The organism is Marinobacter sp. (genome assembly GCF_033722735.1).
Classification (GTDB): domain Bacteria; phylum Pseudomonadota; class Gammaproteobacteria; order Pseudomonadales; family Oleiphilaceae; genus Marinobacter.
Genome location: NZ_JAWVYN010000005.1, coordinates 57,672 through 115,342 on the forward strand (window position 1 = coordinate 57,672; position 57,671 = coordinate 115,342).

51 protein-coding genes, 3 tRNA genes and 1 pseudogene (2 of these 55 cut by a window edge) are annotated in these 57,671 nt (G+C 61.6%); 24 read left to right on the plus strand and 31 right to left on the minus strand.

The window, feature by feature from the left end:
• A protein-coding gene (locus R3175_RS05690; RefSeq protein WP_318942911.1) for a protein-L-isoaspartate(D-aspartate) O-methyltransferase crosses the window boundary here: on the plus strand, nt 1-591 show its end. 1,428 nt of this gene lie to the left of the window's left edge; 591 of the gene's 2,019 nt are visible here — the last part of the coding sequence; its start codon lies beyond the left edge, outside the window; its stop codon occupies nt 589-591.
• 141 nt (nt 592-732) lie between these two features.
• On the opposite strand, the gene R3175_RS05695 is transcribed toward R3175_RS05690, so the two are convergent.
• Nucleotides 733-1,785, minus strand: coding sequence for an AraC family transcriptional regulator (locus R3175_RS05695; RefSeq protein WP_318942912.1), 1,053 nt, complete (start codon nt 1,783-1,785; stop codon nt 733-735).
• Nucleotides 1,786-1,966: 181 nt separating this feature from the next.
• On the opposite strand from R3175_RS05695, the gene R3175_RS05700 reads away from it, so the two are divergent.
• The 7 genes from R3175_RS05700 (at nt 1,967) to R3175_RS05730 (ending at nt 7,878) form a co-directional block, all read left to right on the plus strand.
• On the plus strand, nt 1,967-3,445 hold the full coding sequence (locus tag R3175_RS05700; RefSeq protein WP_318942913.1) for an NAD(P)/FAD-dependent oxidoreductase: 1,479 nt from the start codon (nt 1,967-1,969) through the stop codon (nt 3,443-3,445).
• Between the two features lie 123 nt (nt 3,446-3,568).
• Nucleotides 3,569-3,787 carry a mercury resistance system transport protein MerF gene (gene merF / locus R3175_RS05705; RefSeq protein ID WP_318942914.1) on the plus strand — a complete coding sequence of 73 codons (219 nt, stop codon included), beginning with the start codon at nt 3,569-3,571 and terminating at the stop codon, nt 3,785-3,787.
• Between the two features lie 137 nt (nt 3,788-3,924).
• The gene (locus tag R3175_RS05710) at nt 3,925-4,206 is read left to right on the plus strand and encodes a heavy-metal-associated domain-containing protein (protein ID WP_318942915.1); all 282 of its coding nucleotides are present in this window, start codon (nt 3,925-3,927) and stop codon (nt 4,204-4,206) included.
• Nucleotides 4,196-5,098 (plus strand): transporter, encoded by a 903-nt coding sequence (locus tag R3175_RS05715; RefSeq protein WP_318942916.1) that lies wholly within the window; start codon nt 4,196-4,198, stop codon nt 5,096-5,098. Before R3175_RS05710 ends, R3175_RS05715 begins: the two co-directional genes overlap by 11 nt.
• A 14-nt stretch (nt 5,099-5,112) precedes the next feature.
• Nucleotides 5,113-6,033 (plus strand): NHL repeat-containing protein, encoded by a 921-nt coding sequence (locus R3175_RS05720; RefSeq protein ID WP_318942917.1) that lies wholly within the window; start codon nt 5,113-5,115, stop codon nt 6,031-6,033.
• Between the two features lie 173 nt (nt 6,034-6,206).
• On the plus strand, nt 6,207-6,884 hold the full coding sequence (locus R3175_RS05725; protein ID WP_318942918.1) for a FadR/GntR family transcriptional regulator: 678 nt from the start codon (nt 6,207-6,209) through the stop codon (nt 6,882-6,884).
• A 13-nt stretch (nt 6,885-6,897) separates the two neighbouring features.
• Nucleotides 6,898-7,878 carry a bile acid:sodium symporter family protein gene (locus R3175_RS05730; protein ID WP_318942919.1) on the plus strand — a complete coding sequence of 327 codons (981 nt, stop codon included), beginning with the start codon at nt 6,898-6,900 and terminating at the stop codon, nt 7,876-7,878.
• 12 nt (nt 7,879-7,890) lie between these two features.
• Here R3175_RS05730 and R3175_RS05735 read toward each other — a convergent pair whose 3' ends face one another.
• Nucleotides 7,891-8,562, minus strand: coding sequence for a J domain-containing protein (locus R3175_RS05735; RefSeq protein WP_318942920.1), 672 nt, complete (start codon nt 8,560-8,562; stop codon nt 7,891-7,893).
• Between the two features lie 170 nt (nt 8,563-8,732).
• Here R3175_RS05735 and R3175_RS05740 point away from each other — a divergent pair, with 170 nt between their 5' ends.
• The 3 genes from R3175_RS05740 to R3175_RS05750 are packed head-to-tail and all read left to right on the plus strand — an operon-like array spanning nt 8,733 to nt 13,777.
• Complete coding sequence (locus R3175_RS05740) at nt 8,733-10,799, plus strand: TonB-dependent receptor plug domain-containing protein (protein ID WP_318942921.1); 2,067 nt, start codon at nt 8,733-8,735, stop codon at nt 10,797-10,799.
• Between the two features lie 57 nt (nt 10,800-10,856).
• Complete coding sequence (locus tag R3175_RS05745) at nt 10,857-11,840, plus strand: ABC transporter substrate-binding protein (protein WP_318942922.1); 984 nt, start codon at nt 10,857-10,859, stop codon at nt 11,838-11,840.
• A gap of 20 nt (nt 11,841-11,860) precedes the next feature.
• A complete protein-coding gene (locus tag R3175_RS05750; RefSeq protein WP_318942923.1) occupies nt 11,861-13,777 on the plus strand; it encodes an ATP-binding protein in 1,917 nt (638 codons plus the stop codon).
• A gap of 11 nt (nt 13,778-13,788) precedes the next feature.
• Here R3175_RS05750 and gorA read toward each other — a convergent pair whose 3' ends face one another.
• Genes gorA through gspE form a run of 11 tightly spaced genes read right to left on the minus strand, consistent with a single transcriptional unit; the run spans nt 13,789 to nt 23,663 of the window.
• Entirely contained in the window at nt 13,789-15,156 is a 1,368-nt protein-coding gene (gene gorA, locus R3175_RS05755) for a glutathione-disulfide reductase (protein WP_318942924.1), read from the minus strand.
• Between the two features lie 42 nt (nt 15,157-15,198).
• The gene (locus R3175_RS05760) at nt 15,199-15,846 is read right to left on the minus strand and encodes a GNAT family N-acetyltransferase (RefSeq protein WP_318942925.1); all 648 of its coding nucleotides are present in this window, start codon (nt 15,844-15,846) and stop codon (nt 15,199-15,201) included.
• Nucleotides 15,847-15,900: 54 nt separating this feature from the next.
• On the minus strand, nt 15,901-16,425 hold the full coding sequence (locus R3175_RS05765; RefSeq protein WP_318942926.1) for a type II secretion system protein M: 525 nt from the start codon (nt 16,423-16,425) through the stop codon (nt 15,901-15,903).
• Between the two features lie 4 nt (nt 16,426-16,429).
• On the minus strand, nt 16,430-17,734 hold the full coding sequence (gspL, locus tag R3175_RS05770; RefSeq protein ID WP_318942927.1) for a type II secretion system protein GspL: 1,305 nt from the start codon (nt 17,732-17,734) through the stop codon (nt 16,430-16,432).
• A 39-nt stretch (nt 17,735-17,773) separates the two neighbouring features.
• A complete protein-coding gene (gene gspK / locus R3175_RS05775; protein ID WP_318942928.1) occupies nt 17,774-18,775 on the minus strand; it encodes a type II secretion system minor pseudopilin GspK in 1,002 nt (333 codons plus the stop codon).
• The gene (gspJ, locus tag R3175_RS05780; protein ID WP_318942929.1) at nt 18,772-19,536 is read right to left on the minus strand and encodes a type II secretion system minor pseudopilin GspJ; all 765 of its coding nucleotides are present in this window, start codon (nt 19,534-19,536) and stop codon (nt 18,772-18,774) included. Before gspJ ends, gspK begins: the two co-directional genes overlap by 4 nt.
• On the minus strand, nt 19,536-19,904 hold the full coding sequence (gene gspI, locus R3175_RS05785; RefSeq protein WP_318943001.1) for a type II secretion system minor pseudopilin GspI: 369 nt from the start codon (nt 19,902-19,904) through the stop codon (nt 19,536-19,538). Before gspI ends, gspJ begins: the two co-directional genes overlap by 1 nt.
• 5 nt (nt 19,905-19,909) lie before the next feature.
• On the minus strand, nt 19,910-20,440 hold the full coding sequence (gene gspH / locus R3175_RS05790) for a type II secretion system minor pseudopilin GspH (RefSeq protein WP_318942930.1): 531 nt from the start codon (nt 20,438-20,440) through the stop codon (nt 19,910-19,912).
• 3 nt (nt 20,441-20,443) lie between these two features.
• Nucleotides 20,444-20,887: a type II secretion system major pseudopilin GspG gene (gspG, locus tag R3175_RS05795; protein ID WP_318942931.1), complete on the minus strand. Its 444-nt coding sequence runs from the start codon at nt 20,885-20,887 to the stop codon at nt 20,444-20,446.
• Nucleotides 20,888-20,938: 51 nt separating this feature from the next.
• The gene (gene gspF / locus R3175_RS05800; protein ID WP_318942932.1) at nt 20,939-22,150 is read right to left on the minus strand and encodes a type II secretion system inner membrane protein GspF; all 1,212 of its coding nucleotides are present in this window, start codon (nt 22,148-22,150) and stop codon (nt 20,939-20,941) included.
• 7 nt (nt 22,151-22,157) lie between these two features.
• Entirely contained in the window at nt 22,158-23,663 is a 1,506-nt protein-coding gene (gene gspE / locus R3175_RS05805; RefSeq protein ID WP_413231735.1) for a type II secretion system ATPase GspE, read from the minus strand.
• Between the two features lie 217 nt (nt 23,664-23,880).
• Between gspE and R3175_RS05810 the strand changes: the two genes are divergently transcribed.
• Nucleotides 23,881-24,540 (plus strand): type II secretion system protein N, encoded by a 660-nt coding sequence (locus tag R3175_RS05810; protein WP_318942934.1) that lies wholly within the window; start codon nt 23,881-23,883, stop codon nt 24,538-24,540.
• 9 nt (nt 24,541-24,549) lie between these two features.
• Nucleotides 24,550-25,206 (plus strand): transglutaminase-like cysteine peptidase, encoded by a 657-nt coding sequence (locus R3175_RS05815; protein WP_318942935.1) that lies wholly within the window; start codon nt 24,550-24,552, stop codon nt 25,204-25,206.
• Between the two features lie 28 nt (nt 25,207-25,234).
• Here R3175_RS05815 and recD read toward each other — a convergent pair whose 3' ends face one another.
• Genes recD through recC form a run of 3 tightly spaced genes read right to left on the minus strand, consistent with a single transcriptional unit; the run spans nt 25,235 to nt 34,765 of the window.
• Nucleotides 25,235-27,457 carry an exodeoxyribonuclease V subunit alpha gene (recD, locus tag R3175_RS05820; RefSeq protein ID WP_318942936.1) on the minus strand — a complete coding sequence of 741 codons (2,223 nt, stop codon included), beginning with the start codon at nt 27,455-27,457 and terminating at the stop codon, nt 25,235-25,237.
• The gene (gene recB, locus R3175_RS05825; protein ID WP_318942937.1) at nt 27,454-31,185 is read right to left on the minus strand and encodes an exodeoxyribonuclease V subunit beta; all 3,732 of its coding nucleotides are present in this window, start codon (nt 31,183-31,185) and stop codon (nt 27,454-27,456) included. The genes recD and recB overlap by 4 nt, the downstream gene beginning before the upstream one ends.
• The gene (gene recC, locus R3175_RS05830; protein WP_318942938.1) at nt 31,178-34,765 is read right to left on the minus strand and encodes an exodeoxyribonuclease V subunit gamma; all 3,588 of its coding nucleotides are present in this window, start codon (nt 34,763-34,765) and stop codon (nt 31,178-31,180) included. The genes recB and recC overlap by 8 nt, the downstream gene beginning before the upstream one ends.
• A gap of 234 nt (nt 34,766-34,999) precedes the next feature.
• Between recC and R3175_RS05835 the strand changes: the two genes are divergently transcribed.
• Genes R3175_RS05835 through R3175_RS05845 form a run of 3 tightly spaced genes read left to right on the plus strand, consistent with a single transcriptional unit; the run spans nt 35,000 to nt 39,791 of the window.
• Nucleotides 35,000-36,604: an FAD-binding oxidoreductase gene (locus R3175_RS05835; protein ID WP_318942939.1), complete on the plus strand. Its 1,605-nt coding sequence runs from the start codon at nt 35,000-35,002 to the stop codon at nt 36,602-36,604.
• An 11-nt stretch (nt 36,605-36,615) separates the two neighbouring features.
• Complete coding sequence (locus R3175_RS05840) at nt 36,616-38,232, plus strand: glycerol-3-phosphate dehydrogenase/oxidase (RefSeq protein WP_318942940.1); 1,617 nt, start codon at nt 36,616-36,618, stop codon at nt 38,230-38,232.
• Complete coding sequence (locus tag R3175_RS05845) at nt 38,229-39,791, plus strand: FGGY-family carbohydrate kinase (RefSeq protein ID WP_318942941.1); 1,563 nt, start codon at nt 38,229-38,231, stop codon at nt 39,789-39,791. Before R3175_RS05840 ends, R3175_RS05845 begins: the two co-directional genes overlap by 4 nt.
• A gap of 133 nt (nt 39,792-39,924) precedes the next feature.
• On the opposite strand, the pseudogene R3175_RS18095 reads toward R3175_RS05845, so the two are convergent.
• The 8 genes and pseudogenes from R3175_RS18095 to R3175_RS05885 all read right to left on the minus strand — a co-directional run.
• Nucleotides 39,925-40,011: pseudogene (locus R3175_RS18095) on the minus strand (PEP-CTERM sorting domain-containing protein); the annotation flags it as partial.
• A 513-nt stretch (nt 40,012-40,524) separates the two neighbouring features.
• Nucleotides 40,525-40,598 (minus strand) — tRNA-Cys (locus tag R3175_RS05855).
• Nucleotides 40,599-40,693: 95 nt separating this feature from the next.
• A tRNA-Gly gene (locus tag R3175_RS05860) sits at nt 40,694-40,769 on the minus strand.
• A 114-nt stretch (nt 40,770-40,883) separates the two neighbouring features.
• A complete protein-coding gene (pgsA, locus tag R3175_RS05865) occupies nt 40,884-41,462 on the minus strand; it encodes a CDP-diacylglycerol--glycerol-3-phosphate 3-phosphatidyltransferase (protein WP_318942943.1) in 579 nt (192 codons plus the stop codon).
• Between the two features lie 5 nt (nt 41,463-41,467).
• On the minus strand, nt 41,468-43,321 hold the full coding sequence (gene uvrC, locus R3175_RS05870) for an excinuclease ABC subunit UvrC (protein ID WP_318942944.1): 1,854 nt from the start codon (nt 43,319-43,321) through the stop codon (nt 41,468-41,470).
• A complete protein-coding gene (gene uvrY, locus R3175_RS05875) occupies nt 43,305-43,964 on the minus strand; it encodes a UvrY/SirA/GacA family response regulator transcription factor (RefSeq protein ID WP_318942945.1) in 660 nt (219 codons plus the stop codon). Before uvrY ends, uvrC begins: the two co-directional genes overlap by 17 nt.
• A 93-nt stretch (nt 43,965-44,057) precedes the next feature.
• On the minus strand, nt 44,058-44,309 hold the full coding sequence (locus R3175_RS05880; protein ID WP_318943002.1) for a hypothetical protein: 252 nt from the start codon (nt 44,307-44,309) through the stop codon (nt 44,058-44,060).
• Between the two features lie 112 nt (nt 44,310-44,421).
• Nucleotides 44,422-46,038 (minus strand): methyl-accepting chemotaxis protein, encoded by a 1,617-nt coding sequence (locus R3175_RS05885; RefSeq protein ID WP_318942946.1) that lies wholly within the window; start codon nt 46,036-46,038, stop codon nt 44,422-44,424.
• A 171-nt stretch (nt 46,039-46,209) separates the two neighbouring features.
• Between R3175_RS05885 and R3175_RS05890 the strand changes: the two genes are divergently transcribed.
• A complete protein-coding gene (locus tag R3175_RS05890; protein ID WP_318942947.1) occupies nt 46,210-46,488 on the plus strand; it encodes an acylphosphatase in 279 nt (92 codons plus the stop codon).
• Between the two features lie 118 nt (nt 46,489-46,606).
• Nucleotides 46,607-46,697, plus strand: a tRNA-Ser gene (locus R3175_RS05895).
• A 256-nt stretch (nt 46,698-46,953) separates the two neighbouring features.
• On the opposite strand, the gene R3175_RS05900 is transcribed toward R3175_RS05895, so the two are convergent.
• The 3 genes from R3175_RS05900 to R3175_RS05910 form a co-directional block, all read right to left on the minus strand.
• On the minus strand, nt 46,954-47,628 hold the full coding sequence (locus R3175_RS05900) for an RES family NAD+ phosphorylase (RefSeq protein ID WP_318943003.1): 675 nt from the start codon (nt 47,626-47,628) through the stop codon (nt 46,954-46,956).
• Nucleotides 47,629-47,651: 23 nt separating this feature from the next.
• The gene (locus R3175_RS05905) at nt 47,652-48,050 is read right to left on the minus strand and encodes an antitoxin Xre-like helix-turn-helix domain-containing protein (RefSeq protein ID WP_318942948.1); all 399 of its coding nucleotides are present in this window, start codon (nt 48,048-48,050) and stop codon (nt 47,652-47,654) included.
• Between the two features lie 73 nt (nt 48,051-48,123).
• Nucleotides 48,124-49,035 carry an ROK family protein gene (locus R3175_RS05910; protein WP_318942949.1) on the minus strand — a complete coding sequence of 304 codons (912 nt, stop codon included), beginning with the start codon at nt 49,033-49,035 and terminating at the stop codon, nt 48,124-48,126.
• 120 nt (nt 49,036-49,155) lie between these two features.
• On the opposite strand from R3175_RS05910, the gene R3175_RS05915 reads away from it, so the two are divergent.
• Nucleotides 49,156-50,103: an AEC family transporter gene (locus R3175_RS05915; protein ID WP_318942950.1), complete on the plus strand. Its 948-nt coding sequence runs from the start codon at nt 49,156-49,158 to the stop codon at nt 50,101-50,103.
• A 7-nt stretch (nt 50,104-50,110) separates the two neighbouring features.
• On the opposite strand, the gene R3175_RS05920 is transcribed toward R3175_RS05915, so the two are convergent.
• The 3 genes from R3175_RS05920 to R3175_RS05930 form a co-directional block, all read right to left on the minus strand.
• The gene (locus R3175_RS05920) at nt 50,111-50,725 is read right to left on the minus strand and encodes a flavin reductase family protein (protein ID WP_318942951.1); all 615 of its coding nucleotides are present in this window, start codon (nt 50,723-50,725) and stop codon (nt 50,111-50,113) included.
• 96 nt (nt 50,726-50,821) lie between these two features.
• The gene (locus R3175_RS05925; RefSeq protein ID WP_318942952.1) at nt 50,822-51,649 is read right to left on the minus strand and encodes a protein-glutamate O-methyltransferase CheR; all 828 of its coding nucleotides are present in this window, start codon (nt 51,647-51,649) and stop codon (nt 50,822-50,824) included.
• 48 nt (nt 51,650-51,697) lie between these two features.
• A complete protein-coding gene (locus R3175_RS05930; RefSeq protein ID WP_318942953.1) occupies nt 51,698-52,627 on the minus strand; it encodes a chemotaxis protein CheV in 930 nt (309 codons plus the stop codon).
• A 179-nt stretch (nt 52,628-52,806) separates the two neighbouring features.
• Here R3175_RS05930 and flgA point away from each other — a divergent pair, with 179 nt between their 5' ends.
• From flgA to R3175_RS05945, 3 genes are all read left to right on the plus strand, one after another.
• On the plus strand, nt 52,807-53,511 hold the full coding sequence (gene flgA / locus R3175_RS05935; protein WP_318942954.1) for a flagellar basal body P-ring formation chaperone FlgA: 705 nt from the start codon (nt 52,807-52,809) through the stop codon (nt 53,509-53,511).
• Nucleotides 53,512-53,685: 174 nt separating this feature from the next.
• Nucleotides 53,686-54,006 carry a flagellar biosynthesis anti-sigma factor FlgM gene (gene flgM, locus R3175_RS05940; protein ID WP_318942955.1) on the plus strand — a complete coding sequence of 107 codons (321 nt, stop codon included), beginning with the start codon at nt 53,686-53,688 and terminating at the stop codon, nt 54,004-54,006.
• A gap of 7 nt (nt 54,007-54,013) precedes the next feature.
• Nucleotides 54,014-54,484 carry a flagellar protein FlgN gene (locus tag R3175_RS05945; protein WP_318942956.1) on the plus strand — a complete coding sequence of 157 codons (471 nt, stop codon included), beginning with the start codon at nt 54,014-54,016 and terminating at the stop codon, nt 54,482-54,484.
• A gap of 63 nt (nt 54,485-54,547) precedes the next feature.
• Here R3175_RS05945 and R3175_RS05950 read toward each other — a convergent pair whose 3' ends face one another.
• Nucleotides 54,548-55,303 (minus strand): pilus assembly protein PilB, encoded by a 756-nt coding sequence (locus tag R3175_RS05950; RefSeq protein WP_318942957.1) that lies wholly within the window; start codon nt 55,301-55,303, stop codon nt 54,548-54,550.
• A 332-nt stretch (nt 55,304-55,635) separates the two neighbouring features.
• On the opposite strand from R3175_RS05950, the gene R3175_RS05955 reads away from it, so the two are divergent.
• Together R3175_RS05955 and mnmC are read left to right on the plus strand one after the other, a co-directional pair.
• A complete protein-coding gene (locus R3175_RS05955) occupies nt 55,636-56,271 on the plus strand; it encodes a peptidylprolyl isomerase (protein ID WP_413231736.1) in 636 nt (211 codons plus the stop codon).
• Nucleotides 56,268-57,671, plus strand: partial view of a bifunctional tRNA (5-methylaminomethyl-2-thiouridine)(34)-methyltransferase MnmD/FAD-dependent 5-carboxymethylaminomethyl-2-thiouridine(34) oxidoreductase MnmC gene (gene mnmC / locus R3175_RS05960; RefSeq protein ID WP_318942958.1) — the 5' portion only. 510 nt of this gene lie beyond the right edge of the window; only the first 1,404 of its 1,914 coding nucleotides appear in the window; its start codon is at nt 56,268-56,270; its stop codon lies off the right edge, out of view. The genes R3175_RS05955 and mnmC overlap by 4 nt, the downstream gene beginning before the upstream one ends.

A 57,671-nucleotide genomic window follows, 5' to 3' on the forward strand; every position in this document is an offset into this window, starting at 1 on the left:
ACCATGTTCTACGGCTCGCGCAGTGCCTGGAACATTCGCGATACTCACATGTTCGAAACCCTGGAGCACCTGCTCAAACACTACGGCGAGAACAGCCGCGCCATCGTCTGGGCCCACAACTCCCACGTGGGTGACTCCGCAGCCACGGAGATGTCACTCCGGGATGAGTTCAACATCGGCCGGCTGTGCCGGGCGCGCTTCGGTAGCCGAGCTTACAGCATTGGGTTTGGCACTGACACTGGCACCGTGGCGGCCGCGTCAGACTGGGATTGCCCGATTGAAATCAAAGAGTTAAAACCATCAATTAAAGGAAGTTATGAATCGCTGTGCCACAAGACCGGGGTCGCCCATTTCCTGCTTCCGCTACGTGGCGGTGACGGCATACTGGTGAACGGGCTCAGCACCCGCCACCTGGAGCGGGCCATCGGCGTGATCTACCGCCCCGAAACCGAGCGCCAGAGCCATTACTTCGAGGCGCAGTTGCCCAAACAGTTTGACGAATACATCTGGCTTGACCAGACCAGCGCTGTGACGCCCCTGGCGACGGAGTCCCTGAAAGGCATGCCTGATACCTACCCCTTTGGGGTTTAGGGGGCCTCTGAATATCTCGGTACCGCCCCTGCGTTGGGTTCCTTCAGGCGGCGGTCACATGCCGGGCGCCTCTGCTCCCGGGCTATTCACGCCTCCAGCACGATCTGGACAACGCCCTGCTCGGGGCGGCGCTGTTGCGACTCAATGGCCGGCCCGTAAAACGCCGGAGGGAGCAGCCTTCCCCGTTGCCTGCCTGCGAAACCTCAGGGGCGTCAGCCCGTACCAGCGCTTGCAGGCGTTGATGAAGGAGGTTGGCTCGGCATAACCGAGACGATCGGCGATCTGCGCGACGGACAGATAGGAGTGGCCCAACAGCTCCGCCGCCAGGGTCTGCCGGACTTCGTCCCGCAACTCTCTGTAGCCGGTACCCTCCTGGGCGAGCCTTCGCCTGAGGGTTCGCACACTGGTGTTCAGAGCGCTGGCGACAGCCTCCATTTCCCCTTGCTGCCCCAACTCCTGGGCGAGCAGATCCCTGACCGTGGCCGAGAACCGGGTGCGGGCCATGCGCACGTCCAGCATTTGCCGGCACTGCTCAATGGCCACCTTTTGCGCCAGCGGATTGGCCTGGGGCAACGGCATCAGCAACTGGCCGCGGTCCAGCACAGCCAGGTTGCACCGCGCCTCGAATTCCGGGCGGACACTGAGTACGTCCTCATACAGGTGGCCATAACCGGGATCGGCAAAGGAGAACGTGGCCCGTCTGAGGATTTCCACACCGGGAAACAGGTCTTGTTGCACCGTGACCAGGGCCCGCATATCCCGCTCAAGGATGAACCGCCGGAGCTCCATGGGCAATCCGGCATCATCAACCCGAATCAGGGTTTCATCGCCGGCATCGGAAACCTGGAATTCGGTAAAAGCAAAGGTGAGTTTGAAATAGCCCAGCGCCACATCGAGCGCATCCCGCAGCGTTGGGCTGCTGACCAGGGCAAACCCCAGGGCCCCGAACGAGGTGAAATGGTAGCGAGCGCCTGCCTCCAGGCCCAGGCCGGGCACATCGCCCAACCCGTCCACCAGGTTACGGATCATCTGGAGCTCCTGGTGCGCGGAGATCACGGCCTCGGGATTGTCCAGATCGGTGGCCGCTACGCCGGTATCCCGGAGGCTGTCCGCCAGCCCCAGACCGTGGGATTCCGCCAGCTCCGCCATCAGGCGCATGCTGGTGATGCTGCGAGCAAACTGCCAGTTCGCCATTGACTGTCCCGCCTGGTTAATTCGCCGATTTACTGAGCCACTGGGGGCCTTGAGAGTTACCTGCATTACCGATCCGGTTGGCCTCTATTATTGATTTTTTGTCCCGACATGTCATGCAGACTGGCGGCCTGGAACCTTATACTCCCTTAAAAATCGACCCAGTTTGATGGAGTTTTAGGGAATGACCGACAACACAACCTCCGCCGCCCGCGTGGTGATCATTGGCACCGGTTTCGGCGGCCTGTGCATGGCTATCCAGCTGAAGAAGGCCGGGATGGACAATTTCGTCATGCTGGAAAAGGCCGACGGCGTTGGCGGCACCTGGCGGGACAACACCTACCCGGGCGCGGCCTGTGACGTGCAGTCACACCTCTATTCCTACTCCTTCGAACCCAAGCACGACTGGACCCGCAAGTTCGGGCGGCAGCAGGAGATCAAGGGCTACATGGAAGGCTGCGTCGAGAAATACGGTCTGCAATCCCATATCCGCTTCAACAAAGAAGTGGTGAAGGCCAGCTACAACGACGACAGCCACCTGTGGGGCATCGAAACCGCCGACGGTGAGACGCTGCAAGCCCAGGTTCTGGTCACCGCCACGGGCCAGTTGAACCAGCCGGCCTACCCGTCGATTCCGGGCATGAACACCTTCAAGGGCAAGGTCTTTCACTCCGCGCGCTGGGATCACAACTACAACCTGACTGGCAAATCCGTCGCCGTCATCGGCACCGGTGCCAGTGCCATCCAGTTCGTGCCCCAGATAGTGCCCAAGGTCAAAAGCCTGAAGCTCTTCCAGAGATCCGGCGCCTGGGTGGTACCCAAGGCGGACCGGCCGTTCAAGTCCTGGGAACAGTGGCTGTTCAAGAAGCTGCCGGTGCACGACCGCCTGTACCGCTCGTTGATCTACTGGAAAAACGAAAGCCGGGCACTGGCCTTTACCCGCTTCGGTTCGGTGCTGGAGCTGCTGGCGCTGCAGGCCCGCTGGGAGGCCAGGCGCAAGGTACGTGACCCGGAGAAGCGCAAGAAGCTGATTCCGGACTACAAGATTGGCTGTAAACGGATCCTGATCTCCAACGATTGGTATCCCGCCATCGACCAGGATCACCTGGACCTGATCACCGATGGCATCGAACGAATCGAGGAAAACGCCGTGGTCACCGCCGACGGTCAGCGCCACGAAGTGGACGCCATCATCTACGGCACCGGTTTCAAGGCCACCCAGTTCCTGTCGCCGATAACCATTACCGGCCTGCAGGGCCAGGGGCTGAACGAAGCCTGGCAAAATGGCGCCGAGGCCTACAAGGGCATTTGCGTATCCGGCTTCCCGAACATGTTCATGTTGTATGGCCCCAACACCAACCTGGGCCACAACTCCATCGTTTACATGCTGGAGTCCCAGGTGAACTATGTGATGGATTGCCTAAAGACCCTTCAGCAATCACAGTCTGGTGCCATGAACGTCAAATCCGATCGTCAGCGTCGCTATGCAGACAACGTTCAAGAACGGCTGGAAGGCAGTGTGTGGGATGCCGGCTGTACCTCCTGGTACCGGGACGAGAACGGCAAGAACACCATCAACTGGCCCGGTTTCACCTTCGTTTACCGCCATGCCACGCGCGCGGTGAACCCGAAAGATTTTGAGTTCCTGCCCACGTCGGCCTAGGGAGCCCCCGGGGCGGTGCTATCCGCCCCCTTAACCTTCTCCCAACGATTACGGTCAACCAGGTGCCGGCTGAGCGTCTACACTGTTACCAGAATGCACCCCGGTGACGGTGCGGCAGTGATCATGAGCAACCCAGCAAGCCTTCGGCGCATAAGCATAATTGGAGCCATCATCACGGCATTATGCTGCTTTACGCCGGTTCTGGTGATCCTGCTCGGCGCGTTCGGTTTGGCGTCACTGACGGGCTACCTTGACTATGTGCTGTTCCCGGCGCTGGCGTTTTTCATTGCCCTGACGATCTCCGCCATGTGGCGCAACCGTCAACACGCCGATTCCCGGTAGCACTGGCGGGCCGGGACCTTTCCTGCGCTAACCCACCGGTGCTTGACCTGGCACCAGCACCAGGTTGTATACCTAACCAAAGGCTTCCCGGCAGGTATGGCGATATGATGGACCGAACTGTTCTCGGACTGATACTGATGCTTCAAATCAGCGCTGTCCTGGCTGGCCCACGCTACACCTTGGGGGTGCAGGGGCTGGCCTGCCCCTACTGTTCCTATGGCATTGAGAAACGGCTTTACCAAATCGGCGGGGTCGAGTCGATACAGGTGGACATTGCCTTGGGGCGGGTACGTGTGACGCTGGCAGACGGAGAGCACCTCAGCGAGGCCCGGGCCCGCCAGGCGGTGAAAGAGGCGGGATTCACCCTGGAGTCGTTCACTCAACTGGATGACGGATCCGGAGGTGACGATGAGCAGTAACCGCCCCTTTCACTTGTTGATCTGGGCCCTGGTAGTGTCCCCCATTACAGCCACGAGCGCTCCTAACACCTTCAACACCGCCCTGCCCGTCGCCCAGGGCGAGTTCATCTGGCGTTCCCAGGGCATGATCCGCGATCGTTCGGATGATGGCGCCCTGAAGCGCGAGGTGTCGGTTCGGGCGTTGGGCAATGCCCTGGGTTACGGGGTCCATCCGAACCTGGCGCTGTTTGCCACCGTCCCCTACTTCTTCCAGAAATCGCTCGACGTCACCACGCCGTCCGGCCGAGTGACCCGGGAAACCGAGGGCTTCGGCGATGCCAGTGTGTTTGCCCGCTACACGTTGTTTGCCGAGGACTTCACTGGCGCCACCTTCCGTGTCGCACCCTTTATCGGCGTCACCGCTCCCACCGGCGACGATAACGACCGGGATCGGCTTGGCGAGCTGCCCCGGCCACTGCAAGCCGGCGACGGCGCCTGGGACGGTTTCCTGGGGGTGGTGGCCACTTACCAGACCCTTGACTATCAACTCGACGGCCAGTTCCTCCGTCGCGAGAACGGCCGACACGACGGCTATGCGGCCGGTGACGAACTCCAACTGGACGGCTCCCTGCAGTACCGTCTCTGGCCCGCCAGTCTCACGGGGGTATCCGGCACACCCGCGTTCGGCTATGCGCTGCTGGAATTCAACCTGGTGCACCGGGAGCGGGACGAGCTGGCGGGGCAAATAACCGACTCCGGCGGCCTGCAGTGGCTAATCGCCCCGGGCCTGCAGTACGTCAGCCGTCGCTGGGTGGTGGAAACCTCGGTCCAACTGCCGATGATTGACGACCCCCATGGCGACGCCATCACCGACGACAGCGTGTGGCGGATCGGCTTCCGACGCAACTTCTAGGGAGGAACGAGGCTGTGATTCAGCGCCCGTTTTACCGCCTTATGCTCGTCGGCCTTGTCCTGACATTGGCCGGTTGCGGCGCCCTGAACTGGGAGCGAGAGCCGCCATACATTCTGGTTGCCAGTTGGGGCAGCCCGGGAGAGGCGCCCGGCCAGTTCCGAGACCCCACCGGCATTGCCGTGACCGGCGACGAGGTGTTTGTAGCAGACGCCCGCAATAGCCGTATCCAGGTCTTCGACAAGCAGGGCCGCTTCCGACGGTCGTTCGGCGAACAGGTTCTGGGCCGACCAATGAACCTGGCCATTGCCGATGGGCATCTGTATGTCCCCGATTTTTTCAGGGACGTGGTCCATGTTTTCAGCCTCTCCGGCAGGCTGCTGGATCAGCTCGCGCCTCCGGACGGCTTCGACAGCCCCGGCGGCGTCGGAGTATACCCCGATGGCTCCGTACTGGTCGCGGACAGCTACGGCCAACGGATCGTCCACCTGACCAGTGACGGGACCCTGATTCGACAGTGGCAGGGGCAAGGCTACCGGGCCGGACAGTTCAACTACCCCACGGACGTTGCACTTTCGAGCAAGGAGGGCTTCTACGTGGCGGATGGCTACAACGACCGCGTACAACACTTCGGCCCGGAGGGTGTTATCGTCCGCAAGTGGGGCGGTCCATTGGCGCTGAACATCCATGGCCCCTTCAACGGCTGGTTTGCCACCGTCACCTCCATTGCCGTGGGACCGGAGGGGGAGGTCTTCGTTGTCGATTTCTACAATGACCGCATCCAGAAGTTCGACGCCGCTGGCACGTTCCTGACAGCATTTGGCAGGGAGCCGAGGAATGGCGGCCACACGGAGCTCGCGGTTGCGGTGGACCGCGACGGCACGGTCTGGAGTACGAACCTGAGCGAGCATCGCGTTGAGCAGTGGCAGCGTCCTTGAAGGACTTACAGCCTGAACCGGGCCAAGACAGGCGTCGGCGTCCGAAACCCCGTCCCAACCACTCGGTGACCGGATCAGCCACCAGGCTTGAAACGACATTTGTGTCGTGACGGGGAGGCGCCGTATAATTCATAGGATGATAAGATCATCGGCATTTAGGACCATTTAAGGCTATGACACTGGCACGCATTTCCAAAGGCTCCCTGGTCGACACCGCCCTCGAATCCCTTCGCTCCGCCATCGAGGGTGGTCAATGGCGGGTTGGCGACCGCCTGCCGGTGGAAGCGGAGCTCTCCCAAGCCCTGGGGGTCAGTCGCAATACGGTACGGGAAGCAGTCCGCGTCCTTGTCCACGTGGGCATGCTGGAAACGCGGCAAGGCGATGGCACCTATGTTCGGGCCACCCGGGATGCTGGTGAGACAATGCGGCGGATCGAGCGCGCCCGGTTGCAGGACCAACTGGAGGTGCGCCAGATGCTGGAGTCCGAAGCCGCTGGCCTGGCTGCCAGTCGCCGCACGCCAGAGGAGCTTCAGGCCATGTCCGACGCCCTGGACAGACGTGCCCAGGCAGGTGACGACATCCCTGCCCGGATTGAGCACGACAACGATTTCCATCACGCCGTGGTGCAGGCGTCCCACAACTCCGCGCTGATTGAGCTGTATGGCTACTTTGCCCAGGCCATCACCCGCACCATTGAGCGTACCGAAATGGATGCCGAGCTACCGGAGCCAACCCAGGCGGCGCACGAGTTGCTGTTGGCGGCCATTCGGCGCCAGGCCCCCGAGCAGGCTGCCCATCAGGCCAAGGCGCTGCTCCAGCCCTGTCTGGATGCTCTGCAATCAAAGGATTGACCGGAACCGGACCATGGGATGGAAGATTGATCGCTTCACCCTGCTGCTGCTCGGAGCCATCGTCTTGGCTTCATTCTGGCCGGTACGAGACAGTGCCGCCCTGTGGCTGGCGGATCTGGGCACGCTGGCGGTGGCGCTGCTGTTTTTTCTTCATGGCGCCGCGCTGTCCCGGGATCAGGTGATTGCCGGGGCCAGCCATTGGCGTCTGCACCTGGTGATCACCTTCCTCACCTTTGTATTCTTCCCGTTGGTGGTTTTACCGATCAACCAGCTGGCGCCCCACTGGATCCCCCGGGACCTCGGCCTGGGGTTTCTGTACTTGGGGGTACTGCCGTCGGCGGTGTCGTCGTCCATCGCCTACACCGCCATGGCCCGGGGCAACGTGCCCGCAGCGATATGCAGCGCGGCGGCCTCCAACGTCTTCGGCATGATGCTGACCCCGTTTCTGCTGATCGTCCTGGTGAGCACCACCAGCGCCAGCGAGTTCTCGGTGCTGGAGGCACTACAGGACATTGTGCTGCAGCTGCTGTTGCCATTTGCCGTGGGCCACGGCCTGCGCCCCTGGCTGGGCGGGTGGCTGGCACGGCACGAGACGCTGGCATCCCGCTACGATCAGTGCGTGATCTGGCTGATCGTCTATTCGGCCTTTTCCCACTCGGTAGTGAGCGGGCTGTGGGACAAGTTGCCGGTAAGCGCCATCCTGCTGGCCATTGGGCTCTGCGGCCTGCTGCTGGGCCTTTTGATCCTGGTGGCCAGACTGATCGTCAGCTGGCTTGGACTGAGCCTGGAAGACGAAGCGGCCGTGGTGTTTTGCGGTTCCAAGAAAAGCCTGGCCTCCGGGCTGCCCATGGCCAAGGTACTGTTCTCCGGCCATCCGGGCTTCGGCATGATCGTGCTGCCGATCATGTGTTACAACCAGATCCAGGTAATCGTGGGCGCCATCCTCGCCCAGCGGTATCGACAGCGCATCGAGCAGGCTCACGATTCCCCCTGAGCCGGCGGAGATTCAACTACCGGTCATGTTGCTGAACAGGCTGGTCAGGATAATCAGGCCCACAATCCAGCCAATGGCCGCTGGCCAGAAATTGGTCATTGGTGGCCGGTCCCCCTCTTCAGCCCGCTCCAGGCCTTCGGAGCGAGCACTGGAGGCGTCCGGTGCCGCGCTTTGTGACGATGCCTGCAACTCGGCCTCAGCCACATCAGCCCAGCCGAACCAGTTACCCAGGAACTCGGCCACCTCGGTGGTCAAGCCACCCTGTCGGGCCATGGGGCGCAACTGAGCCTCCAGCTTGTCAGCGATGGACTGCCGGATGGGAAGCTGGTCGGCGGGAGGATCCGCCAGCACGGCCTTCCAGATGCCCACATCGCGACAGCGCCCCTCATCATTCAACAGGGCCTGGACCTGGATCACCACTTCCCGCACCAATTGATGCTCACCACCGGTCAGTTCCCGCTCCGCTGGCTCGTCCGCCACCCTACGCTCTCTGCCTGACGAAGGCCCCTCCTCCAATGGCGTCTGGGGCACCTCGCAACCAGCCTGTGCCATGGCCACCCGGTAGGCCTGGTCCAGCTCCTGAACGCCGGCCGCCTCAACGAACCTGGCCTGCTGTTGATAGGCGCGTTCGATCTCAGAGGGGTTACGGGTGGGCTCGATACCCAGTACATCCCAACAGTTCATTTACACAGACTCCTTAAGTTGTCACCTTGGTGAATAATGACAGGAAGATTTTTTTAGCATTTGTCAGGCATTGGGGCAGACACCGGTTTGTGACTGACTTATCATCTTACAGGTTTCGGGAATCCCTTATGATCTCCGCCGATCCCAAGCTACACATACAAGACTACCTCATGTCCTCTCTTACGCCGAACATTAGCAAGCAGTTCGCCGCCATTCTGCTGGCCCCCCTGTTCGCCATCCCCACTCAGTCCCTGTCGAAGGAGCTGATGGCCTCGCTGGACGTCTCCGACACCTTTGCCGAAGACTATGGCTTCTTGCTGGAAGAGCCGGTACCGGAAGTACTTACCACCACCAAGTTACGCCAACCCAAATCACGGGTCCCCGGCACCACGACCGTTATCCAGGGCCAACTGATCCGCGATCTCGGCATTCTGAAACTGGTGGAGGTGTTCCGCCTGGTGCCTGGCATGACGGTGGGCTTCGTCGGCAGTAACCGACCGGTCACCAGCTACCATGGCACCGTGGCTTACGACCAGCGCCGCCTGCAAGTCCTGATCGACGGCCGCACTGCCTACCAGCCCAGCCTGGCGGGTGTCGACTGGAACACCATGCCGGTGGCCCTGGAGAACATTGAACGCATCGAAATCAGCCGGGGCCCCAATGCGGCAGCCTATGGCATCAATGCGTTCCTGGGTACCATCAATATCATTACCCGTTCGCCAGAGGATACCCAGGGGGTGAACCTGCACAGCTCCTACGGCAGCCGCGGCCATAAGAACATCTTTGGCTCTACCGGCCACATCTCCGACACCTATGACTGGCGGCTGTCCTACGAACGCCGGGATGAAGAAGGCTTTGACTATCAGGACATCGAGGATACGCCCGGGCGTGATCCAGTCCATGATGGCTATAGCCTGAACTTTTTCAGTTACGATGCCCGCAAAACCTTCAACGGGGATCACTCGCTCGATCTGCGCGCCGGTGTGACCGACGGCATTGATGAAGAGGACAAAACCCGCATCGGGGAAGACTTTGGGGCCGTCACCGACCCAGACATCGACGTACGGGATTACTATCTGCAGTCCCGCTGGAACTACGCCCCGGTTGAACACCATTACCTGCACCTGCAGGCCAGCTACCAGAATTTCGACCGTGACCAGAGCTGGCGCACCTGCCCGCCGGGCTTCCCTTTCTGCGCCGACACCAACCAGAATATCGAGGAGTCCCGGCTCGAATTCGAGATCCAGGACACCTTTATCGTCAACCCCAACCTTCGCCTGGTGTCGGGCCTCGGTTATCGGGAAGACCGGTTCGAATCAGACACCTATTTCAACGGCAGCGGCGCCAATTATCAGTCCCGGCTGTTCGGCAACATCGAATACACCCCCATTCAGTGGCTGACGTTCAACGTCGGGGCCAATTGGGAGCGCTCCAACGCCCTGATGGATGATGTGATCTCTCCCCGCTTCGCAGCCAACTTCCAACTGGCAGACGACCAGACTCTGCGGTTTGTGTTTTCCAAGGCGGTACGCACCCCCGATGCCTTCGAACAGAGAGCGGACTGGGGGTACCGGGCCACCAACGTTGAGCCCGAGGAACTGTCCTTCCTTGAAGGCATGCGTGTCGGCCCGACGTTTCAGGCGCCGGGCACCCTGGAGGAAGAACGGATCATTTCCCGGGAGGTCAGCTACTTTGGCCAGTTCCGGTTGGGCGGAGGCCTGCTGTCCACCGAGGTCAAGTACTTCTACGATCATCTGAGGGACGTCATCAGTGGTCACCTGACCCTGGGGGAATGGGACCTGGACAACAACGTCGCTCTGGATCAGCAGGGCTTTGAAGTGGAAACCTCGCTGGAGTATCCAGACACCCAGTTTCGCGTCACCTACGCCTACATGGACCAGGATGGCGAATACACCGGCGAACCGGTGGCCGATGAGCAGGTGTTCATCGACCTCGAGAGCCGGTTGACTGCCCGTCATTCCGGCAGTCTGGTGTGGGTCCAGCAGTACAACTTCGACATTTCATCGGCCCTGGCCTACTACTTCGTGGACGAGTTCCGCCGCGGCCAGTTTGAACGGGCCGATCTGCGCTTGGTAAAAAGCGTATATACACCTAGACTTAACTACGATGTTGCGGTGATCTTCCAGCACTATCTGCATGACACTCCGCCCGTCAGCGCGAACAACATCATCAAGGATAATAATCAGGTCTTTCTGGAAGCCGGCGTTCGCTTTTGACACGGCTCCTCTGGCCAGAGGCACTATCGCACAGACTTGAAGTTACCAAGGCTGGTAATGACCCACGACGCAACACGACCAACATCGTCCTGCGCAGGCTGGAACCGCAGCCTGGCTGTCGTTCTGCTGTCGCTGCTGATGCTGCTCCCGGGCGCTGCGGCCTGGGCACAGCCCCCATCCGAGGCCAGTTCCTCTCGCCAGGTGCTGTTGGCCGGTTCGGACAACGCTGCCTTCAACATCCGCTTCACCCAGCTGCTCAGGGACCAGTTGGGACCGCAGGTTGAAGTGAGGCCCTACAGCGAGAGTGCCAGCCTGGCCAACCCCCAGGCGCTTGTGGTTACCCTTGGCAATCGGGCCCTGAGCGAGGTGCAACAGCAATCCCCCCGACCCGCCACGCTGGCGCTGATGGTGGATGAGGACCAGTTCGAAAACTACGGCCAACGGGACGGCCCGCCGGTCTCGGCGATCTACTACGACCCGCCATTACTGCGGCAGGCACTGCTGGGGCAGCTGATCCTTCCGCACGGAAATCAGGTTGCCATACTGGTTCGTCCGGGCGAGGAAACCCGCTACGACGGACTCATTGCCGAGCTTGCCAATTATGACCTCCAGGCCAAGCTGTTCACCATCGAGAGCGAAGACACCCTCATCGCCTCGCTGGCACGCGCCCTGGCCTACGGCGATTACCTGCTGGCCGTATCCGATACAGCAATTTACAACCCCAGAACCATCAAACACATCCTGCTGACCGCCTATCGACGCAATCGCATTGTCATTGGCCCAGCAAGGGCCTTTGTCCGGGCCGGCGTTCTGGCTACCACCTACACCCCCCTCGATGACATCGCCGGCGCCGCGGTAGAACATATCCGGCACTTCCTCAGATCCGGGCGCCTGCCCCCGGCGGTCCATCCCGACGAGTTTCGCGTCGAGATCAATCGTCAGGTCGCCCGTTCACTCAACATTCCGGTACCGGAGGCCGGTGAACTGGAAGCCCAGCTCAAGTCGCTACTCGGTGCGCCGGCTGAGGAGGAGACCCCATGACGTGGTGGAGCCGCTCACCAATGCCACTTAGTCGCCACCTGCTATGGCTGGGCATTTTGCCGGCCGTGCTGATGTTCCTGGTGCTGATGTTCTTCTTCACCTCCGCCCGCCTGGACGATGCCCGCCGGGACCTTTACAACAGCGGTCAGTTGCTCGCCGATAATCTCGCGCCGGCAGTGGAATACGCTGTGGTGTCCGGCAACACCCAGCTCCTTCAGCAAATCCTGGAGCAGTCGTTCGAGCGCAGTCGGGCGGACTGGATCCGGGTCGAGGATGTGACGGGCAATGTGGTGGGGGCGGTGCATCGGGATGAAGGTGAAATCGGCACCCGCGATGGTCAATCTTTCAGCGCTGACATCCTGCAATTTCCCCTCGACATGGACGCGGAACGCTCGGCAGGCTGGTTCGAGCCGAATTATGGGTTCTCCAGCGGAGCCATCCGAATCGGCACGGTCGAGGTGGGCGTATCGGAGCAGGTGATTGCGTCCAAGCAACGGGACATCCTCTGGTCCTCATTTATCGTTGGCGTGGCTTTGCTGGTGTTTACCGTGCTGGCGGTTCGGCGCAGCCTGACCAGCCTGGTAGGCCCCATCCATGAACTGTCGGAACGGGTCACCGCGCTGATCAATGGCCATTACGCCGAAAACCCGGTAAAACGATTCAACAACACCACAGAGATCGTTCAACTGGAAGAGAACCTCAACGCTCTGGCCCGCCACATGAGCAGCCTCCAGTTATCCCGGGATCAGACCCTGGCAGCTTCCGAAACCGCCCGGGAAAGAGCCGAGTCGGCCAGTAAAGCAAAATCTGAATTCCTGGCGGTGATGAGCCACGAGCTTCGCACGCCGCTAAACGGTGTCCTGGGCATGATCGAACTGATCTCCGAAGAAGGGCTGTCCGACCAGCAACGGGATTACCTCAATACGGCCAAGCGCTCCACCGAAGATCTGCTTACAGTCATCAGTGACATACTGGATTTTTCCCGCATGGACCGCGGCAAGCTGGCGCTGGACTTTCACGATTTTGATATCCGCGAGGTCATCGAAAATTGTGTCGCTACCTTCCGTCATTCCTCCGAACAACAGGGCCTGCGGCTGTCATTGCAGTTCACCGGCAACTGGCCGGCGCACACGGTCGTTAAGGGCGACGCCCCCAGGCTCAGGCAGGTACTGGCGGGTCTGCTGGACAACGCCATCAAGTTTACCGACGAGGGCTCCATCGCCGTTCAGGCGGAATGGCACTACCTGGAAGATCACTGCATGGTGCTGCAGTGCACCGTTCGGGATTCCGGCACCGGCATTCCCAGCGAACGCATGAAGGAAATCTTCCGCACCTTTGAGCAACTCGACAGCTCGGACGCCCGTCAGCACGGGGGCACGGGGATTGGCCTGGCATTGGTACAGAAACTGGTGGAACTGATGGGCGGCCATATTCAGGTGGAAACCGATCTGGGCACCGGTTCGGCGTTCCGCTTCGAATTGCCGTTTGAGCTGGACGGCGACAATGATGCCGAGGAACCCCAACACCACCCACAGGAAACGGCCTCCGAAACCGGCAGTTCCAGGGCCCTGGTGGTGGAGGACAACCCGGTAAACCAGCGCGTGGCCACCGCCCTGCTCACCCGGCTCGGCTTTGAAACCGATGCGGTGAGCAACGGCAAGGACGCTCTTGAGCGGGTGCAATCCAGCCAGTTTGATTATTCAGTCATCCTGATGGATTGCCAGATGCCGGTCATGGATGGCTATGAAGCCACCCGCACCATCCGGGACTGGGAACAGAAAAATGGCCATCGCAGCGTTCCCATCATTGCCCTCACCGCCGACGTGCTTCCGGGCACCGAGAACAATTGCCGGGAAGCCGGGATGAATGACTACCTGGCGAAGCCGGTGCGAATGGATAAGCTTCGCACCGTGCTCAGCCGCTGGATCCGTTTCTGACGGCCAAGCTGTCAGGCGTCGGCAACCGGTTCACGCATGGTCACGAACTCCTCAGCGGAGGTGGGGTGAATGCCAATGGTGGCGTCAAACTCCGCCTTGGTGGCGCCGGCCTTGATGGCCACGGCGAGGCCCTGGATGATCTCACCGGCATCCGGCCCGACCATATGGGCGCCCAGCACCCGGTCTGAGTCCCCATCGACCACCAGCTTCATCAGACAACGCTCCTGCCGTCCGGTCAATGTGTACTTCATCGGCTTGAACTCCGAGCGGTACACGCGCACCTGGTGACCCGCGGCCCTCGCCTCCGCCTCGGTCAGTCCCACGGTACCGATATTGGGCTGGCAGAACACCGCGGTGGGAATATGGTTGTAATCCATCTCGCCCTGGCCATCGCCAAACAGGCGCCTGGACAATACCATGGCCTGGGCGATGGCCACCGGTGTCAGCTGTGGCGTACCCACGACATCCCCCAACGCGGTGATACCGGGCACATTGGTCTGGAAATGCTCGTCGACGCGGATGTGCCCGGACGGCGTCAGCTCCACCCCCACATCGGTCAGCCCCAGCCCCTCGGTCAGGGCCCGACGTCCGGTGGCAGCCATCACCAGGCCGGTGGTCAGGCGGGAGCCATCCGACAGCGACAGGTTGTAGTGCCCACCCTCAGGCTGGACCGACTCAATCGTTACACCGAACCGAAGCTGGATGCCCTTTTTGGTCAGCTCTTCGGCGGTAAAGCGGCGGACATCGTCATCGAACCCACGCAGGAACATCTCGCCCCGATAGAGCAACGTGGTTTCCACGCCCAATCCCGCCAGGATGCCGGCGAATTCCACCGCTATGTAACCACCGCCCCACACCACCGCCTGCCGCGGCAGCTGGGGCAGATAGAACATCTCGTTGGAGGTCAGGATGCACTCCTGCCCGGGCAGCTCAGGCACCACGGGCCAGCTTCCCGTTGCAATGGTGATGTGTCGGGTCTGGTAGCGATCATCCCCCACCACCACGGTATTGGCGTCCGCCAGCCGTGCCGAGCCCTCGATGACCCTGACGCCGGCATTGTCCAGCAGGCGACGGTAAACACCATTGAGGCGCTCAATCTCCGCATTTTTGTTGGCCACCAGGGTGGGCCAGTCAAACCCAACCTGCTCCCTGGGCACATGCCAGCCGTAACCCCCAGCGTCTTCCAGCTCCTCACTGACATGGGCGCCATAGACAAACAGTTTCTTGGGAACACAGCCGACATTGACACAGGTGCCGCCGAGATAGCGGGATTCCACAATCGCCACCCGGGCCCCCCTTTGGGCAGACATTCGAGCGAGACGAACGCCGCCGGAGCCGGCGCCAATCACAATCAAATCGAAGTTCTGGTTCTCAGACACTCGGTCTCCTTACCCACACGCAAATTGAATCAGGTGCCGGCGCTAGTGCGCCGGCCGTACTTCCCGGAACAGCACATGATCCTCGAAGTCGCCCAGTTTGAGCTTACCAAGACTCCGGAAGCCTTCGGATTCGTAGAACTGAAGATAGCGGCTGTTACCGGTGTCCAGCACCAGACCGCTACCCCGGGGGTTGTCCGCACACAGCCGCTGCACGGTTTCCAGCAACAGCCTGCCGTACCCCCGGTTCTGGTACTTGGGGTGCACCCCCATCAAGGGCAGTTGGTGGGCCTGGGGTTGCGGCAGCATTGCCCGAATCCGGTCATGGTATTCCAGGTAGCGACGGGTGGATGCGAATCCAGCCGTTAACATCATCCGCAGCCGCCAGCTGAACTGTTCGGCCAGGTTGAGCCGCAATTCCGGCTCACCGATGAAGGCCACCGCCACCAGCGTCTCGTTCACCATCACCCCGATGGCTTCCTGGTTGAGGTCGAAATACAGGTTGATGAGTTCGCGGATGGTGGCCCGGACCCGTTGCTCATAGCCCGGGCGCCGATGGTCGAACAGGTACTGGAACGTCGGCTCATGCCGATAAGCCTGAAACAGGATGGACTTTGCCTCGTTGATGGCGGTCTCGTCGAGACGGACGATGACTGCCTCCGGATGCGTGTTATCTGGGTTACTGCCTGTCATCTTCGAACTCCCCAAAGAGTTGGCAGGGACAGACCCGCCAACGTGACCATGGAATTAGATTTCCAGGGTAAGCCGCACCGACACCACACCGGGGGCGTCGCCCCGGTCAAACGATGCCTGATCGACCACGACGCCATATTCCTGATGGAGCCCCTCCAGCCAGGACGCCACGTTCTTGAACGGTACATCCTCCAACCATACCCGAATGGCAGAGTCCCCACTGGGTTCAAAACGGTTTAGGGACAGCCCGGATTGCCCGGCCGTGCGGGTTACCGTCGACATCAGCGCGCGGCTGCCAGACAGCTGGGAGGCACCGCCACGGTCTCCGTCAGAGGCCGACAACTGCTGGATGGCGGCCCGGTTTTCCTGCATCCAGGCCAGCAGCTCTGCCGAATTTTCCCGGGCGGAAACGGCCCTCTCATGGAAACCCGCCGCCGGCCGCCAGATTCCGAAATAGACTACCGCCAAAGCCACCGCGATCAGTAGCACAAGCAGTGCCTGCTGGTCGCGTTTGGGCAGGTGGTCGTACTGGGCAATCATCTTGCCTACAGCAGGATGGTCCTTTATTTTCTGCAGCACTGCCTCAACCTCCGGAAATTGTCAGGCGGCCCCGAGCGCCGCTGGGTTCGTTGACCACGGAGCCGATATCCGCCTCCAGTCCCTTCTGCACCAGCCCATTGCGTAGGGCACTCAACCGGTCGAAGCTGTCAGCCCGGAGGTCCACCACCAATTCCCCCCGGGATTCGGTGTAGTTGATCGAATTGAACTGGACGCTCTCCTTCCCCGGCAGGCTGGCATACTGCTGGCCGGCGTACTTCATCAGCGACAGGAAATCAGTGCTCTGTCCACTGGCGTCCAGCTGTCGCAGTTGACCGCGGATCACACGCCGGACGTTGCCCGCGTTGGTGCGACGATCCGCAGGAAAATACTGGCGGTAAATCGCCATCGCTTGCTCTTCCATCCGGTCCGCCTGCTGTTGCTGATAGATTCCCAGCCCGATCTCCAGGGCGACCTGCAGAACAAACCAGGTACAGGCCACCGCGATGAGCGGTCGCCAGGGTCTGAGCACACTGCGCCGGCTGCCGTTAACGGAGAAGTCCCCTTCACAGAGATTGATCGGCTCACACCGGTGGTGGTAATGAGAGTGGGCCAACAACTCAAGAGGCGCCAGCTCAAGCGTTTCCCGGCTGTAATTCAGGGCGGTGTCGGAAGCAAGCACCCCTTCCAGTGCCACCTGTTTCTCAAGGTCCTCCGCTGTACCGTACAGGGCCACGCGAACTTCGGCGTTGACCTCATCCTCCTGAGGCACCGAAAGCGTATGAGCGAACACTTCCAGGTTGGCGGCGGCCATCCGCAGCCATTCGCCACGGGAGCTGGAGACCAGTGCCTGGTCGCCATCCAGGCAAATGACCCATTCGCGCCCCTGCACCGGCAACAGCGAAGCGTCGGCATACATGGCCATCAGTCGCGTGTGCGCCCAGTCGGAGAACACGCTCAACCAATGCCCCATGGTCGACCGATCGATGGCGGCCACCCGATAACCCTGCTCCCCCCGGTTTCCCAGGGCCAGGTGCATGGACTCCACATCCTGGGCAAGCTGCTCTTCCACCGCAAACGGCAGGGCCTGCCGGATGAACCGGGCCTGCTTGGCGGGAATGTCGGCCTGGCAGAAGATGACCTCGTCCCCCGGCAGCAGTGCATACAGCGCAACATTGTCCAGCGCATTCTGAGTCAGGGTCTGTTCAATGGTTTCCCGGGTATCCCCCGTGCCACGAGCCTGGGCATCGCCACCAGCGTCGAGCAGGACCCAGTTGAACACCGGGCCAATCTGCTCCGGTACGGCCTCCGCCGGGGGCTGCTCTGGTTGAACGTACAAGCGATAGGTCATGGGGTTCGGCGTCCTTGTGCTTAGCCTCGTGATGGGTTATCAGCCTTCCGACACTGAGAAAGGCGGTTTGTCGATACGGAGTTTCTGACCGCTGTCCCGAGCGACGATCTGGAATTTGCCATCGCCACTTCGATACAGGGTGCTGACCAGGTTAACCGTGCGGTCGTCGTAGGTGATCCGGGATACCACTTCGAAGAACCGACTGCTCAGCGTTAATCGGTCCGCTTTCATCCCCAGGCCGGCAAACTCCGGCAGGGCCAGGAAATCGGCCAGCTCCTCAAAGCGCTCATCCTCTATGTTGGCAAGAATAGCCTCTGCCTGGGGCCGAGTCAGCCTTTCATGCAACGACTGCAACACCGGGGCCGTCGCCATGTTAACATTGATGCCCAGCCCCGACACCGGCAGGGCCGCCACGTGGGGCCTCAGCTTCAGGTAATCCTTGGCGGTCATGCCGCTGATCAGGCGCAATTCGCTGACGCTGGCAAAGTACTGGTTGCCCACCCGATACGAGGGCTGCTGGACCAGGTAATATCCGTCCTCGGCCCCTTCCGCGCTGACCGTCTCGTCGTTCCGGTCAATCCAGTCCACCAGGGCATCCACCCTCACGGTCCTGATATCCAGTATCTGTAGCAAACGTTCCAGGCGCCCCCGCGTGACGGTGTCCACTTCACCGCCGGGGGTTACGAGATCGTTCAGGTTGATTCGACCACTCAGGTCATCAATCTGGATCTCGGCGACCCCATTGTCATCCAGTGGCAGGATGGCGGAATACTGTGACCATGGCTCGTCCGGGCTGTCCACCTGGGCACCATCTTCCTTGTCCTGCTCGTAGTCCTTGAACAGAATTTGCTGGGCAAACTCCTCCGCACCCAGCGCCACGCTGTAACCCTGTTGCTGTGCCAGGTAATGGCTGGCCCGAAACACCCTTACGCTCTGCTGCTGGGTCATGCCCGCCGTCAGCATGACCACCAGGGCCATGGCCAACAGCACCATGATCAACGCGACACCCCGTTGTTCCAGTCCGGGAATCCTACCGGTCATTGCGTCGCCCCCGTGCTATCGCCGCCCGGCTGGGACTGCTCTTCCGATTCCCCGTTCTGGCCGTCCGCCGGGCCGGCCTGCTGACTGATCTGGTTTTGCAGTGCCTGTTGATCGAACGACGGCAACACGTACAAGCGCTCCACCTCACCAAACCGGCTGTGCTCCAACCGGATTCGCAGCCCCCGGGGCAGTCCGAAAGAGCTCACGCCCCCGCCGGTGGCATTGTTCAGGGCCTCCTGGGTCGGCCACTCCTCCACCCAGTTGTTGTCGGCATCCAGGTATTGCAACTCGAAATCCTTCAGCTCCGTCAGCAGCAATTGATCGGTGCTGGTTTCTTCCTGGCCCTGGTCCAGCATCAGCCAATACCGGCGATGCAGTTCGTCGCCGGTGAACTCATAGGCAACCCGCTGCAGGTTGGAGCGGTGGCTGCCCAACGGGTTGCGCCAACCCTGACGGGTCAGCTCCAGGTCGAAGTCATCACCCCGGCTGGTCAGGGCCGGCACGAAATCGCCATACACGTTGCGAACCGGCCGCTGTACCGCCTGAGTGATGTCGCGCTCCAGCAACAGGAAGGCCTTCTGCAAGCCGTCAAACTCACCCGCGACCGCATCCACCCGGTCCCGGGAGGCAATCACGCCAGACAGCACCTGCCACACGCCCAGACCGATGACGGCGGTGATGGTCACCGCGATCAACACTTCCATCAGGGTAAAGCCGGACTGGCGGCGCAGCACAACGGTGGCGGCTGATCGTCCACCCATCACTGAGGCTCTCCGATGAATCCGGACAAGGCATGGGCATTGATCGGATCGGAGCGTTCGTCCGGATATTTCGAAATGGTGATATCAATCCGACGGATGGTGGGCTCGGCGGTGCCCTTCACCGAGGTGTGTACCTGCCAGCGGTACTGGCCGAAATCCAGGTCTTCGGTACTTTCCGAAATGTCCGGGAAGGTGTCGGCAAGGCGGAATTCGTTCATCCGGTTGTCCGCGATCCACAGGGCGAGGGTTTTATCCCGAACCCGCTCATAACTGGTGATGTACTGGCTGCCCACCTGGGCGGCAGCGGTGCCGATCAAGCCAAACACCAGCAACGCCACCAGCACTTCGATCAAGGTAAAACCCTTCACTCGGATCAAGACTCGCCTCCTTGCTCGCCGGGGTGCTGCCACTCCAGCGGCGACACGCCATCGGAGACGATGCGGTGCAGGTAGTCGGAATCCGATCCAACGGTGAACTCCAACTCAAAGGGCGTGGTTTCCCCGCTGGAAAAGAACACCAGGTCGGGACGCTGGGTGGTGCCTTCTCCCCCCAGTTTGGGCAGCTCACTCTCGATCAGGGGCGTGATGGTGACCCACTCCGGAAGTACCCGGGGCCGAAACAGGCGCGCCCCCTGGTCCGTCCACTCGCCGCTTTCGTCATCGAACACCACAAACTGGTAGCCATCGTCGGTGAACACCAACCCCAGTTCCTGATTGTTGAGGATGGCCTGTTCAGACGCGGTCTGCATCAACAGATACAGTTCCCGAACCCGGCTCTCCAGTTCCCGCTGCTGACTGGCACCGCCCATGTTGGTCACTGCCAGCGCAGCCAGCAGTCCCACCACCACCAGCACGACCAGGATTTCGATCAGGGTGAAGCCCCGGGAGAGAGAGCATCGGATCACGGATTAGTCCTGCACATCCCAGACGCTGATGTCGGCGTTGTTGCCATCCCCACCTTCCTGGCCGTCCGCGCCATAGGACAGAAGGTCATAGGGGCCTTCTACCCCGGGGCTGATGTACTGGTAGGGGTTGCCCCAGGGATCCTCCGGCACGTTCTTCATGTAACCGTCCGGGTTCCAGTTCTTCGGCTCCGGGCTGCCGGATGGCTTGGCGACCAGCGCTTCCAGCCCCTGCTGTGTGGAGGGGTAGTGGCTGTTGTCGAGACGGTACAGGTCCAGGGAGTTGGCAATGTTGCTCATCTGGGTCTTGGCGACGGTAACCTTGGCCTGTTCACTGCGTCCCATGATGTTGGGGGCCACAATCGCCACCAGCAGACCCAGTATCACCATGACCACCATGATTTCGATGAGGGTGAAACCCCGTTGGTTTCCGGCAAATTCGTTGTTCATGTTGCGAACGTCCTTCCGTTTATAGGTTCCGGTGAAAAAAAGTGTTGGCGGCTAGCCGACCAGGTTGCTCATATTCAGGATGGGCAGCATGATCGCAAGTACAATGATCAACACCACCACGCCCATCAGCAACAGCATCATCGGCTCAAACAGGCCGACGATGGTGGCAATCTTTGCCTGAAGGGTATTCTCCTGCATCCGCGCAGTCCGCTCCAACATGCTGTCCAGCTCACCACTGGCTTCACCGCTGGCGATCATGTGTAACATCATCGGCGGAAAATACCCGGTCTGATCCAGCGAGCGGTGCAGCGATCCGCCTTCACTGACTTTTTGCGCCGCACCGCGCAGCTCCTGGCGCAGGTAGTCATTGGACAACACCTCGCCCGCAATCCGCATGGCCTCCACCAGCGGTACACCACTGGTGGTGAGAATGCTCAGGGTACTGGCGTATTGCGCGGTGTTCACCCCAAGCACCAGGCCGGACACCATCGGCAGGTTCAACAGCGAGCGGTGAAACCGCAACCGGTTCGCCGGCTTGCGCAGGGCCAGGCGGAACAGCACCACGGCCAGCATAATCAGCGCCCCGAGGTAGATGCCGTAACTGGACAGAAACTCGGATACCGCCAACATCACCTGGGTGAGGGCCGGCAACTCCTGCCCCTGCTTCAGGAACACATCGATGATGTCCGGCACCACATAGGTCAGCAGGAACACCACGATGGCAATCGCCACAAAACTGAGGATGATCGGATAGATGGCGGCAAGCTGGATTTTTTGGCGGGCTTCCTGTCGGCGCTCGGTATGATCCGCCAGCCGATTCAACACCAGGTCGAGGTGGCCGGCATGCTCGCCGGCAGCCACCGTGGACCGGTACAGCCGGGGAAAGGCCCGGGGAAACTCACCCAGGCTGTCCGCCAACGAATAGCCCTCCATCACCTTGGCACGAATGGCGATCATCATGCTCTTGAGCCGAGGCTTCTGGGATTGCTGGGCGGCGGCTGACAGCGCCTGTTCGATGGGAATGCCGGACTGGATCAGCGTTGCCAGTTGCCGGGTCACCAGCGCCAGATCCGCCGCACTGAGGCCACCACGGCTGCTCAACGGATTGCTGCGGGCCTGCTTCTCCACCGCGGGCGTCACTTCCAGCGGCGTCAGCGCGCGCTCCCGCAACTGTTGCCGCACCGCGCGGGCGCTGTCGGCCTCGAGCACGCCCTGTTTCTGCTTGCCCCGGCCGTCCAGAGCCTTGTAGTCAAATGCTGGCATGGGCGGATCAGCTCCGGTGCGTCACGCGAAGGACTTCCTCGATGGACGTGACCCCTCGCAGAATCTTGTCCACCCCGTCGGCGTGAATGCTGGGAGTGCGTTTGCGCGCCTCATACTCCAGGTCCAGCTCGCCGGCCCGTTTGTGGATCAGGGCGCTGATCTCTTCGGTCACCTCGACCACCTCGTAGATACCGATCCGGCCCTTGTAGCCAAGCTGGTTACAGCTCTCACAGCCTTTCGGACGGTAGATGGTGGGCGGCTTGGCGGGATCCTGCTGCATGAAGTCGCACTGTTCCTCGGTCGCGGTGCAGGGTTCCTTGCACTCCTCGCACAGCACACGCACCAGCCGCTGGGCGATGATGCCCACCAGGCTGGAGGAAATCAGGAACGGCTCGATGCCCATGTCCATCAACCGGGTAATGGCGCCGACGGCGGTATTGGTGTGCAAGGTGGACATCACCATGTGGCCGGTCAAGCTGGCCTGCACCGCAATCTCGGCGGTTTCCAGGTCGCGGATCTCCCCGATCATGACCACGTCCGGGTCCTGCCGGAGAATGGCGCGCAGTCCCCGTGCGAAGGTCATGTCCACCTTCGGGTTGACCTGGGTCTGCCCGATCCCCGGCAGGTTGTATTCGATGGGGTCTTCCACCGTGAGGATATTGCGGCTGCGGTCGTTGATCTCCTGCAGCGCGGCATACAGGGTTGTGGATTTACCGGAGCCGGTGGGACCGGTCACCAGCAGGATGCCGTAGGGCTGGCTGATGAGCCGGCGCAGGATCTTGAGGTCGCCCTCTGCCATGCCCAGGGATTCCAGGCGGATATTGCCGGCCTGTTTGTCCAACAGCCGCAACACCACCCGCTCGCCGTTGGCCGAGGGCATGGTGGACACCCGCAGATCCACTTCCCGGCCGGCGACCCGCAGGGCAATCCGACCGTCCTGGGGGACCCGCTTCTCGGCAATATCCAGCTTGGCCATGACCTTGATTCGCGACACCAGCAATGGTGCCAGGGCCCGTTTGGGCTGGACCACTTCCCGCAACACCCCGTCCACCCGGAATCGCACCACCAGGCGTTTCTCGTAGGTTTCTATGTGGACATCCGAGGCATGGGTCTTGACCGCTTCGGTGAGGATGGCGTTGATCAGCCGAATGATCGGCGCATCGTCTTCCTGCTCCAGCAGGTCTTCGGTTTCGGGAACCGAGTCGGCCAGGGAGGCCAGGTCCATGTCGTCACCAATCCCCTCCACCATTTGCATGGCCTCGGCGGAATCGCTCTGGTAGGCCGCGTTCAGGGCCGCGTCGAACTGCTCGGGTTCGATGGTCGCGAAGCGGGCGGTACCGCCGCTGATACGGTTGGCTTCCGCCAACGCGGCGTGGCCAGCTCCGGGGCGAACCAGGATGACCGCCTTGCCATCGTCGTCGCGGGTAAGGATCACCCCGTTGCGTTTGGCGAAGGTGAATGGAAGACGGCCCAGCGGCGCTTCCTGCTGCTGGAGATCGGAATCTGTGTTCAAGGTCATCCTCATTGTGTCACGTTGGTGCGGGAGCCTTTGGGGGAAAGTTTCCCTTGTTATTCAAATAATTCAGAAAGGCTACCACAGGATTTGGAACCGCTGAACAACTCTATACACTATACTGCGATTCGTATTGGCCATGAACGCCTCGCAAGCCTTTATCGCAGAAAAAAGGCTATCATGGTTAAACACTTATTCATGATCCACAAGGAATACAATGTCAGCGTTAAACGCCCGGCTTCCCATGTTACTGGCCCTGATCGTCGCCGTGGCCATGATTGCGGCCCTGGGTGGGCAAGGTTACCGTCACTGGCAGCAGGCCCAGTCCGACCAGCAGCAGACGTCGCAGAGCGCACAGGCCCAGGCTGCAGCCCAGGAGGCCCAGGCGCCCTCAATCAGTCTGGCAGATGTTGAGCTGTTTGGCACTGCCAGCTCAGCCACCAGCCAGGTCACCAACACCGAGAACCTGCCGGAGACCAACCTCCGCCTCTACCTGCGGGGGGTGCTGGCCGCCGAAGGCGATTTTCCGGGCAGCGCGCTGATCGAAGACGACAGCAACACCACCGAATCCTATTTGGTGGGCGATGAGTTGCCCGGCAACGCAACCTTGCGCTCGGTACACGCCAATCGGGTCATCATCGAACGCAGCGGGAAGCTCGAAAATCTCTATTTCCCGGATCTGGAAGACAGCAGCGGCATGGAGTTTGCCGAAGAGAGCGACGCCACCGCCGCCGGGTCGGCCACCACCGCTCCGACTCGGACGCCCGCTTTCGAACGGCCGGTAATCAGCACCCCCGAGGCGGCCGAGCAACGCCGGGAAGAGATCCGACAGCGGCTGGAACAGTTACGCGAACGCTTACGCAGCAACTCCAATTGAGGCGCCACCATGGATACAGGGATCTGGCCAATTGCCCGTCGCATTGCCCTGCTCCCGGTACTCCTGCTGGTTACCGCCGTGGCGGCGCTGGAACTGAGCAACCGCCTGCTGGACTACGTTCAGGAAGAGTTTGGCGAAGAGGCCAGGAACCGACTCATCACCTGGCAAAACCTCGAGAAAATGGCGGGCTCCGCGCCCATCGACCGACAGCTCAAGCTGGTCAACTCGTTCTTTAACCGCGCGCGCTTCATCAACGACATCAAGCACTGGGGGCAGGAAGACTATTGGGCCACACCGGTGGAGCTGCTGGCCACCAACGGCGGCGACTGCGAGGACTTCTCCATTGCCAAATACCTGACCTTGAAATCCATGGGGGTGCCGGACGAGCAGCTGCGCATCACCTACGTCAAGGCGCTGGAACTGAACCAGGCCCACATGGTGCTGGCCTGGTATCGCACCCCTGATGCAGACCCCCTGATCCTCGACAACCTGATCAATGAGATCAAGCCGGCTTCGCAACGCACCGACCTGGAGCCCGTCTACAGCTTCAACGGTGAAGGCCTCTGGCTCAACCGCCTCGGCGACGACGATGAACGCATCGGCGACGCCAGCCGTCTGGATCACTGGCGGGACATGAACGACCGGCTGCTGGACACCCTGCGCTGACGGGGTCCTCGCTGCCGGCCGCCGCACCCTATTCGGCCAACAACAGCTCCCCCAGGCCACTGGTTCGGGTCACCCGCCGCGACAGCGCCTGTTCGAACACACCGGCATCCGGCAACAGTAGGCTGAACCAGTGCCGGGCGCGGGTTATGCCGGTATAGACCAGCTCCCGGGTCAACACCGGGCTGATACGGTCCGGCATAACCAGGCAGGTATGGGTAAACTCCGATCCCTGGGATTTGTGGACAGTCATGGCATAGACCGTTTCCACTTGCTGCAGGCGGCTTGGCAGGACCCAACGGATCTTGCCGCTGCCGTCGCCCGCGGGAAACGCCACCCGCATCACCCAGTGACCGCTGTCCACCTCCAACCTGCCGGACCGCCACTGCCGCGCGGGTACCTCCAGGGCAATGCCGATGTCTCCGTTCATCAGGCCCAGGCTGTAATCGTTCCGGGTCACCAGAACGGGCCGTCCGGGAAACCAGCCTTCGGAGCTGCGAATCAAGCCGGCCTGGCGCAGGCCCGAGGTGATCAGGTCATTGAGGCCATCCACCCCCAATGGGCCCCGACGCAGTGCGCAGAGCAACTGAAACTGGCCATAGGCGCCCAGCACCTCGTTGGCCCAGGCATCCCAGTCCTCCATCGTCGCCTGCGGATCGGGGCGGCGGGACTTCATCAGCCTCAGGTAATGCTGGTAGCCGGTTGGTGGTGCCAACAAAGCGCCTCGGAGCTGTCGGCCCTCGCCCCCGTTGGGGAACCGGTCGCCCCCCCCTTCGATGCAGTGACCGACGATTACCCGCTCCCGGTCGCCACCCCCCAAGCGAACCTGCGCCAGATCGGCGTAGCCATCGGTCAGCACCGCCCTCGCCGCCTCCGCCGGCCTGCCCCCGGTCGCGCCATTGACCGCCTGGGCCAATTGCCCGATACCGCTGTCGGCACCGAAGCGATAACTCCGGCGCAGCATGGAAACCGTCTGATCGAGCCCCGTCCCCTGTTCGCTGACCAGGGAACCGGGGAGGCGACATTCGGTGATCCGATGCAGCCAGCTGGCCGTCTCGGGTCGGTAGTGTCCCTGATCGGCCCGCTGGCACATCTCCCCCAGCACCGCGCCGGCATCCACCGACGCCAGCTGGTCCTTGTCCCCCAACAGGACCAGCCGCGCCCGGTCGGGCAGTGCATCCAGCACCCGGGCCATCATTTCCAGGTCCACCATCGAAGCTTCATCGATCACCAGTACGTCCACCACCAGGGGATTGCCACGGTGATGGCGAAAACCGCGGGAACCGGGAACGCTGCCCAGTAGCCGGTGCAAGGTGGTGACGGTGGTGGGAATCGCCTCGCGCAGCACCTCGCTGTGGGGCAACCCGGCCAGGTCCAGGCCATTGACCGCGCCGGCGATGGATTCGTTGAGCCGGGCCGCCGCCTTGCCGGTAGGCGCAGCCAGGCGGATGCGCAGGGCCCGCCCGGTGTCCGGGCTGGACAAGGCAATGTGCTGCAGGGCCGCCAACAACTTGACCACGGTGGTGGTCTTGCCGGTACCGGGACCGCCGGTCACGATGCCAAACCGCTGCCGGGCGGCGTTGGCGCAGGCCACTTTTTGCCAGTCCACCTCACCGTCGCTGACGGCCGGAAACAATGCGCCCAACGCCTGCGACAGCGCCTGGGCGCCCTCGCCGTCCGGATTCTCCATGGCCGGCAAGGGGGTCAGCCGACTGGAAAGCTGTTGGTGAATCTGCCGTTCATAATGCCAGTAGCGGCGCAGGTACAGACGCATGTGGCTACGAACCAGAGGTGTGGTGCCCTCCGCTTCCCCCTGCCCATCCACCAGCAACGGATGCCGTAAAGCCTCCAGCCAGTCGCTCGGCTGCAGGCGGCCCAACAGATCGGATGGCAACAGCTGGCGCTCCGGCGACGCGGCATCTTCCGGGGGCAGCGACAACGCATCGTTGAAGCCATCCCGGGCCATGGCCGCCAGATCCAGGCACACATGGCCGCGCCCCAGCTGATGCGACGTCAGCGCCGCAGCCAGCAGCAATAACGGCGTCGCTGGCCGGCCGGCTGCCTCCGCCTGTTGGCGCAGGAACCTGACCAGCGCCACATCCAGGGCGCGAAGCCACCCCAACAGGCACCACCGGTCAAGCAACTGCTCCAGCCTGTCGGCATCCGCCAGTACCTGCGCCGGCGTCAGGGGCGTGGCAGTGTCGGAACCGCCCTCCCCGACGCGGGCTTCGAACTCCAGTGGATTATCCGTCACAGCAACGACTCCTGTGTCATGACGCCATCGTCGGCAAGGTCCCCCGGTCGGAACAGTCGGTCCATGGCCTCGATCATCCGCCGGTCGGGGCGGTCGAAATGCAGGCCCCTGGCCTCGCCCTGGCTGCCCCTCAGGAACAGGTAGACTGCGCCGCCCACATGGCGATCGTAATCGTAGTCCGGAATGCGGGACGCCAGTAGGCGATGCAACGCCAGCAGGTACAGCGCATATTGCAGGTCATAGCGCTTTTCCGCCACCGCCCTGGCCATGGCCTCCGGGGAGTAGGCGTCGTCGTTGACACCCAGCGTGTTGGACTTGTAATCCGCCACGTAATACCGACCCTCGTGTTCGAACACCAGGTCGATGAACCCCTTGAGCATGCCATTGAACGTCACGCTGGTGGCCGGTGGCCGTACCGAAAGTACCTGGGCCGGCCAGTCCCGAAGCGTGTAAGCCCGCACCAGCCGGTCCAGTTCAAGGGTGGCAACCTGGTGGCTGGCGAACCAGAACTCCATCTCGGGCATCGCCTGGGTCAGTTCGCACAGGCGCAGCGGCGCCGCGTCCGGCACCGCCAGGGCGGTTTGCAGGAATCCGCGCAACCACCGCAGTAACGCGCCCGTCCAGGCCTGCCAACCGCGACTGAGGCACTGCTGGTAGACCCGCTCCTCCAGCTCCGCCGGCTCGGCCAGCACGGCCGCAAAGCCCCGCTCTGCGCACCACTCCAGCTGGTTGTGCAGGAAGGTGCCGGCCCCGGCGCCCCGATAGAAGCCATGGAGATCGGACGCTCCCTCTGCCGGCTCCGCCACCGGGGGCGGTAATGGTGCGTCCAGGCGCTCCTGCTCCTCCTGAAATCGCTCGGCGTCGGGGGTTTCCGATTCCGGACGCAAGAGCGGTGTCGGCGGCGTTTCCGGGGCACTGTCTGCGGACCGATAACGGATGGCCGAGTAGCTTGCAATCCACCACTGTTCCCGGGCCGGACGGACGGGCTCGCGGGCGGGGCCGAGACGCTGGGGGGGCGGTGGCCGATAGGCGTCCTCACCCATGGCGGGCAGCGGGGTTACGACCAGGTGGGGGCAGCCGTGGGCCATGCGCTCCAACGGCTCCCGCAGACTGGCAGCCGCCCCCTGCCCCGCCAGGTAGCTCAGGGCACTGCGGGCCTCCGCCCCTTTCAGCGCCGGCGCGCCGACCCAGGTGGCATAGCGGGCGCGGGTGAGGGCCACGTACAACTTGCGGATATCCTCTCCCAGACGCTCTTCATCCGCCTTCTGCAGTCGCTCGTCTGAGGCTTCGAAGGCGACCTGCAGCTCGCCGTCTTCATCGTGCCAACGCAGGGGCAGGTCCTTACCGTTGACGGGGCGGCAACTGGTGGCAAAGGGCAAGAACACCAGCGGATACTCAAGGCCCTTGGATTTGTGGACGGTCACCACCTGTACCAGGTCCGCGTCGCTTTCCAACCGAACCTGCATGGCATCGGAGTGCCTGTGGGCATCGGTCATCATGTCGCGGAATCGGCGGATGAGGGACTGCTCGCCATCCACCTGCTGGCTTTCCTGCTGCAGCAGTTCGGCCAGGTGCAGCACATCGGTGAGAATCCGCTCGCCCTCGTTGCGCCGGAGCAAACGGGCCGGCACCTCGAATCGCTGGAGGAGACGCCGGAGCATCGCCAACACCCCCTGGCGCTGCCAAGTGTGGTGGAGTTGCCGGAACGCTTCGATCTCGGCCTCCCAGGCCAACTCATTGCTGCGCAACTGGTCCAGGGTCTGCCAGTCCAGATTCAGAGTGGCCGTGGCCAGTGCCGCCCGAACCAGCCGATCCCGCTCCGGCTCGGCACAGGCTTCCAGCCAATACAGCAGGTCCCGGGCCTGGGGTGTCTCCAGCACCGAGGCCCGGTCCGACAGGTAGACGCTCTTGACGCCACGCCTGGCCAGAGCGGCCCGCACCAGCCGGGCTTCCGTGCCGTTGTTCACCAGTACGGCCACATCGGCGGATTTCAGCCCCGCCAGGCGACCATCCGGGTGCCGGAAACCCGCCTCGCCGGTCTGGCCGAGATTGAGCAATCGCACGATTTCCGATGCGCAGGCCTCGGCGGTTTCGTCCATCACGTCGGTTTTCCGGTCCTCGCCATCCCGCACCCAGAAGGTCAGCGCCGGCGGTGCCTGCTGCTGGATTTCCAGGGCTTCGGACCGGCCGTTGGCCTCCACCGGGACAAACGGCACCGGGTTGGCGTCCGCCCCCTTGAACAGGAAGGCACCGCGGATGGCCGCGCCTTCGGCAAAGTCGAACACCTGGTTGCTGGCGGCCACCATCGGTGCCGCCGACCGGAAGTTGCGCGGCAGCGTCACATGACGGCCCGCAGTAGCATCGCGGGCCTTCAGGTAGGTGAATATGTCCGCGCCGCGAAAGGCGTAGATGGCCTGCTTGGGGTCACCGATCATCAACAGGCCGTTACCGGCGTTGTTTTCCCGCACCCGGTAGACCGCATCGAAAATCCGATACTGCACCGGGTCGGTGTCCTGGAACTCATCGATGAGCGCCAGCGGGAACTGGTGTCGAATGGCCGCAGCCAGCCGCTCCCCACCCGGCCCGCTGAGCGCTCGGTCGAGCCGGGTCAACAGATCGTCGAAGCCCATCTCCGAGCGGCGCTGCTTTTCCCGTTCCAACCTGGCCGCCACCCAGTGTGCGGCGTGAAACAGCATCTCCTTACGGGGCACACCCTGCCCGCACGCTGCCTGTATCTGCTCTACCCAGCGAACCAGGGGATGATCCGCCGGCGGCTCCCCCTTCTTCCAGGCCGCGGTCATGCCTTCGGGCGTCAACCGTTCCCAGGCTTTATCGGTCAGGTCCGGGGGGCTCAGATCACCGGCATCCGCCCATTTCCGCAGCCGCTCCAGCCAGCCGTTAACGTGATTGGACCGCAACATATTGCCATTGAAGGCTTTTTTGGACCGGGCCTGTTCCAGCATTTGGGCGAAATCAGCCACCGCGGCTGCCATCTCCGCTCGCGCCCGGTCAAACAGCTGCCGCCGCTGAGCCACCAACTCGCCCAGAAGCGCGCCTGGGGCGGCATCGCCGGGAGGCAGTCGCTCCCCCAGCGCAAGCAGTTCGGGCATCTCGTCCTGAAGGGCCTGCGGAGTCTTAATGGCCTTCAGCCACAGTCCGGCGGCATCCGGATCCAACGGAGTCACGAAGGTCCGCCAGTAATCCCGGATGACCTGGGCCAGGAGTTCGCTCTGATCCGTTTCCAGGTTCTGGTTGAACAAGCCCCCGCTGTCGAAGGCATGTTCCCGGAGCATTCGATGGCACCAGCCATGGATGGTGTGGACCGATGCCTCGTCCATCGACTCGGCCGCCAGTTCCAGCAACCGGGCCTTGGCCGGCCACTGGTCCGGGTCGCTGTACTGGTCGCGGAGTTGCCGCAGGGGATTGGCGGCATCCCCCTGCCCGGGCTCTTCCCGGAACACCGCTGACGCCTCCGCCAGCCGTTGCCGGATGCGGTCCCGCAGTTCCTTGGTGGCGGCCTCGGTAAAGGTCACCACCAGGATATCCCTGGGGGTCAACAGGCGTCCGCATTCGGGCACCTGACCGTGGGCCAGGATCGCCCGCACGTACAGCAGGGCAATGGTGAAGGTTTTACCGGTGCCCGCGCTCGCTTCGATCAGCCGGCTGCCGTTCAGCGGAAGGCTCAGAGGGTCGAGCCGCTGATTGCCGGTTGCAGAGTGCCTATCCATTACGTCCTGCCTCCTTAACGGCGTCCCAGAGCGGTTGGTAGAGTCGCTCGCTCCAATACTGGAATTCATCATCGGCCAGCAGGGCGTCGAAGGAGGGATAGGCCCGGCGCAGCGCTGGTACCTGGTCCATCTCCCCCTGCTGCTGGAACCCGCCTTCGTAGGTGGCGCGGGCGTCTGCCAGGGCCTTGTCCTCGGACTTGGCCCGGCCCGCCAGCCAGGCAAACGCGGTCTTCGGGGCCACGGGCAACGGGGTCCGAAGGCTGGTGAGCCAGGCCGCCACCAGGTCTTCCAGCAATTGCGCCGCCTCGGCACCCGGCAATGGCGGCAGGGTGATATCACCGGCCTTGCTGAGCAGGCAGGTCACCACCGGCGTGTCCGACAGTTGGCAGGCCGCCAGATGGCTGACCCAGGGGGCCAGGAAGTGGTGCCAGCGATACCGGTTCCGGTTGTCCGTCAGCCCGGTGCTGGACAGGCGCACTAGGGCCCGCCCCCCTGCCGGCGACCCACGAAACGGTCCCAGCCAGTCGGCCACGGTCACCGTCTCTCCCTGCACCTCATAACGCCGGTCGAAGGCCTGCAGATCCAACTCCTCCGGGTAATGGCCCAGCCATTCGCGGTAGCGCAGGCACAGTGCCGGCAGGTCCGCTTTTACCCGTTGCTCCAGCACCCGTCCAACCCCGCCGCTGGGCAGGTCGCCCCTGGCCGCCTGACGGCGAATCTCACGGTCCAGCGCCGCCTCCAGCTCGGCCTCGTCGACGCTGGCAGATTCTGCCGCGTTGGTAACCACCCTACGAATCAGTTCGTCACTGAGCTTCCAATGGGCCAGTCCATCCAAGACGAAGGGTTCGTCGTCGGCGGCGCCGGTGGTCAGTTCTTCAAAATGGACACCAAACCGGGCCTGGAAGAAGCCCTCAACCGGGGCGCGAAGAAAGCGCCCCAGGGTTGCCAGCCCGACCGGCTCGTCCAGCAGACCCTCGGGCAGGTCCTCAAACCTGGGTGCGGCGGGCGCCTCACCTTCACTTGCACCGGTGGGCGAGAGGGCCTGACGCCATTCCCGGGCATAGGTGAACAGGCCCTGCGGGCCGCCGCCGGCTCCCGCGCCAAAATAAGCCGGGCTGAAGGGTTGCAACGGATGTTCGGTGGTCAGTCTGTCGGTGAGCCTGCGCCCTGCCCCGGTCGCCGGATCGACCGGGCGTATGGTGTCCAGGTGGTCCCGAAGCTGGGCGACCAGCACCGACGGCGGGCGCTCGGTGTTGTCGTTGACACTGTAGCCCACCCAACTGATGTAGAGCCGCTTCCGCGCGGAAAGCAATGCTTCCAGGAACAGATACCGGTCGTCCTCCCGCCGGGAACGGTCCCCCGGCCGGTAGTCCTCGGCCATGAGGTCAAAGTCCATCGGCGGCTGGTTCCGGGGGTAGTCGCCATCGTTCATCCCCAGTAGACAGATATGCTGAAACGGAATCGCCCGCATGGGCATCAGCGTGGCAAAGTTCACCTTGCCAGCCAGGAAGCGCTGACTCAGCCCGCCCTGATCGAGACTCGCCAGCCAGACTTCCCGCACGATGGCCAGTGGCAGCTCGACGGACTCCAGGCCCGCCCCGTCACAGGCCTGCAGCCACCCTTCCACCCCCTGCTCCAGACGGGTGAATACCAGCGCGTCTGCTTCGTCCAGGGGCCCAAAGAACTCCGCTCGCAGTTCGCTGAGCAGTTGCGCCCACTGCCGCGGCGTATGAGGGTCGGAAAGCCGACGCCAGAGTCGCTCCAGCCCGGCCAGTAGCCGTTCCAGCTGCCCCGCCAGCCGGCTTTCCAGGCCACCGACCTCGCCATAGGGCTCAATCCCCTGCCACGCCTCGCCATCCCCGACCGCGTAACCCAGCAGCATCCGCCGCAGGCCAAAACTCCAGGTATGGTGCTCCATGCCCTCGGGCAGCACCAGGGACGCCCGTTGGTGGGCGTCCAGCCCCCAACGGATGTTGGCGCCATGAATCCATTGATGCAGCTGGGGCAGTTCCTCCTCGGCCAGGTCAAACCGCGCCCGGACCGAGGGGACGTCCAGCAGGTCCAGTACATCACTGACCGAGATGCGGGAATCCGGCAGGGACAGCAGTTTTTCCAGCGCGATCAACGCCGGAACCTGATGCCGTTCGCCCTGATCGGAGATGGTGAAGGGAATAAAGCGGTCGTCGTCGGGGTCCAGTTGGCCGAAAACCGCCTCGATGTGAGGGGCATACTGGTTGATGTCCGGCACCATCACCAGAATGTCCTGGGGCCTCAGCTCCGGATCGTCGCTGAACGCGGCCAGCAGCTGGTCGTGCAAAACCTCCACTTCCCGTTGCGCGCTGTGGACGGTATGGAACACCAGGGAACCGTCCAGCGGCTCGGCTTCCACCATCGGTTGCACGGCCTCATGGTTGGGGCGGAGGTTGAGGATATCGTCCTGTAACTGCCTCAGGAGTGACTGCTGCGGTCCGGGAACGCTCTCCAACGGACTGGTGAACAGGTCGATTCGGTCAAACCAGTGGCGGTAATCATGTTGGTTGTCGTACTCGTCCAGCATGCGGATGTAGTCTCGCCCCTGCTTGCCCCAGGCCGCCAGCAGCGGCTGGGCGTGCAGGTGCAGGTTGCTGTCATCGAGCACCGCCGGCATGCCGGTGCGCTGGGCGCCCCGCCGGTTAACCGCCCGCAGCAGGTCCCGGTCCTCGATGATGTCCGCCCAGTAGTACCGGCAAGGATTGTGGATGCACAGCAGCACCTGGCTGCACTGTCCCAACCGGCTCAACACCTCCAGGGTTTGCTGGGGTAGCGACGACACCCCGAAGACAATCAGGCGTCGCGGCAACCCTGCGGGTCGGTTGTCCGGCCCCAATCCACCGGCCGCCGCCAGGAATCGGTTATGGATGTCCGCCCGGCTGGCGTCGACGCTGCCCGCCGGCTGACGCTGAATGTCCTGTTCCAGCCGTCGCCACAGTGCCGCCTGCCACCGTTGTTCCTGGGGCAACACCTTCTCCTGGCTGCCGCGCACCAGGATCACGTCCCTGCCCTGTTGCCACTGGGCCAGCCAGTCGGCGCGGTAGACCTGGTACTGGTCAAACAGGTCGGCAATCCGTTCCGCCAACTGATAACGCCGGCGCTCAGGCTCGGCACCGGCCAGGAAGCGAGCGAGCGGCGCAAACAGTGACTCATTGCTGAGCCCGGGCAACAGACGGTACAGACGCCAGGTCATCTCATCCTTGTCGTAAGGCGACCGGGTCGACACCGTATCTGCGCCCAGCACCGCCCGATAGGCCTGCCACAGGAACCGGGACGGCAGCGAGAACCGCATGGCCGCCGCAATCCCCAGTCCCGCCAGCTCCGGGTCGTCTTCGTCCCGCGCCAACGCCAGTTTCAACCATTGGGCGATACCATTGGAGTGGACGAGGAAGACCTCTTCATCCAGCGGTGGCAGTGGAAACTGGCGAATCACTTCCACCACCAGTTCCCGGAGGTCTTCCAGGCGATTGGCGTGGATCACCTGAAATCCGACAGGGTGGCCCGGCTCAGGTGGTTCGTTGTCGAGGTGACCAGAAGGGCGTTCCGCCATGGTTCCGATAAAGCTCCGATGCGACCGCCTGGCCCCGGGGGATCAAGCAGTGAGGTTGTCGTGAATCGTTAATATCGCGCAGGAGAATACCTCTACAATCCCTGCTGTCCAAACGCAATGCTTTTCCCACCTTCCGTTGCCCCGACTTCCTGTCGGTCGCGGCGGTTGTGGGGGCCGGATGCCCCGGAGGGCACCCGCAAGCGTCACAACAATAGCAGCAGGAGAGGCGGCAACATGAAACGTTGGAATGGCTGGGGCGATGATCAGTTTCACCTGGACTTGCCCCCACAGGGAGAGCAGTTCCTGATGGAGCGGGTCGGACCGGGAATAACGCTGGCTGATGCGGAGCTGAGTGAAGTCTGCCGTCAGGTGCCGCCCTCCCGACTGCCTTCGCACCCCCTGATCGATACCACCGAAGAAACCCGCGTGCGTCACGCCCGTGGCCAGAGTCTGCCCGATTGGCTGGCCATGCGCAGCGGGGATTTTGGGACCTTTCCCGATGGCGTCGCCCTGCCCGAATGCGAAGAGGAGGTCCGTGACCTGCTCCAATACGCCCAGCAGCATAACGTCGACGTAATTCCCTATGGTGGCGGCACCAGTGTGGCGGGCCACATCAATCCCCTGGCCGGCGACAACCCGGTGCTGACAATCAGCCTGGCGCGCATGAACCGCCTGCTGGACTTTGACCCGGAGAGCCAGATTGCCACCTTTGGTGCCGGCACCCCGGGCCCGCTGGTGGAGTCACAACTGCGCGCAAAGGGTTATACCCTGGGGCACTTCCCGCAATCCTTCGAGTTATCCACCGTTGGTGGCTGGGTGGCCAGCCGCTCCAGCGGCCAGCAGTCCCTGCGCTATGGCCGCATCGAACAGCTGTTCGCTGGCGGCAAAACCGAAACACTGCAGGGCACCCTGGAGATTCCCACCATTCCGGCTTCCAGTACCGGGCCCGATATCCGGGAGATGATTCTGGGCTCGGAAGGGCGGATCGGCATCCTCACCGAGGTCAAAGTCCGGTGCACGCCCCTGCCGGAGCGGGAGACGTTCCACGTTGTGTTCTTCCCCAACTGGGAGAAAGCCCGCACCGCCGCACGCACCCTGGTACAGAGCAAGGTACAGCTGTCGATGCTGCGGCTGAGCAATGCCACCGAAACCGAAACCCAACTGGCACTGGCGGGGCACCCTCGCCAGATCCGTCTGCTGGAATCGTTCCTGGCATTTCGTGGCGCGCGCGATGAAAAATGCATGATGACCTTTGGCCTGACCGGTAGCCGCCACCAGTGCGCCTCGGCACTCAGGGAGGCACGGCGGATTGGTGCGCACCAGGACGGGGTGTACACGGGCACCTATCTGGGCAACAAGTGGGCCGAGAAGCGCTTCACCATGCCCTATCTCCGGGAAGCGCTCTGGGGACTGGGGTACGCGGTCGACACCCTGGAAACCGCAACGGACTGGGACAACGTCGATGCCCTGCTGGACAAGATGGAGTCCACCCTGCGCCAGGGGCTGGCCGGTATACAGGAGAAGGTGCATGTGTTCACCCATTTGTCCCACTTTTACGGCCAGGGCTGCAGCATCTACACCACCTACGTGTTCCGCAACGGGGAGGACTACCCCGAAACCCTGCGGCGCTGGAGCCAGCTGAAACAGGCAACCTCAAAAGTCATTGTCGAGAATCGGGGCACCATCAGCCACCAGCATGGTGTCGGTAAAGATCACGCCCCCTACCTGCCCGTGGAGAAGGGCGAGCTGGGTATGCGGGCCATTCGCGCCCTTTGCCACACCTTCGATCCGGACCAGCGACTGAACCCGGGAACACTCATTGACAACGACGACGCTTGAGGGGAGGCACTGTGACCGATCATCACCGATCCCGAACGGCGGCGCTCCGGCATCTGGCAGACGGTGACAACCGCTTTGATGTGATTGTTGTGGGCGGCGGCATCACCGGTGCCGGAATCGCACGAGAGGCTGCCGGCAGTGGCCTGCGCACCCTTTTGGTTGAGCAGAGGGATTTTGCCTGGGGCACGTCCAGCCGTTCGTCGAAAATGGTCCACGGCGGCCTCCGCTACCTGGGCAGTGGACAGTACCGGTTAACCCGTGACGCGGTTCGGGAGCGCCAGCGCCTGCTGGTCGAAGCCCCGGGTCTGGTTGAGCCCCTGCCCTTTGTCATGCCCCACTTTCGCAAGCAGTTTCCCGGGCCCCGGCTATTCGGAGCGCTACTGTGGCTGTATGACCTGATTGCCGGCAAGCGAACGCGCCGCCGACTGACCGCCGCCGAAACCTTGCAGTGGGTTCCCGGCCTGGCACCAACGGGCTTAACCGCCGGCAGTGTCTTTACAGACGCCGTCACCGATGATGCCCGCCTGGTCCAACGGACTCTTGAAGAAGCCAGCCACGACGGTGCCGTCTGCATCAACTACCTCCAGGTTCGTGAGGTATTACGCGAGCACGGACAGGCCCGTGGCGTCATCCTGGCAGACCAGGCCCAGGCCGATGCCAACCCAACCGAGTACTCCGCACACGGGAAGGTCGTGATCAATGCGACCGGGGTCTGGGCGAGCCAACTACTCGACTCGGAAAAACGAATCCGCCCCTTGCGGGGCAGTCACCTGGTACTGGCCCGGTCTGCCCTGCCGGTGTCCTGCTCGGTTTCCCTGCTGCACCCGGACGACGGTCGCCCGGTGTTCGCCTTCCCCTGGCATGGCGCGACGGTACTGGGGACCACCGACCTGGACCACCACACCCCCTTGCTGAAAGAGCCCCGCATCACCGGGCCGGAAGTGGCGTACCTGCTAAAAATCGCCGCAACGCTTTTCCCCGGCAGGCCGATCGGGGCGAACGACATTCTGTCCTCCTGGGCCGGGGTGCGGCCGGTCGTCAGCTCCGGTGATGACAAGTCACCGTCACGGGAAAACCGCGAACACGTGATCTGGGACGAAGGCGGTCTGGTGACCGTTGCCGGAGGCAAGCTCACTACCTTCCGCCTGATCGCCCGGGAGGTCCTGGAGCGTAGCCGGCCCTACCTGGATTGTCCGGCGCTCCGCCCGGACCAGCAACCGGTGTTCTCTGCGTCGCCGCCACGGCAACGACCTTCCGGAATCAGTCACCAGACCTGGCGCCGGCTTTCCGGTTTCTATGGTCCCCAACTCGACGAAGTCCTGCAGGCCGGGCCCACGGAGCCAGTAGCCACTACCAATACGCTGTGGGCAGAAGTGGTCTGGGCCGCCGCACATACCGACGTCGTTCACCTGGATGACCTGATGCTGCGTCGAACCCGACTCGGCCTCATTCTGCCGGATGGTGGCCAGGCCATCCTGCCCCGTCTTCACAATCTGTGTGCGCCCGTCCTGGGCTGGGACGATGCGCGCTGGCAGACCGAGGTGAAGCGCTATCAGGCCCTGTGGCAGTCGGCCTATGCGCCACCGCCCTCAGCCGGTGACGCGGAATCCGCCGGAGGTGACGCATGACTTCACGCCAGCCGCTGATACTGGCCATCGACAATGGCACCCAGAGCGTCCGCGCCCTGCTGTTCGATACTGAGGGTAACCTTGTCGGCAAGGGCAAACAGGAACTGGAGCCGTATTTCTCCAGCCAACCGGGTTGGGCGGAACAGCATCCCGACTACTTCTGGGACCAGCTGGGACTGGCCTGCCAATCGCTATGGGCGAATACCGATGCCCGGCCCGCCCAGGTGGTTGGTGTCACTGTCACCACCCAACGGGGCACGGTGGTCAACCTGGACGCCCGGGGCAAGCCGCTTCGCCCCGCCATTCTCTGGCTGGATCAGCGTCACGCCAACGTGGAAGGGCCGTTACCGGGCCCGTGGGGCTGGCTGTTCAAGGTGGCCGGACTGGAAGACACCATCGCCCGGTTCCGCGAGAAGACCCAGGCCAACTGGATCGCCCAGCACCAGCCGGAGATCTGGCAGGCCACGGCGCATTACCTGCTGCTGTCCGGGTACCTTACCTATCGTCTAACCGGCGAATTCCGGGATTCCACCGGATGCCAGGTTGGCTACCTGCCCTTCGACTACCGAAAACAGCAGTGGGCCGGGCCGCGAGACTTCAAGTGGCAGGCCATGCCGGTACGACCAGACACCCTCCCCAAGCTGGTCCCGCCGGGTCACCCCCTGGGCTCGCTCACCCCGGACGCGGCCGCGCACCTGGGGCTCCCGCCGGGGCTTCCGGTGATAGCCGCCGCCTCCGACAAGGCCTGCGAGATCCTCGGCTCAGGCGGGCTGACCCCAAACATTGGCTGCATGAGCTACGGCACCACCGCCACCATCAACGCCACCAGCCGCCGTTATGTGGAGCCCACCCGGTTCATGCCACCGTATCCTTCAGCCCGCCCCGGCTATTACTCCACCGAAGTCATGATCTACCGAGGGTTCTGGATGGTCAGCTGGTTCAAGAAGGAGTTTGGCCTGCGCGAGCAGCGCATTGCCGAGGACAGGGGTGTTGAACCGGAGGTGCTGTTTGACGAACTGGTGCGTTCGGTACCCGCCGGCTCCATGGGCCTGACCTTGCAACCCTACTGGTCACCGGGGGTTCGGGAACCCGGCCCGGAAGCCAAGGGCGCCGTTATCGGCTTTGGCGACGTCCACACCCGCGCTCACCTGTACCGGGCGATCCTGGAGGGGCTGGCTTACGCATTGAGAGAGGGAAAAGAGCGAATCGAAAAGCGGAGCGGCGTAAAGATTGACCGGCTCCGGGTGGCCGGTGGTGGCTCCCAGAGCGATGCGGCCATGCAACTGACCGCCGATGTCTTCGGGCTCCCCGCCGAACGCCCCCACACCTACGAAACATCGGGCCTGGGCGCGGCCATCGATGCCGCCGTTGGCTTGGGGCTGCACCCCGACTTTGAGACTGCTGTGGCAAGAATGACCCGGGTGGGCCAGGTGTTCGAACCGCACCCTCAAACCAGCGACCTCTATGAGCAGCTGTACAGGGGCGTGTACTTGCAGATGTACCGCCGGCTACAACCGCTGTATCGCAAGATCCGGCAGATTACCGGCTACCCCAAATGAGCCATGACACTTGGGTTGAGGGACACTAAAAAGCCGAAGGTTTTTTCCTTGCGACAGAACGCCCCTTCGGCTAAGCAACGCACACTTTAACCCCATCACCTCCCAATATTACGGGTGAAGCAAGACGTGCCGACTAGTGCTTCCGTCTGCCCCTTGCGATACCGAGGCCAACCAGGCCAAGCCCCAGCAAAGCCAAGGTACCCGGCTCGGGAACCTCGACCGAATCTTTTGGCGGCTCGTCATAGTAGTCGCCACCACCATCCAGCAATCCGTTAAAGTCTCCCAAGCCAGCCTGGGCAACTGAAGCCACGCTCAATGCCATAGCCACGAACGCGAACCTGCAAAGCCACTTTCTGATCAGATCCATGGGTATGCCCTCATTGACGTTACAAACGTTTTATTCCGCCTTGGCAAAGCCAAGTCACTTGGAAATCAGCAACAACAAGGCCAATAACTCAAACCCCCGGAGATTATTGAACATTTGTACAACTTTCTCACAGCCACACCCGCCAATTGTTAAATGTTGTCAAATAGCCTGACACATTTACTTGGGGAGCAGACTGGCAACTCGAGGCAGGGACGGGAAACGGATAGCAAGGTATTTGTACGATCGTACAATTTTCATTCAGGTTACTGATTTACTGAACTGTCAACATAGCTGACGTTTGACAAGGAGGAGGACGTGTTTTCCAACCGCTGTCCGCGGTTACCACGAAGATCGCAAGAAGGGAAATGGAGGCGCGGGTCGGAATCGAACCGGCGTACACGGAGTTGCAGTCCGCTGCATAACCACTCTGCCACCGCGCCGGGAAAAGTCCGAACTAACTTGAGGACTTTCTGCTCTCAGGTGGACGTTGAGAGACTTGGATTGTCATCCCTGAACCGGTGACCCGGAAAGGAATTGGAGCGGGAAACGAGATTCGAACTCGCGACCCCAACCTTGGCAAGGTTGTGCTCTACCAACTGAGCTATTCCCGCATTTCAGTTACTGCGACTCGCTGTTGCCGTCGAAGTGGCGCATATATTAATGGATCGAGGCGCAGTGTCAACCCTTTTTTACCAAAAAATTACACGTAACTGATTGATTATTCTTTAATCAGCCCGTTCGACAGCCTGGTTGCGCGGCTCTCGTGGGAACAGGTCCGGCCAGGCGGCCTTGATGTACAACACCATGGACCAGAGCGTGAGCACGGCGGCCACGTACAGCAGCGACACTCCGGCATAGGCCCAGGAAACTCCCGGCGGGAAGGCCAGCAGCATGATGATGGAAACCATCTGGGCTGTCGTCTTGACCTTGCCGATGTAGGACACCGCGACACTCGCCCGGCTGCCAATCTCGGCCATCCACTCCCTCAGCGCCGAAATGACAATTTCACGGCCAATGATGATCACGGCCGGCAGCGTCAGGATCACACTGTGGTATTCCTCCACCAGGACAGTCAATGCCACGGCCACCATCAGTTTGTCGGCAACCGGATCCAGGAAGGCACCAAACGGTGTGCTTTGATCGAGTCGCCGGGCCAGGTAACCATCCAGCCAATCCGTTGCTCCCGCCAGCGCAAAGATGAGGGCGCTCACCATATAACGCCACTCCACCGGCATGTAAAAAATGATGACAAACACCGGAATCATGACGATTCGCGAGAGCGTTAGAATGTTGGGTAAATTCATAGGTCCTACTCGTCGTGCAGCGCGGCGTAGACGGTTTCTGCCAGGTTCCGGCTGATGCCCTGTACCTTGGCGATCTCATCGACGCTCGCCTTTCGTATTTCCTGTATGCCGCCAAAGTAGCGAATCATTTCGCGGCGTCGCTTCGCGCCAATCCCCTCGATGCCTTCCAAGGTGGATTGACGCCGTTTCTTGTCTCGGCGGGCCCGATGCCCGGTAATGGCGAACCGGTGGGATTCGTCCCGAATGTGCTGGATCAGGTGCAAGGCCGGTGAATCGGCCGGTACCCGGAACACATCGCCGGTCATGGCATCGATCAGTTGCTCCATTCCCGCCCGTCGGGTGACCCCTTTGGCCACCCCAATCAGCGGAATGTCGGAAATCCCCAGATCTTCAAAGACTTCCCGGGCGATGTTCAGTTGCCCTTTGCCGCCGTCAATAAACACCAGGTCTGGCCGTTTGCCCTCACCGGCTGCCAGCTTACGATAGCGCCGGCTCAATACCTGGCGCATCGCCGCATAGTCGTCCCCGGCGGTTACATCCTGAATGTTATATAGCCGATAATCCGACTTTAGCGGCCCATTCTCGTCGAAAACCACGCAAGACGCGACCGTATTTTCCCCGTGGCTGTGACTGATATCAAAGCATTCCATGCGGGAGGGCGTCTCTGCCAGCTCCAGTAACTCCCGCAGTGCCAGCAATCGGCGATACACGGTTTCCTTACTGGCCAGATGCGTCTTCAAGGTTTGGCGGGCATTGGTCATCGCCAGCTCCAGCCAGCGCCGGCGCTCACCTCGTACATTCCCCCTTATGCGCACTTCCCGGCCGGCCGCCTCACTCAGGGCCTGGGCCAATAATTCTGCCCCTTCCACGTCCACCGGCACCAGCACGTCCCGGGGAATGTCCCTCTTGACGTCGCCGCCAAAGTAGAACTGACCGAGAAAGGCGCTCAGAAGCTCCGACTCGGACTGTTCGATTGAGAAACGCGGGAAATAGTCCTTGGTGCCCAGGACGCGACCACCTCTCACTATAATCACCACGATGCAGACGATGCCCGCGTCCTGCTCAATGGCAATCACGTCGGCATCACCACCCTCACCATCAACCGACTGCTGCTCCTGAACATGGCGCAGGTGATTGATCTGGTCACGATACGCGGCCGCCTCCTCAAACTTAAGCGCCTTTGAGGCCTGCTCCATCGCCTCCATCAGGTCGTGGAGAATGGCGGGGTTCTTGCCTTCCAGGAACATGGTGGCATGACGCACGTCACGCTGGTATTCCTCCGGGGAGATATAGCCAACGCAAGGCGCGGTGCAACGATTGATCTGGTACTGCAGACAGGGGCGGGTACGGTTTCTAAAATAGCTTTCGCTACAGGACCTTATCTTAAATACCTTCTGTAGAAGGTTAAGACTTTCCTTGACCGCGCCAGAGCTTGGGAAGGGCCCGAACCAGGTTCCCTTCCCTTTCTTGCTGCGCCCTCTGCGAAAGGTGAGTGACGGATAGTCCTCGTGGGACGACAGGTAGATATAGGGATAGGACTTATCGTCCCGCAGCAGGATGTTATACGGGGGCCGCAACGACTTGATGAGGTTCTGCTCCAGCAGCAGTGCCTCGGTCTCGCTGCCGGTGACGGTCACCTCGATGGATTGAATGCGCGCAACCAACGCCTCGGTCTTGGGGGCCAGTCCGGACTTGCGGAAGTAACTGCCAACCCGCTTCCTGAGATTGCGAGCCTTGCCCACGTAGAGCACCTTACCGCTGGCGTCGTACATCCGGTAAATCCCGGGACGTTCGGTAAGTCGCTTGAGAAATCCTTTTGAATCAAATTCCTGGGCTGGTGAATCAGACCTTGTCGGCATCAAGTAACCCGAGTCTGACCGCCATCAACGCCAGTTCAACGTCACTGGATATTTCCAGTTTTTCGAAGATTCGGTAGCGGTAACTGTTGACCGTCTTGGGGCTGAGACACAGCTTGTCTGAGATGTCCTGAACCTTCTGACAGTCCACCACCATCAGGGCGATCTGCAGCTCCCGCTCGGATAGACGGTCGAAAACGGACTCGCCCTTCTCCTCGCCGAACTCACCGCCCAGGTTCTTCAGCGCCATCTTCTGGGCAATCTCGGGGCTGATGTAGCGTTGTCCGGTGTGGGCCATGCGAATGGCGCGGACCATTTCCCGGATATCGGCGCCCTTGGTGATGTACGCGGTGGCGCCCGCCTGCATGACCCGCGTTGGATAGGGGTCGTCGGCACAGGCAGTGACCACGATCACCCGAATAGAATCGTCAATCCTGAGGATGCGACGGGTAGCTTCCAGACCGCCGATACCCGGCATCCGGATATCCATCAGGACAATGTCCGGCCGGGACTGGCGCACGGCATCAATGGCCTCTTCCCCGGAAGAAGCCTCGCCGATGACTTCAATGTCGGGGTCGTCAGCCAGCATCCGGGTAATGCCCGAGCGGACCAAGTCATGGTCATCAACAACCAGTACCCTTATCAATTCTCACCTCGTGCCAGACGCTATTACCGGAAAATTACACAAGATTGTAACGGTTAGCTGCCCTTAACGGTAGTGACGTTGCGCACAACGGATTCAACCCGCGGACCCCAATCCAACGGAATTGTCGACCGGATCGAACCAGACCACCAAGTCTCCCCGCGTCACCGCAGCCATGACCCGGTCCCGCTCAGACAATGGCGCTTCGACGTCGTTGAGGCCGTGATAGCGGGTGCAGTATTCCTCCACCAGACCTTCGAGCTGATCGCAAGGAATCAAGTGTGTGTCCACGACAAACCGTTCGTCACGAGGGTCTGCCTGCGGATGGGAATTGGAATCCGGGTGCATAGTCATCCTGCCAACCAGCTAGTGAAGCCACTATCGTAATGAGCCGGGGCCCGGATGACCAGACCGCTGGCCGGTTTTCACAAGGGATCTGAGCAGTAGCGAAGGAAACCGATTACCCCAGACTGGCGGTTCGGAACGTGGCGGCCAGCGTGGTCATGGAATGGGACTCACTGCGCAAACCATCGCTGACGGCACGGGTACTGGCCACGCTCTCAATCAGCGCTTCGGCACTGGCATCCAGGGCGGCGGCCCGCCGGCCCACCCGGTCAATCTCATCACGCTGGACTGTCAGGGCTTCCCCAATGGCACTGCTGTGGTGCTCCAGGTCCTGAAACTGGTCCTTCAGGCCGGAAAGCTGGCGCTTTAGGCTATCCAGTCGCTGCTGGTTTTCGCTTCCGGCGGCCTGCATTTCCGACAACTGCCGCCCCACATCGCCAACCCCTTCCGTCAGGTCGGTCACCCACTGACGGATCTCCACCGTAGATTCCGCTGTGCGGCGGGAAAGGTTACGCACCTCTTCAGCGACCACGGCAAAGCCGCGACCGTGCTCGCCAGCCCGCGCAGCCTCAATGGCGGCATTCAACGCCAACAGGTTGGTCTGCTCGGCAATATCGGCGATTACGCCAGTCACCTGTTCGATATTACGGGAAGCCTCCGCCAGCACCGAGATGGAGCCGGACACCCGCTCAATCACCGCAACGGCATTCTCCGCGGCCCGCTCGCTCCCTTTCAGGCCCTCCTGGACCTCCAGGTTGCGGCCGACTGCGGCCTGCACGGTACGCGTAGACCGCTGGGTAATGTCTTCGATGGCGGACGCCTGGTCCGTGATGGCCAGCATCGAACTGGTGACATCCTGGATCTGCTGACGCGTCTTGCCGGAACTCCGGTGCACTTCTTCCGCCTGGCCATCCAGGGTGACCGACTGGTGATTCACACTTTGTGCGGTGGAGCGGATATCGGCAATGAACTGCTCAAACCGTCCCACCAATCCGGTCAGTGCCGCACCCACACCGGCCACTTCATCCTGACCGGTCACGTTGGGTAAGCGGGTCAGATCGGACGCCTGCTCCATGGCCCGGAGGTCCTGCTCAATAGACTGAAGCCGCACAATCACGGTCCGGCGCATCCACAGGGTGATGATCACAATAGCCAGCAGGAACACTACGGAACCCACCACCAGTGTCTGCTGCTGCAGGGACAAAAAATCCAGCAGACTGTCAGACTCTTGGGCAATGCGCTCACGGTTGGCCACCTGGCGCTGCCGAATAGACGCCAACATGGGATCCAGGGACTGGAACAGCTTAAAATCCACGACCTGCCCCACCCGGTAATAGCTCTTCTGCTCGATAGCCTCGGCGAGCGCCGTCATCAGGCCCTGCACCCTGGCAAAATTCTCCTGATTCTCGCGGGCCCAGCCCGCCAGGGCGTCGTTATCGGCCACAGGCTGCCAGTGCCCGGGCAGCTCCTCCGACACGGCGTCAAATTCGGTCTCGATCTCATCCCACAGCAATAGCTGGGCTTTGACCTTGTACGCCAAATCCTGGATGCGCCGGTGATCCTGCTCCAGGTCACTGAGCAACCAGGCTTCATGGAGATTCCCGCGAACCAGCTGATTGCTGGCCTGCTCGGCCCGCAGCATGATCACCCAGGCCAGCGACGCCAGCGCCGCCAGGGCAACAATCGACAAGCCGGAGAAAAACAGGATACGACTGCGGACGGTTTTCAGCATGAAGCTCCCTCGATAATGAATGTCCCGAAATGATATGGCGATTTTGTGTCACTTTTGTTTCATCCGGCACTTGCACAGCCCGCCCCTCCCCAGGCAAACCGCTTTAAACCGTCATGGGAGTCAGGCAAAGTAAATGGGAATGAAGGATTCAGGTACCCACGGGAGCACAGCATGAGCCAGACACGATGGACAATGCTTATCAGCGGACGTGTTCAGGGAGTCTACTACCGGGCCGCCACGGAAAAGACCGCCACGGAGCTTGGCGTCACCGGCTTCGCCCTCAACCTGCCCGACGGCCGGGTGGAAGTGGTCGCCGAGGCCGAACCGGCCACGCTCGAGCAATTCCACCAGTGGTGCCTGCAGGGCCCACCCGCGGCCCGGGTCGACAAGATAGACGTCACCGAATCGCCTGCCACAGGCGAGTTTGCCCGGTTTTCCATCCGACGCTGAAGGCCGAATCGGATTTTTTTTAACGAATTTCCAAATCGGAGTTGCCAAACCCCGTCAAAACCATTAAAGTTTGCGCCCTCAAATGAGCGACAACACCGCTGATTTGAAACAGTTTCTTGGAGAGGTGTCCGAGTGGCTGAAGGAGCACGCCTGGAAAGTGTGTATACGTTAATAGCGTATCGAGGGTTCGAATCCCTCCCTCTCCGCCAATTTAAAAGCCCAGCATATGCTGGGCTTTTTTATTGCCGGTTCGGTCGGTGACCGTCCAGGGCTTACCCTGAGTGCAAGCCCGTTCGCCGGGGCACGAACTTCGTTCGCACCGAGAACCCGGATCACCCCTCTCCGCCAATAAAAAACCCGGCTTTCAAGCCGGGTTTTTTATTGGCGGACCGGGAGGGTCAAGAGAACCCTCGCGGGTTCGACCGAAGCCTGCAACGCAGGCTGAGGAACGTCGGAGCAAAGCGACTAAGGCCTCGAAACCTTACTGATCGATCCAATCGCCTCCCCGGTCCAGACAAACTCGTAGTGGCAGGATTGGTGAATCCGATACACCTGTTTCGGTGTAAACAGCCCCCAGCATATCGCGCCTGCCTCTGCGCGCCGCACGGAGAGGAACTGAATCCCCGTCACCCCCAGCTTCCTGAGGGAGCGACCACACTCCCTGGAGGCTGCGTAACTTGTCCGGTCGTAGATGGGGTCGGTCATCGGTAGCGAGCAAGCGTCCTTGACCCCCTCCGTTCCGAACCGACAGACTAGGCCCCGGAATACAAACCGGTCGTACTGAAGCCCATGAACGCCTTGCCAGTACCGGGTTTGATGGTAGGCCACCTCAGCGATGGCCGTGGCGAACGAGTCCGCCATGTAGAGCACGCCATACTGGCCGTCGTTAAATCGGCCGCCATCCGGATTGACGTGGGTGAAGGGTGCGGTGGCATAGGCGCAGCCGGCAATCCCGAAGGGAATCTCCTCCCGGGGAATCAGATTAAGATCCCCCACCTCGCTGCGAAGCCGGGGATTGGTCATGGCCTGCAGTTGGTAGAGCGCCTCAAAGTCCTCCGCATCGGCGACATCGTCAAACAGGGCAATGGGCGGAAACTTGGAGTTAACCAGGCGAAACCCATTCGTTTCGGTGTCTTCCATCCATGGAAGCAACGTGTAATCCGTCACCACAACCCTCCCCTCAAAGCATCGATCCGCTTGAAGGTCTCATAGAGATCCGCAAACTGGCCGGAACTGATTACTTCCAGCGGGGTACGACCATTGAAGTAGGGGTTGTCATTGGCCAGGGACATGAACCCATAAACGTTACCGGGGTTGTCGAACAGCGTTCGAAGCGCGGCATGGATATTGAGGACATAACTCAGTCGTTCCAGTTGATCCCGCGACAGGGAAGCCGATTCCGGGTGCTGCCGGTATTTGTACAGGGCCGCCCGGGAAATGCTGAGGATGTTCTGGATCTGCCCGGGGGTGCACTGCCACTTATCCAGGATGTTGAAGACAGCCTTGAGCCCAGCGCTCACATTGGGGGGCGGCTCTGATCGGGTTGCGGTGTGCTGCATCATGATATCACCTCGCTCTACAGTCCAACTATAGATCATTCGAGATGATTCGTCTATCGGTGGACTCACGCTCCAATTAGCGAGCAGCCAGCCAGGCTGCACCGCGTACCCCGCTGGAATCCCCAAAATGCGCCGGCATCACCGGGGTGTCACACTCCCCGCCGAATACATAGGCACGCAGATAATCCGGCAATTCCCGGTAGATCGCTTCAACGTTCGACAGACCGCCGCCCAGCACGATGACGTCCGGGTCGATGACATTGATGACCGACGCCAGCCCCCTGGCCAATTGCGGAATATAGGTGGCCAGGGTCTGCCGGGCAGCAGCTACACCCCGTTCCGCAGCGTCGGCGATTTCCCAGGCGGTCATGAGCTCCTGCCATTGCAGGCGATGGGTCAGTGACAGGCCGGTACCGGACAGAAAGGTTTCAATACACCCGGCCTTGCCACAGAAACAGGGGCGCCGCTCCAGGTCGCACTGACTGGTCCAGGGCAGTGGATTGTGCCCCCACTCACCGGCCACACCGTTGGGACCGGACAACAGCCTCCCCGCTACACTGACGCCAGCCCCACAACCGGTACCGAGAATGACCGCCAGCACCACGTCGTGCCCTTGCCCGGCTCCGTCCGTCGCCTCCGACAACGCCAGACAGTTGGCGTCGTTGGTCAGCGTCACCGGGCGCTGCAATCGCTGCTGCAGATCGGTAGCCAGAGGCTGGCCGTTGAGCCAGGTCGAGTTGCCGTTTTTCACCCGCCCGGTGAGCCGGGATACGCAGCCAGGGATGCCAACACCCACCGGCAGCGTGCTGACGCCTGCAACGGCTTCGGCCTCTCCTACCAGGGTGGCGATCAACTCCACACAACCACGATAGTCTCCGGTAGGCGTCGGTTTGCGCGCCCGGAAATGTTCCTGACTGTCACGATCCAGCAGGATAACCTCGGTTTTGGTACCACCCAGGTCAATACCAACCATCCAGTGTTGCGACATAACGACTCCCCCCCAGATTAGAAGCGATTGGTACGGTGCCAGGGTCGACCAATCGTTACCTTCCTAACCAGCACTCTATGCGAGACAATACCGGCTTTTCTCCGGAGCCCCAAAAGACCTATGGCCCTGACGCAGATATTCTTCCACACTCTGGAGACCACCTTGCCGGTCTTCGCCATGGTGTTCATTGGCCTGGGACTTCGACGCCTGGGCTGGATCGACGCTCCGTTCATCAACACGGCGTCGGCTCTGGTGTTTCGCGCAACCCTGCCCACCCTGGTGTTCTTCAGTATTGTGGAGGCAGACCTCGAGAGTGCCTTCAATCCGGTCCTACTTGCCTACTACCTGGCCGCGACCCTTGCCTGTTTCGCCCTCGCCTGGCTGTGGTCGGTGTGGCGAGTGCCGGCGGAAAGCCGGGGAGTCTTTGTTCAGGGTGCCTTTCGGGGCAACTGCGGCATCGTTGGCTTGGCCCTGGCCGCCAGTTTCTACGGCGACTACGGCCTGTCGGCAGGCGGAATCCTGCTGGGGTTGGTCATCATTTCCTACAACGCCCTGTCCGTGATCGTCCTCACCGCCTATCACCCGGGCAAACAGACCGGCTGGCGCAGCATCCTGCTGGACATCCTTCGCAACCCACTGATCCTTGCAGTACTGGTGGCAGTGCCTTTCGCCTGGGCGGACCTGTCACTGCCCACTTGGCTGCACACCAGCGGTAACTACTTCGCCTCGCTCACCTTGCCCCTGGCTCTCCTGTGCATCGGCGGCACCCTGTCCCTGGGCGCCCTGCGCAGCAACAGCAGGAGCGCGGTCAGTGCCAGTATGCTAAAAATGGTCACCCTGCCCCTGCTGGCAACCACAGGGGCCTGGCTGGTCGGATTCAAGGGGCAGGAACTGGGGCTCATGTTCCTGTTCTTCGCCAGCCCGACGGCCGCCGCCAGTTATGTGATGGCCAAGGCCCTCGGGGGTAATGATCGGCTGGCCGCCAACATCGTCGCCCTGACCACGCTCCTGGCCAGCGTTACCGTCACCGCCGGCATTTTCCTGCTGAGGGCCAGCGGCGTGGGCTGACGCCCGCTTATTGCGGCCGGGGGATGGTCAGCACCTCACCAAAGGTGACGTACTCGTTCCCTCCCAGTCGCCCGATCGGATCCAGCGCAGCCGCATCCACCCGCAGCCGCTCCTTGTCATCCAGACTCACCGCCCGATCATCGACAAACACCTTGTGAACCTGCCCAAAGATCAGGCTTTGCGGCGTTGGTCCGATCTCTTTGATCTCGTACAACTCGCACGCCATAGCCACGCGGCAATCCGCCAGCCTGGGCAACGCAAAGCCCTCGAAGTCGGTGAGCGGTAAATCCAGGTGCGTCAGTTCCGACTGGCCGTGTGGCAGCACCTGGGAAGTCTGGGTCATAGCCTGGGCCAGTTCGCGATGGGCGAGGTGAATAGTGAATACCTTGCGGGCTTCAATATTCACCCGGGTGTCCTTGAATTGCCCGTCCGGTTTCTTACCCACCGAGAGCATAACCAATGGCGGCTTGCTGGTGATCGCATTGAAAAAAGAGAACGGAGCCAGGTTGTAATCCCCATCCGGGTTCTCGGTTAACACCCAGGCCACCGGTCGCGGGACCAGAGTCTGGGTCATGGCGTGATAGACCTCGCTCGAGGGCATGTGATCGAAATCAAGAATCATGGGCGAACTCCGATTGGCGCGCCGCCGGCCAACCGGCCCCTCGAGCGCATTAACCAGGTTGGCCGCTCTGGGACCAGCCGCCGACGCGGGAATGGGTTATTTCTTGCGATAGATGATGCCGGGATGGCACTGGACCATTTCGTACAGGTCCTGCAACCCGTTCAGCGACTCCGAAGAGCCAAGAATCAGATACCCCCCCGGATTGAGGGTGGCATGGATCCGAGTGAGAATATCTCGCTTGAGGTCGGCCGAAAAATAGATCAGCACATTGCGGCAGAACACCACATCAAATTTCCCCAGCATGTAGCGGTCCAGCAGGTTCAGTTCCTTGAACTCGACCATACCGCGGATCTGGGGACTGATCTGCCAACCACCATTGGCCGATGGCTTGAAGAACGCCCGCTGCCGTTCCGGTGACAATCCCCGGCCTATGGCAATCATTTCGTACTCGCCGCGCCGGGCCACTTCCAGGACACTCTTGGATATGTCCGTGGCGGTGATGCGCAAGTCCCGCAGTTTGCCGGGCCTCAGACGCCGATACTCCTCAACGATCATGGCGATCGAGTACGGTTCCTGGCCGGTTGAGCAGGCGGACGACCAGATTCTGACCGGCGCCATGGACTTGCGCTCGGCCAGTTCGGGCAACAACTGATCACTGAGAATGCGAAAAGGGTGACTGTCCCGGAACCACAGGGTCTCGTTGGTGGTCATGGCATCGATGACCAGCTCCCGCAAGCCGCTGCTGCCCGGACGGCGGAAGCTTTCCAGCAGCTCCCCCAGCCCGGACATCCGCTGTTCCTCCAGGATTCGACGCAGGCGGCTCTTTACCAGGTATTGCTTGTTGTCACCCAGCAAAATGCCGCAGGCGTCCTGCAGGAATGCCTGAAATGCCTCATATTCCTGGGGCGTAATGTCTGCCTTCATGCGATCTCTAACTTAAGGCTGGCTGGATCGGAGCCCTGCCCTGTACATTTATTGATTGTCGATGATTTCCATGACTCGCTCGGCGAGCTCGTCCGGACTGAACTTGGCCATAAAATCGTCCGCCCCGACTTTCTGTACCATCGCCTGATTGAACACCCCGCTCAGGGAGGTATGCAACATGATATACAAATCCGTGATGGCCGGATCATGCTTGCAATTGGTCACCAGCGTATAGCCGTCCATCTCGGGCATTTCAACATCCGAGATCATCAGAGAAAGGTGATCCGTCGCCTTGCTTCCATCAGCGGTGATCTCCCGCAAAAACTCCAGCGCCTGCTTGCCGTCGTTCCGGATAATGACCTCCATCCCAATTGCGGTGAGACACCGTTCGATCTGTCGACGCGCCACGGCGGAATCGTCCACCACCAGAACCGGTAACAGGCCACCCCGATCCTTGGAGCTCTTGCTGAGCACTTCCTCCGTCACGTCCTCCCGCAACGGAGAAACTTCGGAAAGTATCTTCTCTACGTCTATGATTTCAACGAGCTTATCGTCTATTTTTGTTACCGCCGTCAGGTATACCTCGCGTCCTGCCCCCTTGGGTGGCGGCAGGATTTCTTCCCAGTTCATGTTGACGATGCGATCCACCCCCGCCACCAGGAACCCCTGGGTCTTGCGATTGTATTCGGTGATGATCACAAAGCTGTTGGCCAGCTCGTCACTGGAAATGCCGGGCTGCCGAATGGCCATACCCAGATCAATGATGGGAATGGTCTCCCCGCGGATATGGGCGACCCCGCGCACGACCGGCTGACTGTTAGGGAGGGAGGAGAGCTTCGGACACTGCAACACCTCCTTCACCTTGAACACGTTAATGCCGTATATCTGCCGACCGCGGAGCCGAAACAGCAGGAGCTCCAGCCGGTTCTGGCCGACGAGCTGGGTTCGTTGATTCACACTGTCTAGTACGCCTGCCATCGATCTCTCCTGCAGATATTTGCCCCCTTGCCGGCACAGATCTTGCCTTTCTGGTGGCAAAAGCCATTTTTTTGACCGGATATCATGGTAACGGCACCATCAGGGAAATATTGAGCCGCTTACCGCAAAAAGGCATCGTTTTTTGCCTTGTTTTCAAAGCATAGGACAAACGACAGCATATGCGCATCCTCATTTTGTCGACAGCCATGTTACTGGCAGCCGGCGCAGCGATGGCTCAAGCCGCCAGTGCCACCCAGGAACAGATCACAGCCGCCGCATCCGCCTTGCTGCAGGCGTTTGCCGACGCCCAGGCCGCCGAGGGCTATGTTGTTGATTTTGAACTGGGCCAGCTTGATCCCCGCCTTAACCTGGCAGCCTGCGGCGACCAGCTGACGGCAGAGTTCAGTGGCGATCCCTGGCAAACCACCCAGCCCACCCTGCTGATCCAATGTGAGGGACAACGCCCCTGGCGGATGTACCTGCCCGCAACGGTCACCATTACCGGCCAGGTCTTCACCGCCAGCCGGCCCGTCGCTCGAGGCGAGCGGATCACCCGGGGGCTGGTCTCCGTCGAACAGAGCGTGATCAACAGCACCCGGCGAGCCCCAATCACCGCCCTCGAGGACTTGCTGGGGAAAGAGGCCTCCCGCTCCATGAACCGGGGCACGGTCTATACCCCGGCGTATGTTGAGGAGCCAGACGCCGTGCAGCGGGGGGATCATGTTATCATCACCGCCCGCTCCGGCAGCTTTGAAGTCCATACCCGGGGCAAGGCCCTGGCCAACGGCCAAACTGGAGAACAGGTGCTGGTGGAAAACCTGTCCTCCTCCCGCCGTGTTCGGGGGCGCATTGTTGGCCCCGGCCGGGTGGAAATTCCCATGTGACGCCAAGCAAGAGCGGCAACGGCCTGCCACTGGTGGGACAGTTCTTGCCGCCTTACGAAACGGTACGGCAACAGTCAACAATAATTTCTAAAGTTGTTCGGACGCCTGCCGATAAACAGGCCAAGTAACTTATTTCGCCGCCATCCCGGCGCAAACAGGCAAGCAGGTATCATTATGTCAGTTGACTTCAATGGAATTGGCCCCGGCCAGGTCAACACTCCCAAGACCACGGCCGACAAGGCAAATGCCCCCAAGACCCAGTCCCCGGCAGAGCAGGCCCAGTCCCAGGCGCAAGCCGGACGCGGCGAGAACGTTAAGCTTAGCGCCCAGGCCAAAGACCTCAAGCAACTCGAGCAGCGCCTGAGCAGTTATCCGGAAACGGACGACGCTCGCATCGAGCAGATCAAGTCTGCACTGGCGGATGGTTCCTACAAGGTGGACGCAGAGAAACTGGCCCAGAAAATGCTTGAAATGGATGAAAGCATTTTTGGGTGAGAGAATCATGGCAGCCATTGACAAGTTGAAGCAGTTACTCGAAGAAGATAGTCGTCAACTGGATAAGTTGGCATCTCTCCTCAAAGAGGAGAAAGCTTCACTGTCGAAATCCGACGTAAAGGCCCTTGAGCCGATAACCCAGCAAAAGGACGCGCTGCTGAAGAAGCTGCGTGAGCGGGCAAAACAGAAGATTCACCTGCTGGTGGAGATGGGCTACCGTCCCGATAGCGGTAATCCGTCCCGATTCATCCAGAGCAGCGGCATGACAGAACTGATCGCCCCCTGGACCGAAGCCGAACGCCGACTGAAAGCCTGCCAGAGCCTGAATGCGGTCAATAGCCGGGTGGTGGGCCACCTGCAAAAACGTCTGGCCAGACTGAGCGACATCTTCCGCGGAACTACCGGCCAGCAGAAACTCTACGGCGCCACCGGACATCAGACCTCGGTCAACCAGAGGACCATCCTGGCCAGCGCCTGAGCAAGTCTCAGCCAGCCCAATAGCAAGCCGGTACCCGTCAATTCGGGTACCGGCTTTTTCATACTAGCGACGGGTTGAAATGGTGATGCGGGAACCGGCCTGAAACTGGATATCGCTGAGGGTCACATGGCCGAGAATGGGCCCGTTGCCCTCGGATACCCGGATGTTGCGCATATCCACTCGCTCAATACGCTCCGGCAATGACAGCTCCAGGGCGCCATCTTCGTGAATCCTGAAGCGGGATACCCCTTCACGATAGTGCACGCCGCTGATAGTCATCTCGGAATTCACAAAGTTCAGCGCCGGCACGAAGGTACGGGCGATCAGCTTCAGCCCTTCCACAGCATCCGTCGCTTCCTCCCCCAGAGGTTCGCCATCACTGTCGCTGGCCGCCTCCGCCATGCCTTCTACACGGACCACCTGAGCCAGAAAGTCGTCGGTGGCGCGCCCCACCGCCTGGGCGAGTTCGGCGTCGGTCATGGGCGTCCAGTTGCCATCGGCGTACAGCTCGCCGGCGACCGTATTCTCGGCCCCACCGGTTCCCGGGCTACTGGCCGCAAACGACACCAGGGGCTGGAAGGGTAACGTGATCATGGTGACCAGGGCCGCTGCGTTGCGATAGCGGGCCTGATGCTTGAGGACACGACCTAGCTCCTTCTCGGAAATCCACCCTGACTGAACAAGAAACTCGCCCAGTCGCTGGCCGGTTTCCTGATGTCGTTTCAACCCCACTTCCAGCTGGGCTTCGGTGAGATAGCCGCGATTAATCAACAACCGCCCTAGGCGGGATTTTTCCTGAAGACCGTGACTGATTTTCACGCGATTCCTCCATTGAATGATCAAACACCGTACAGCCCGGCCCGGTTTCTAATGGGTTATCCTGCGCCAACCATCTTCGGGCCCGATTAATGAGGAGTACAGAAACGAATCGCGTGGATCCGTAACCGGATGTTGTCAGGCATCCGTTACCGTTGGCCTCTCGGTGAAATTGTAGCGTTCCGTTGCCCGGGTTACCGTCTCTGTAAAGGTAGTTTAAGACAGCCCTTTTGCCCGCAGGGAACACACCGAAATGTCAGCAAGATCTGTTAGAATCCAGTCGTCAACCGGTCGCTGATCTCCCTGGCCTTCATACATACACGGAGCTTTCTATCGTGACGAGCGCACAAACGAAAAATTCGGTAAAACCCTCATTAACTGTGATCCGGCTCTTCATTGCCACGGCCGTCGCGGCCCTGTTCAGCCTCGGCGCCACGGCGGCGAGCGCCCAGGACGACTCCGCCGCCCTGCCCAAAGTTCGCGTGGAAACCTCGGAGGGCGCCCTGGAAATCACCCTGCGCCCCGATGTGGCGCCGGAAACGGTTGAGAATTTCCTGACCTACGTGGACGCGGGCTTTTACGAAGGCACCATTTTCCACCGGGTCATTCCCGGTTTCATGATCCAGGGCGGTGGCTTCAATCGTAACCTTCAGCGACAGACTACTGGCGAGCCAATCACCAACGAGGCCAGCCCAACCCTGAAGAACCTCCGCGGCACCATCGCCATGGCCCGCACCAACGATCCCCACTCGGCTACCTCCCAGTTCTTCATCAACCTGGTGGATAACCACTTCCTGAACGCCGGTGTTCGTGGACCGGGCTACGCAGTCTTCGGGCGGGTGACCGACGGCATGGGTGTGGCTGACACCATCGCCGGCAAGCCCACGGGTTTCCGCAATGGCATGGCCGACGTACCGGTGGAACCGATCATCATCCAGCGCATTAGCCGTCTCGACCAGGACGCTGAATGACCGCGCCCAGCCATCCTCCGGTTTCAGCCACGCCGGCTCGCCTGGTGTGGCGAGAGGGTGTTCCGGAATCCGCTGACTTCGGCGATGTCTACTTCAGTCGCGAGGACGGCCTGGAAGAAACCCGCTATGTGTTTCTTCAACACAATAACCTGCCACGGCGATTCGCCGACGTGGGTCCCGGCCAGGGTTTTGTGGTGGCGGAGTCCGGCTTCGGCACCGGCCTGAACTTTCTGGCCACCTGGCAACTCTGGCGGCAGTGCAACCCGCCTGCCGGCGCGACCCTTCATTTCGTCTCGGTCGAACGCTACCCCCTCACGCCGCAGGACCTTGCCAGGGCACACGCGCTATGGCCGGAACTGGAGCAGCTGGCCAACGAGCTGCAAGCCCACTATCCGGTTCTGATAAATGGCACTCACCGTTTGGTGCTGGACGGGGGGCGAGTCAGGCTCACTCTGCATTTTGGTGATGCCCTCGACGGTTGGCGGGACATGACCTTCCAGGCCGATGCCTGGTTTCTGGACGGCTTTGCCCCTTCCCTCAATCCCGAACTGTGGGTGGACGAGGTCGTCTCCTCCGTACGCCAGCACAGCCGACCGGGAACGACTGTCGCGACCTTCACCGCTGTTGGCAGGGTCCGCAGAGCCCTGCTAGCCGCCGGATTCCAGATGCAGAAGGTACCGGGATTTGGCCGCAAACGGGAGATGTTGGCCGGCATGCTCCCGGCTACGGGCGCCCGAGACGGGACACCCAACACCACTGTCCCGCCTGCCACTCCCTCCTCGGTGGCCGTTGTCGGCGCAGGCATTGCGGGTTGCCTGCTCGCCCGGAATCTGGCGGACCGGGGCGTAGAGGTCACCGTGATCGACTCCGCTGACGGTCCCGCGGCCGGGGCTTCTGGCAACACCCAGGGAGCCCTGTACGTGAAACTGGGGGTTGAGTTCAATGCCCAGACACAACTCGCCCTGTCCGCCCTGCTCTTTGCCCAGGCGTCTTACCGTCCCCTTTCCGGCTCGCTCTGGCACCCCACGGGGGTCCTGCAGTTAGCCGGTACCGAGCAGGAGGCCCGACGCCAGGCCAAGTTTCTCGCCAGCAACAACTATCCCGAAGCCGTGGTCAGGGCGGTCTCGGCGGACGAGGCGACGGCGCTCAGCGGCCTCAGCCTGGCACACGGAGGGCTCTGGTTTACCAACAGCGGCTGGCTGCAGCCAGCGGCGCTGTGTCGGTGGCTACTGGACCACCCGGGGATCAGCCGTCGCTTTGGCTTTGACGTGGCCGGACTAGCCTCCCGGAACACCCGCTGGTGTCTCACTGCCACTGACGGGAAGACCCTGACCGTCGACCAGGCGGTGCTGTGTACCGGCCACCGGATCACCGAGCTGCTGCCGGATTCGGCCCGCCTC

Bases quoted from the DNA above. Each gene is read 5' to 3' on its own strand.
- R3175_RS05695 (WP_318942912.1), bottom strand. From the start codon at position 1,785: ATGGCGAACTGGCAGTTTGCTCGCAGCATCACCAGCATGCGCCTGATG.
- R3175_RS05700 (WP_318942913.1), top strand. From the start codon at position 1,967: ATGACCGACAACACAACCTCCGCCGCCCGCGTGGTGATCATTGGCACC.
- merF (WP_318942914.1), top strand. From the start codon at position 3,569: ATGAGCAACCCAGCAAGCCTTCGGCGCATAAGCATAATTGGAGCCATC.
- R3175_RS05710 (WP_318942915.1), top strand. From the start codon at position 3,925: ATGCTTCAAATCAGCGCTGTCCTGGCTGGCCCACGCTACACCTTGGGG.
- R3175_RS05715 (WP_318942916.1), top strand. From the start codon at position 4,196: ATGAGCAGTAACCGCCCCTTTCACTTGTTGATCTGGGCCCTGGTAGTG.
- R3175_RS05725 (WP_318942918.1), top strand. From the start codon at position 6,207: ATGACACTGGCACGCATTTCCAAAGGCTCCCTGGTCGACACCGCCCTC.
- R3175_RS05730 (WP_318942919.1), top strand. From the start codon at position 6,898: ATGGGATGGAAGATTGATCGCTTCACCCTGCTGCTGCTCGGAGCCATC.
- R3175_RS05735 (WP_318942920.1), bottom strand. From the start codon at position 8,562: ATGAACTGTTGGGATGTACTGGGTATCGAGCCCACCCGTAACCCCTCT.
- R3175_RS05740 (WP_318942921.1), top strand. From the start codon at position 8,733: ATGTCCTCTCTTACGCCGAACATTAGCAAGCAGTTCGCCGCCATTCTG.
- R3175_RS05745 (WP_318942922.1), top strand. From the start codon at position 10,857: ATGACCCACGACGCAACACGACCAACATCGTCCTGCGCAGGCTGGAAC.
- R3175_RS05750 (WP_318942923.1), top strand. From the start codon at position 11,861: ATGCCACTTAGTCGCCACCTGCTATGGCTGGGCATTTTGCCGGCCGTG.
- R3175_RS05760 (WP_318942925.1), bottom strand. From the start codon at position 15,846: ATGACAGGCAGTAACCCAGATAACACGCATCCGGAGGCAGTCATCGTC.
- gspL (WP_318942927.1), bottom strand. From the start codon at position 17,734: ATGACCTATCGCTTGTACGTTCAACCAGAGCAGCCCCCGGCGGAGGCC.
- gspK (WP_318942928.1), bottom strand. From the start codon at position 18,775: ATGACCGGTAGGATTCCCGGACTGGAACAACGGGGTGTCGCGTTGATC.
- gspJ (WP_318942929.1), bottom strand. From the start codon at position 19,536: ATGGGTGGACGATCAGCCGCCACCGTTGTGCTGCGCCGCCAGTCCGGC.
- gspG (WP_318942931.1), bottom strand. From the start codon at position 20,887: ATGAACAACGAATTTGCCGGAAACCAACGGGGTTTCACCCTCATCGAA.
- gspF (WP_318942932.1), bottom strand. From the start codon at position 22,150: ATGCCAGCATTTGACTACAAGGCTCTGGACGGCCGGGGCAAGCAGAAA.
- R3175_RS05810 (WP_318942934.1), top strand. From the start codon at position 23,881: ATGTCAGCGTTAAACGCCCGGCTTCCCATGTTACTGGCCCTGATCGTC.
- R3175_RS05815 (WP_318942935.1), top strand. From the start codon at position 24,550: ATGGATACAGGGATCTGGCCAATTGCCCGTCGCATTGCCCTGCTCCCG.
- recB (WP_318942937.1), bottom strand. From the start codon at position 31,185: ATGGATAGGCACTCTGCAACCGGCAATCAGCGGCTCGACCCTCTGAGC.
- recC (WP_318942938.1), bottom strand. From the start codon at position 34,765: ATGGCGGAACGCCCTTCTGGTCACCTCGACAACGAACCACCTGAGCCG.
- R3175_RS05835 (WP_318942939.1), top strand. From the start codon at position 35,000: ATGAAACGTTGGAATGGCTGGGGCGATGATCAGTTTCACCTGGACTTG.
- R3175_RS05845 (WP_318942941.1), top strand. From the start codon at position 38,229: ATGACTTCACGCCAGCCGCTGATACTGGCCATCGACAATGGCACCCAG.
- pgsA (WP_318942943.1), bottom strand. From the start codon at position 41,462: ATGAATTTACCCAACATTCTAACGCTCTCGCGAATCGTCATGATTCCG.
- uvrC (WP_318942944.1), bottom strand. From the start codon at position 43,321: ATGCCGACAAGGTCTGATTCACCAGCCCAGGAATTTGATTCAAAAGGA.
- R3175_RS05880 (WP_318943002.1), bottom strand. From the start codon at position 44,309: ATGCACCCGGATTCCAATTCCCATCCGCAGGCAGACCCTCGTGACGAA.
- R3175_RS05885 (WP_318942946.1), bottom strand. From the start codon at position 46,038: ATGCTGAAAACCGTCCGCAGTCGTATCCTGTTTTTCTCCGGCTTGTCG.
- R3175_RS05890 (WP_318942947.1), top strand. From the start codon at position 46,210: ATGAGCCAGACACGATGGACAATGCTTATCAGCGGACGTGTTCAGGGA.
- R3175_RS05900 (WP_318943003.1), bottom strand. From the start codon at position 47,628: ATGGAAGACACCGAAACGAATGGGTTTCGCCTGGTTAACTCCAAGTTT.
- R3175_RS05905 (WP_318942948.1), bottom strand. From the start codon at position 48,050: ATGATGCAGCACACCGCAACCCGATCAGAGCCGCCCCCCAATGTGAGC.
- R3175_RS05910 (WP_318942949.1), bottom strand. From the start codon at position 49,035: ATGTCGCAACACTGGATGGTTGGTATTGACCTGGGTGGTACCAAAACC.
- R3175_RS05915 (WP_318942950.1), top strand. From the start codon at position 49,156: ATGGCCCTGACGCAGATATTCTTCCACACTCTGGAGACCACCTTGCCG.
- R3175_RS05920 (WP_318942951.1), bottom strand. From the start codon at position 50,725: ATGATTCTTGATTTCGATCACATGCCCTCGAGCGAGGTCTATCACGCC.
- R3175_RS05925 (WP_318942952.1), bottom strand. From the start codon at position 51,649: ATGAAGGCAGACATTACGCCCCAGGAATATGAGGCATTTCAGGCATTC.
- R3175_RS05930 (WP_318942953.1), bottom strand. From the start codon at position 52,627: ATGGCAGGCGTACTAGACAGTGTGAATCAACGAACCCAGCTCGTCGGC.
- flgA (WP_318942954.1), top strand. From the start codon at position 52,807: ATGCGCATCCTCATTTTGTCGACAGCCATGTTACTGGCAGCCGGCGCA.
- flgM (WP_318942955.1), top strand. From the start codon at position 53,686: ATGTCAGTTGACTTCAATGGAATTGGCCCCGGCCAGGTCAACACTCCC.
- R3175_RS05945 (WP_318942956.1), top strand. From the start codon at position 54,014: ATGGCAGCCATTGACAAGTTGAAGCAGTTACTCGAAGAAGATAGTCGT.